The 55635-nt window shown below is 68.7% G+C and carries 52 protein-coding genes and 1 tRNA gene (2 of these 53 cut by a window edge); 21 read left to right on the plus strand and 32 right to left on the minus strand.

The features are described from left to right. Positions 1 to 592: the beginning of a PLP-dependent aminotransferase family protein gene (locus ACGFIF_RS35845; protein ID WP_393160635.1), read on the minus strand. 785 nt of this gene lie to the left of the window's left edge; only the first 592 of its 1377 coding nucleotides appear in the window; it begins with the start codon at positions 590 to 592; its stop codon lies off the left edge, out of view. Positions 593 to 660: 68 nt separating this feature from the next. On the opposite strand from ACGFIF_RS35845, the gene ACGFIF_RS35850 reads away from it, so the two are divergent. Next, entirely contained in the window at positions 661 to 1362 is a 702-nt protein-coding gene (locus ACGFIF_RS35850) for a pyridoxamine 5'-phosphate oxidase family protein (RefSeq protein ID WP_393160637.1), read from the plus strand. Here the strand turns inward: ACGFIF_RS35850 and ACGFIF_RS35855 are convergent. The 5 genes from ACGFIF_RS35855 to ACGFIF_RS35875 form a co-directional block, all read right to left on the minus strand. Continuing rightward, positions 1359 to 2150, minus strand: coding sequence for an ABC transporter permease (locus tag ACGFIF_RS35855; protein ID WP_393160639.1), 792 nt, complete (start codon positions 2148 to 2150; stop codon positions 1359 to 1361). The two genes, ACGFIF_RS35850 and ACGFIF_RS35855, sit on opposite strands and share 4 nt — an antisense overlap. Continuing rightward, on the minus strand, positions 2147 to 3106 hold the full coding sequence (locus ACGFIF_RS35860) for an ATP-binding cassette domain-containing protein (protein WP_393160641.1): 960 nt from the start codon (positions 3104 to 3106) through the stop codon (positions 2147 to 2149). Before ACGFIF_RS35860 ends, ACGFIF_RS35855 begins: the two co-directional genes overlap by 4 nt. A 143-nt stretch (positions 3107 to 3249) precedes the next feature. Continuing rightward, positions 3250 to 3774: an EXLDI protein gene (locus ACGFIF_RS35865; RefSeq protein WP_393160643.1), complete on the minus strand. Its 525-nt coding sequence runs from the start codon at positions 3772 to 3774 to the stop codon at positions 3250 to 3252. Between the two features lie 76 nt (positions 3775 to 3850). After that, complete coding sequence (locus ACGFIF_RS35870) at positions 3851 to 4459, minus strand: hypothetical protein (RefSeq protein ID WP_393160645.1); 609 nt, start codon at positions 4457 to 4459, stop codon at positions 3851 to 3853. Between the two features lie 46 nt (positions 4460 to 4505). Continuing rightward, positions 4506 to 5111 (minus strand): hypothetical protein, encoded by a 606-nt coding sequence (locus ACGFIF_RS35875; protein WP_393160647.1) that lies wholly within the window; start codon positions 5109 to 5111, stop codon positions 4506 to 4508. A gap of 81 nt (positions 5112 to 5192) precedes the next feature. On the opposite strand from ACGFIF_RS35875, the gene ACGFIF_RS35880 reads away from it, so the two are divergent. Then, on the plus strand, positions 5193 to 5639 hold the full coding sequence (locus ACGFIF_RS35880; protein WP_393160649.1) for an Lrp/AsnC family transcriptional regulator: 447 nt from the start codon (positions 5193 to 5195) through the stop codon (positions 5637 to 5639). Positions 5640 to 5911: 272 nt separating this feature from the next. Here ACGFIF_RS35880 and ACGFIF_RS35885 read toward each other — a convergent pair whose 3' ends face one another. Continuing rightward, the gene (locus tag ACGFIF_RS35885) at positions 5912 to 6172 is read right to left on the minus strand and encodes a cell division protein CrgA (protein WP_393160651.1); all 261 of its coding nucleotides are present in this window, start codon (positions 6170 to 6172) and stop codon (positions 5912 to 5914) included. Between the two features lie 111 nt (positions 6173 to 6283). Here ACGFIF_RS35885 and ACGFIF_RS35890 point away from each other — a divergent pair, with 111 nt between their 5' ends. Both ACGFIF_RS35890 and ACGFIF_RS35895 read left to right on the plus strand, forming a co-directional pair. Beyond that, entirely contained in the window at positions 6284 to 7054 is a 771-nt protein-coding gene (locus ACGFIF_RS35890) for a DUF881 domain-containing protein (RefSeq protein ID WP_393160653.1), read from the plus strand. 24 nt (positions 7055 to 7078) lie between these two features. Beyond that, positions 7079 to 7696, plus strand: coding sequence for an aminodeoxychorismate/anthranilate synthase component II (locus tag ACGFIF_RS35895; protein WP_393160655.1), 618 nt, complete (start codon positions 7079 to 7081; stop codon positions 7694 to 7696). 49 nt (positions 7697 to 7745) lie between these two features. On the opposite strand, the gene pknB is transcribed toward ACGFIF_RS35895, so the two are convergent. The 6 genes from pknB to ACGFIF_RS35925 form a co-directional block, all read right to left on the minus strand. Continuing rightward, complete coding sequence (pknB, locus tag ACGFIF_RS35900; protein WP_393160657.1) at positions 7746 to 9572, minus strand: Stk1 family PASTA domain-containing Ser/Thr kinase; 1827 nt, start codon at positions 9570 to 9572, stop codon at positions 7746 to 7748. A 112-nt stretch (positions 9573 to 9684) separates the two neighbouring features. After that, the gene (locus tag ACGFIF_RS35905) at positions 9685 to 11136 is read right to left on the minus strand and encodes a peptidoglycan D,D-transpeptidase FtsI family protein (RefSeq protein WP_393160659.1); all 1452 of its coding nucleotides are present in this window, start codon (positions 11134 to 11136) and stop codon (positions 9685 to 9687) included. Further along, a complete protein-coding gene (locus ACGFIF_RS35910) occupies positions 11133 to 12533 on the minus strand; it encodes an FtsW/RodA/SpoVE family cell cycle protein (RefSeq protein WP_393160661.1) in 1401 nt (466 codons plus the stop codon). The genes ACGFIF_RS35905 and ACGFIF_RS35910 overlap by 4 nt, the downstream gene beginning before the upstream one ends. Next, complete coding sequence (locus ACGFIF_RS35915; protein ID WP_393160663.1) at positions 12530 to 13909, minus strand: PP2C family protein-serine/threonine phosphatase; 1380 nt, start codon at positions 13907 to 13909, stop codon at positions 12530 to 12532. The genes ACGFIF_RS35910 and ACGFIF_RS35915 overlap by 4 nt, the downstream gene beginning before the upstream one ends. A gap of 10 nt (positions 13910 to 13919) precedes the next feature. After that, a complete protein-coding gene (locus ACGFIF_RS35920; RefSeq protein WP_393160665.1) occupies positions 13920 to 14402 on the minus strand; it encodes an FHA domain-containing protein in 483 nt (160 codons plus the stop codon). A gap of 10 nt (positions 14403 to 14412) precedes the next feature. Further along, on the minus strand, positions 14413 to 15234 hold the full coding sequence (locus ACGFIF_RS35925) for an FhaA domain-containing protein (RefSeq protein WP_393160667.1): 822 nt from the start codon (positions 15232 to 15234) through the stop codon (positions 14413 to 14415). A gap of 227 nt (positions 15235 to 15461) precedes the next feature. Between ACGFIF_RS35925 and ACGFIF_RS35930 the strand changes: the two genes are divergently transcribed. The 5 genes from ACGFIF_RS35930 to ACGFIF_RS35950 all read left to right on the plus strand — a co-directional run bounded on the left by ACGFIF_RS35930 (position 15462) and on the right by ACGFIF_RS35950 (position 20107). After that, positions 15462 to 15545: transfer RNA gene (locus tag ACGFIF_RS35930), tRNA-Leu, on the plus strand. A 163-nt stretch (positions 15546 to 15708) separates the two neighbouring features. After that, positions 15709 to 16539: a carbon-nitrogen hydrolase family protein gene (locus ACGFIF_RS35935; RefSeq protein WP_393160669.1), complete on the plus strand. Its 831-nt coding sequence runs from the start codon at positions 15709 to 15711 to the stop codon at positions 16537 to 16539. A 113-nt stretch (positions 16540 to 16652) separates the two neighbouring features. Beyond that, complete coding sequence (locus ACGFIF_RS35940) at positions 16653 to 17408, plus strand: ABC transporter ATP-binding protein (RefSeq protein WP_393160671.1); 756 nt, start codon at positions 16653 to 16655, stop codon at positions 17406 to 17408. Then, positions 17393 to 19207 carry a hypothetical protein gene (locus tag ACGFIF_RS35945; protein WP_393160673.1) on the plus strand — a complete coding sequence of 605 codons (1815 nt, stop codon included), beginning with the start codon at positions 17393 to 17395 and terminating at the stop codon, positions 19205 to 19207. The genes ACGFIF_RS35940 and ACGFIF_RS35945 overlap by 16 nt, the downstream gene beginning before the upstream one ends. A gap of 12 nt (positions 19208 to 19219) precedes the next feature. Continuing rightward, the gene (locus ACGFIF_RS35950; protein ID WP_393160675.1) at positions 19220 to 20107 is read left to right on the plus strand and encodes a phosphotransferase; all 888 of its coding nucleotides are present in this window, start codon (positions 19220 to 19222) and stop codon (positions 20105 to 20107) included. Positions 20108 to 20111: 4 nt separating this feature from the next. Here ACGFIF_RS35950 and ACGFIF_RS35955 read toward each other — a convergent pair whose 3' ends face one another. After that, positions 20112 to 21707, minus strand: coding sequence for a hypothetical protein (locus ACGFIF_RS35955; protein ID WP_393160677.1), 1596 nt, complete (start codon positions 21705 to 21707; stop codon positions 20112 to 20114). A gap of 16 nt (positions 21708 to 21723) precedes the next feature. Between ACGFIF_RS35955 and ACGFIF_RS35960 the strand changes: the two genes are divergently transcribed. Further along, the gene (locus ACGFIF_RS35960) at positions 21724 to 22050 is read left to right on the plus strand and encodes a hypothetical protein (protein WP_393160679.1); all 327 of its coding nucleotides are present in this window, start codon (positions 21724 to 21726) and stop codon (positions 22048 to 22050) included. Positions 22051 to 22052: 2 nt separating this feature from the next. On the opposite strand, the gene ACGFIF_RS35965 is transcribed toward ACGFIF_RS35960, so the two are convergent. The 8 genes from ACGFIF_RS35965 to ACGFIF_RS36000 all read right to left on the minus strand — a co-directional run bounded on the left by ACGFIF_RS35965 (position 22053) and on the right by ACGFIF_RS36000 (position 29700). Then, complete coding sequence (locus tag ACGFIF_RS35965; protein ID WP_393160681.1) at positions 22053 to 23177, minus strand: endonuclease; 1125 nt, start codon at positions 23175 to 23177, stop codon at positions 22053 to 22055. Between the two features lie 122 nt (positions 23178 to 23299). Then, on the minus strand, positions 23300 to 23941 hold the full coding sequence (locus ACGFIF_RS35970) for a hypothetical protein (RefSeq protein ID WP_393160683.1): 642 nt from the start codon (positions 23939 to 23941) through the stop codon (positions 23300 to 23302). Next, on the minus strand, positions 23938 to 24435 hold the full coding sequence (locus ACGFIF_RS35975; RefSeq protein WP_393160685.1) for an RNA polymerase sigma factor: 498 nt from the start codon (positions 24433 to 24435) through the stop codon (positions 23938 to 23940). Before ACGFIF_RS35975 ends, ACGFIF_RS35970 begins: the two co-directional genes overlap by 4 nt. A gap of 403 nt (positions 24436 to 24838) precedes the next feature. Further along, a complete protein-coding gene (locus ACGFIF_RS35980) occupies positions 24839 to 26035 on the minus strand; it encodes an RNA-guided endonuclease InsQ/TnpB family protein (RefSeq protein WP_393160687.1) in 1197 nt (398 codons plus the stop codon). Between the two features lie 194 nt (positions 26036 to 26229). Continuing rightward, a complete protein-coding gene (locus ACGFIF_RS35985) occupies positions 26230 to 27147 on the minus strand; it encodes an ornithine cyclodeaminase family protein (protein WP_393160689.1) in 918 nt (305 codons plus the stop codon). Further along, positions 27144 to 28274: a pyridoxal phosphate-dependent aminotransferase gene (locus tag ACGFIF_RS35990; protein ID WP_393160691.1), complete on the minus strand. Its 1131-nt coding sequence runs from the start codon at positions 28272 to 28274 to the stop codon at positions 27144 to 27146. The genes ACGFIF_RS35985 and ACGFIF_RS35990 overlap by 4 nt, the downstream gene beginning before the upstream one ends. Continuing rightward, positions 28258 to 28881, minus strand: a complete 624-nt coding sequence (locus tag ACGFIF_RS35995; RefSeq protein WP_393160693.1) for a transcriptional regulator — start codon at positions 28879 to 28881, stop codon at positions 28258 to 28260. Before ACGFIF_RS35995 ends, ACGFIF_RS35990 begins: the two co-directional genes overlap by 17 nt. Positions 28882 to 28914: 33 nt before the next feature. Continuing rightward, on the minus strand, positions 28915 to 29700 hold the full coding sequence (locus tag ACGFIF_RS36000; protein ID WP_393160695.1) for a PrsW family intramembrane metalloprotease: 786 nt from the start codon (positions 29698 to 29700) through the stop codon (positions 28915 to 28917). 234 nt (positions 29701 to 29934) lie between these two features. Between ACGFIF_RS36000 and ACGFIF_RS36005 the strand changes: the two genes are divergently transcribed. Continuing rightward, entirely contained in the window at positions 29935 to 33588 is a 3654-nt protein-coding gene (locus tag ACGFIF_RS36005; RefSeq protein WP_393160697.1) for a S8 family serine peptidase, read from the plus strand. Positions 33589 to 33622: 34 nt separating this feature from the next. On the opposite strand, the gene ACGFIF_RS36010 is transcribed toward ACGFIF_RS36005, so the two are convergent. Together ACGFIF_RS36010 and ACGFIF_RS36015 are read right to left on the minus strand one after the other, a co-directional pair. Further along, a complete protein-coding gene (locus ACGFIF_RS36010) occupies positions 33623 to 34600 on the minus strand; it encodes a helix-turn-helix domain-containing protein (RefSeq protein WP_393160699.1) in 978 nt (325 codons plus the stop codon). Positions 34601 to 35005: 405 nt separating this feature from the next. Continuing rightward, on the minus strand, positions 35006 to 36328 hold the full coding sequence (locus ACGFIF_RS36015; RefSeq protein ID WP_393160701.1) for an AAA family ATPase: 1323 nt from the start codon (positions 36326 to 36328) through the stop codon (positions 35006 to 35008). Between the two features lie 165 nt (positions 36329 to 36493). Here ACGFIF_RS36015 and ACGFIF_RS36020 point away from each other — a divergent pair, with 165 nt between their 5' ends. Further along, a complete protein-coding gene (locus ACGFIF_RS36020; RefSeq protein ID WP_393160703.1) occupies positions 36494 to 37555 on the plus strand; it encodes a hypothetical protein in 1062 nt (353 codons plus the stop codon). 106 nt (positions 37556 to 37661) lie between these two features. Then, entirely contained in the window at positions 37662 to 38489 is an 828-nt protein-coding gene (locus ACGFIF_RS36025) for a siderophore-interacting protein (RefSeq protein WP_393160705.1), read from the plus strand. A gap of 41 nt (positions 38490 to 38530) precedes the next feature. On the opposite strand, the gene ACGFIF_RS36030 is transcribed toward ACGFIF_RS36025, so the two are convergent. Further along, the gene (locus tag ACGFIF_RS36030) at positions 38531 to 39562 is read right to left on the minus strand and encodes a hypothetical protein (RefSeq protein WP_393160707.1); all 1032 of its coding nucleotides are present in this window, start codon (positions 39560 to 39562) and stop codon (positions 38531 to 38533) included. A 119-nt stretch (positions 39563 to 39681) separates the two neighbouring features. On the opposite strand from ACGFIF_RS36030, the gene ACGFIF_RS36035 reads away from it, so the two are divergent. Further along, positions 39682 to 40350: a class I SAM-dependent methyltransferase gene (locus tag ACGFIF_RS36035; protein ID WP_393160709.1), complete on the plus strand. Its 669-nt coding sequence runs from the start codon at positions 39682 to 39684 to the stop codon at positions 40348 to 40350. Here ACGFIF_RS36035 and ACGFIF_RS36040 read toward each other — a convergent pair. Then, on the minus strand, positions 40325 to 41047 hold the full coding sequence (locus ACGFIF_RS36040; protein WP_393160766.1) for a hypothetical protein: 723 nt from the start codon (positions 41045 to 41047) through the stop codon (positions 40325 to 40327). The two genes, ACGFIF_RS36035 and ACGFIF_RS36040, sit on opposite strands and share 26 nt — an antisense overlap. Positions 41048 to 41093: 46 nt before the next feature. On the opposite strand from ACGFIF_RS36040, the gene ACGFIF_RS36045 reads away from it, so the two are divergent. From ACGFIF_RS36045 to ACGFIF_RS36065, 5 genes are all read left to right on the plus strand, one after another. Further along, on the plus strand, positions 41094 to 41993 hold the full coding sequence (locus tag ACGFIF_RS36045; protein ID WP_393160762.1) for an aminoglycoside phosphotransferase family protein: 900 nt from the start codon (positions 41094 to 41096) through the stop codon (positions 41991 to 41993). 12 nt (positions 41994 to 42005) lie between these two features. Beyond that, a complete protein-coding gene (locus ACGFIF_RS36050; protein ID WP_393160711.1) occupies positions 42006 to 42464 on the plus strand; it encodes a group II truncated hemoglobin in 459 nt (152 codons plus the stop codon). A gap of 98 nt (positions 42465 to 42562) precedes the next feature. Beyond that, positions 42563 to 43618: a glycine betaine/L-proline ABC transporter ATP-binding protein gene (locus ACGFIF_RS36055; protein ID WP_393160713.1), complete on the plus strand. Its 1056-nt coding sequence runs from the start codon at positions 42563 to 42565 to the stop codon at positions 43616 to 43618. After that, positions 43618 to 45570 (plus strand): ABC transporter permease subunit, encoded by a 1953-nt coding sequence (locus ACGFIF_RS36060; protein ID WP_393160715.1) that lies wholly within the window; start codon positions 43618 to 43620, stop codon positions 45568 to 45570. Before ACGFIF_RS36055 ends, ACGFIF_RS36060 begins: the two co-directional genes overlap by 1 nt. Beyond that, complete coding sequence (locus ACGFIF_RS36065; RefSeq protein ID WP_393160717.1) at positions 45567 to 46523, plus strand: ABC transporter substrate-binding protein; 957 nt, start codon at positions 45567 to 45569, stop codon at positions 46521 to 46523. Before ACGFIF_RS36060 ends, ACGFIF_RS36065 begins: the two co-directional genes overlap by 4 nt. Before the next feature lie 7 nt (positions 46524 to 46530). Here ACGFIF_RS36065 and ACGFIF_RS36070 read toward each other — a convergent pair whose 3' ends face one another. Then, a complete protein-coding gene (locus ACGFIF_RS36070; RefSeq protein WP_393160719.1) occupies positions 46531 to 49383 on the minus strand; it encodes a BTAD domain-containing putative transcriptional regulator in 2853 nt (950 codons plus the stop codon). A 41-nt stretch (positions 49384 to 49424) separates the two neighbouring features. Here ACGFIF_RS36070 and ACGFIF_RS36075 point away from each other — a divergent pair, with 41 nt between their 5' ends. After that, entirely contained in the window at positions 49425 to 50309 is an 885-nt protein-coding gene (locus tag ACGFIF_RS36075) for an NAD(P)-dependent oxidoreductase (protein WP_393160721.1), read from the plus strand. A gap of 1 nt (position 50310) precedes the next feature. Here the strand turns inward: ACGFIF_RS36075 and ACGFIF_RS36080 are convergent, their stop codons facing one another. Continuing rightward, the gene (locus ACGFIF_RS36080; protein WP_393160723.1) at positions 50311 to 50577 is read right to left on the minus strand and encodes a hypothetical protein; all 267 of its coding nucleotides are present in this window, start codon (positions 50575 to 50577) and stop codon (positions 50311 to 50313) included. After that, positions 50574 to 51116, minus strand: a complete 543-nt coding sequence (locus tag ACGFIF_RS36085) for an RNA polymerase sigma factor (RefSeq protein ID WP_393160725.1) — start codon at positions 51114 to 51116, stop codon at positions 50574 to 50576. Before ACGFIF_RS36085 ends, ACGFIF_RS36080 begins: the two co-directional genes overlap by 4 nt. Positions 51117 to 51396: 280 nt before the next feature. On the opposite strand from ACGFIF_RS36085, the gene ACGFIF_RS36090 reads away from it, so the two are divergent. Beyond that, entirely contained in the window at positions 51397 to 51993 is a 597-nt protein-coding gene (locus ACGFIF_RS36090) for a ParA family protein (RefSeq protein ID WP_393160727.1), read from the plus strand. Between the two features lie 57 nt (positions 51994 to 52050). Here ACGFIF_RS36090 and ACGFIF_RS36095 read toward each other — a convergent pair whose 3' ends face one another. From ACGFIF_RS36095 to ACGFIF_RS36105, 3 genes are all read right to left on the minus strand, one after another. After that, complete coding sequence (locus ACGFIF_RS36095; RefSeq protein ID WP_393160729.1) at positions 52051 to 53190, minus strand: ROK family protein; 1140 nt, start codon at positions 53188 to 53190, stop codon at positions 52051 to 52053. Positions 53191 to 53271: 81 nt separating this feature from the next. Further along, entirely contained in the window at positions 53272 to 54156 is an 885-nt protein-coding gene (locus ACGFIF_RS36100; protein WP_393160731.1) for an oxygenase MpaB family protein, read from the minus strand. Positions 54157 to 54180: 24 nt separating this feature from the next. Then, positions 54181 to 55635, minus strand: the 3' portion of a protein-coding gene (locus ACGFIF_RS36105) for a PHP domain-containing protein (protein WP_393160733.1). The gene runs 198 nt beyond the window's last position; only the last 1455 of its 1653 coding nucleotides appear in the window; its start codon lies off the right edge, out of view; its stop codon occupies positions 54181 to 54183.

The following is a 55635-nucleotide window of genomic DNA, read 5'->3' on the forward strand; positions in this document are numbered from 1 at the left end:
CCGGATCCTCGATCGCGATCCGGTCGCCCGGCGCGCGGGTGACCGCGAGCAGCAGCCGGAGGCCGTGGACGGTGCCGTTGGTGATGAGCAGGTTCTCGGGTCCGCACGCGATCCCCCGGACCCGGCCCACGTGCTCGGCGAGTGCCTCCCGGAGCGCGGGCAGTCCGGCCGCGTCGTCGTACCCACGGGGTGGCGACTGGGCCGACACCTCACGCCAGGCCCGTCGCCAACCGGGGTCGGGCGTGGGGCCGATGTACGGGATGCCGGGCCGCAGGGTCAGGAGGTCGGCGGTCGGATCTGGCCTGGGTGCAGGACTACGCCGTACGGCGGGCTGCAGCGGTACGACGTCCGTCACGAAGGTCCCGGCGCCGGTGCGACCCTCGATCCACCCCTCGGCGTGGAGTTGGTCGTACGCCGCCTGCGCGACGGACCGCGAGACGGACAGATCCTTGGCCAGGTCCCGCGTGGACGGCAACCGGTGGCCTGCTTGGAGACGCCCGTCCCGGATCGCGGCCCGGAACTGCTCGGCCAACTGCAGGTGCAGCGGCAGCCCGGCGGCGCGATCGAGGATCAGCGGCAGCGAACTCTGCACGAATGGACTACCTGTTTCGCTCGGGATTGGACCGTGCCAGCATGCCACTGATCCCGGAACCTGGTCATATGACCACCACGCCGCTGCCGCCGACCGCCGCGCCGCTCTCGCCGACCGACCGGACGTCTGTGCGCCGTTCGAAGGAACGCGCCGCCACCGACCGCCAGGTCCTGCACGACGTACTCCTCGACGGCATGTTCTGCCACCTGGGTGTCGTGGTCGACGGCGCTCCCCTCGTGCTCCCCACGGCGTACGGCGTGGATCTCGACCGCGGGCCGGACGGCACCCTGTACCTCCATGGGTCGGTCGCCGCCCGCAGCGTGGTCGCGGCACCGGAGCAGACCATCTGCGTGACCATCACCCACACCGACGGACTGGTCCTGGCTCGCTCGGCTTTCCACCACTCGGTCAACTACCGCTCGGCGGTGATCTTCGGCGTACCGCGCCTGGTGACCGACCCGGACGAGAAGCTTCACGGGCTCAACCGGATCGTCGACCACCTGGTCCCCGGCCGCTCCACCGCCGTACGCCCGCCGAACCGGAAGGAACTGGCCAAGACCTCGGTCCTCGCGCTCTCCCTGACCGAAGCCTCGGTCAAGACCCGCTCGGGACCCGCCAACGACGAGGAGCAGGATCTCGACCTGCCCTACTGGACTGGTGTGATCCCGCTCCAGGTCGTGGCCGGCCAACCGCTCACCAACCCTGACTGCGATCTGCTCGTGCCCGCGCACGTCCGCACCCGCGCGAACCTGCTCGGAGCTCCGTCCTAGGCGACCGTGCCCTTGTTGTAGCTCTTCTGGGCCCAGAAGTAGCCGACCAGAGCGATGGCCAGGCACCAGGCGATGGCTAGCCAGCCGTTGCCGCGGTCCATCGGCATCCCCAGCAGCAGGTGGCGCAGGGTGTCGATGATGATGGTGAACGGCTGGTACTCGGCGAACCAGCGGATGCCGCTCGGCATCGCGTCCAGCGGGATGAAGGTGTTGCTCAGGAAGGGCAGCAGCAGACTGATCGGCAGGACGATGTTGCTCGCCCCTTCCGGGGTCTTGCTGGTCAGGCCCAGGGCGATCGCGAACCAGGTCAAGGCGACGGTCAGCGCGATCAGCAGCCCACTCGCCAGCAACCAGTCTCCGACCGACGCGTTCGGGCGGAAGCCGATCAGGACGGCGAAGCCGACCACCAGGGCCAGGCTGATGATCGTCAGGATCACATTGCCCAGCACGTGCCCGGTCAGTACGGCCGGCCGGAAGATCGCCATCGTCCGGAACCTGGCCACGATGCCCTCGGTCATGTCCATGGAGGCGCCGACCGCGGGGGACATCGTCCCGGACGCGATCGACATCAGCAGGATGCCGGGGGTGAGGAAGTCGATGTAGTCGAAGCCGTTGGCGCCGCCGAGACCGGCCGAGAAGGTGTCGCCGAAGACGAGGCCGAACAGCAGCATCATGACGACCGGCATCCCGAGGGCGCCGAGCGACAGGCCGGGGTAGCGCAGGGCGTGCCGCAGGTTGCGGCGCAGCATCGTGGCGGTGTCGGCCATCGGGTAGGACACGGTGCTCATTTGCTCGTCACTTTCTCGTCGGTGTTCTCGTGGGTGGTGGGCTGACCGGTGACGGCGAAGAACACGTCGTCCAGGTCGGGGGTGTGGACGGTCAGCTCGTCCACTTCGAGGGAGGCGTCGTCGATCCGGGCCAGCAGGGAGCGCAGCGTGTGGACGCTGCCGTCGCTCGGCACCTGGAGGACCAGGGCCTCCTCGTCCCGGGACGCCGACGGCAGCACCTGGGCGGCCAGCGCGAACTCTTCCGGCGCGGTGAACCGGAGCCGGATGTGCCCTCCTGGCACCAGCCGCTTCAACTGCTCCGGGGTGCCCTCGGCAACCAACCGGCCGTGATCCAGTACGGCGATCCGGTCGGCGAGCTGATCCGCCTCCTCCAGGTACTGCGTGGTGAGGAAGACCGTGACGCCGGTGGCGACCAGGGCACGGATCAGCTGCCACATGCTGTGCCGGCTGCGCGGGTCGAGACCGGTGGTGGGCTCGTCCAGGAAGATGATCCGCGGGCTGCCGACGAGCGTCATGGCCAGGTCGAGGCGGCGCTTCATGCCGCCGGAGTACGTCATCGCCATCTTCTGACCGGCCTCGACCAGGTCGAACTGCTCGAGCAGCTCGTCCGCCCGGCGGCGGCCCTCGGCGCGGCCGAGGTGGTACAGGTCGGCCATCATGATCAGGTTCTCCCGGCCGGTGAGCAGTCCGTCGACCGCGGAGAACTGACCGGTGACGCCGATCGCGGCGCGCACCTCCTCCGGGTTCTGATGCAGGTCGTGGCCGGCCACCCGGATGTCGCCGGCGTCGGCGGTGATCAGGGTGGACAGGATCTGCACCGCGGTGGTCTTGCCGGCGCCGTTCGGGCCGAGCAGCGCAAAGATGGTGCCTTCGGCAACGTTCAGGTCGATCCCGTCCAGGACGACCTTGTCGCCGTACGACTTGTGCAGACCGCGCACGTCAATTGCTGATGACATGAGTTCCTCGCTTGTTTTTGGGCAGGGTCGACCTGGCCCAGTGGCCTAAGGGGTGTGGGAGGAGAGATTCAGGGCGTGCTGATCCGGCCGAGCCGCGGGTGCGGTCGGTGGATCAGGGCTGTTCTGTTAGGAGCGGTGCGGAATCAGATGTCGAGGTCCTCCACCGCGGGCTGTTGGTCGGCCTCTTCGACCAGCGCGTAGAGGTCCTCCGGGATCAGGTCCCGCAGTTCCTCGATCGAGTCCACGACGTACAGGGTCGCCTCGCCCTGCGCCATGCTCCAGGACTGGTCGGTGCTCCAGTTGCCGATCCAGCTGCGCCAGCCGGTGAGGTACTCCTCGTCGCTGGCGCCCTGGACGAACTGGTTGCGGCGGTCCGCGTGCAGGACGAACTTTCCGGTGCGGCTGCGGTAGATCTTGAACGCCTCGTAGCCGTTCTTGCTGGATCGGCCGCCTTCGGCGAGCAGTACGCCGGAGAACCGCTGCTTGCGGCCGGTCCCCCGGCCCACCCGCACGGTGATCTCGTCGTACCCCTCGAGTCGGCCTTCCTCCAGCTCGACGTACTTGCGCAGCGCGATGGAGATCGCCGAGGACAGGTTCCCGGCGAGCTCCTGCGCCTTCTTGTACAGCGGCAGGTCGTCGTCCGACACGTAGATCGTCTTGTTGGGCATCGTCTTCTCTCCTCCTACGTAGAACTATACGTAGAAGGTACGTAGATGTCTACATATATCTCTACGTAGACGTGCCTCAGCGAGGTGAGTAGAGCCAGGGCTGCTTGAGGTCGAAGAACGTGGGCGGGCCGGCGGCCAGCGCCTGCATTTCGTCCATCTGCGCCTGCAGCTCCGGCGGCGGCGTCTTCTGCTCGCCTTCGCGGGCCTCGGCCTCGCTGGTGAAGTACATGGCCATCGTGTAGTCGCCCTCGTCGTACATCGCGGCCACACTGCCGATGACGTCGGGCCGGAAGTCCGCCCACAGCTCCGGGTCCTGGCCCATCAGCTCGCGAGCGCGCTCGGGGTTGCTGCCCGCGCCCTGCATGACCTGCACGAAGCCGGCCGCGTCGGGCTCACCCTGGACGTCGACGATGACGTCGTCGCTGTCGTGGAAGCTCGCGTCGCCGCTGAGCACCGACGAGAACTCGTGCCACCACTTGTCCTGAGCGGGCGATTCGCTGTTCCGGCGGGCGGCCTCGGCGGACTCGAACCGCGCCAGCGCGATGAACCGTCCGTCCTCGGTGACCCCGGCGGTGGTCCCCAGCCAGCCGGTCGCCTCGGGCGCCAGCTCCTCCACCCACCGGTCGAACGCGGCGTGTGCCTGCTCGGCGTCTGCCACCTGTCCCTGAATGACCTGAACGAACATGGTGAGACCCTCCCCGTCTCTCAAGCCGTTGGTCGGCACCTCGACGTTACGCCCGGCTCCCCGCCGCGTCGATGCTCGCGAGAGGTACGGCGGTACGGCGGGTGCGCGCCAGCATCAGCACGCTGGCGAGGACCCCGGTCGCGCCGAGCGTGATCAGCCGGGAGTCGGTTTTCCACAGCCCGAAGGCCAGCCAGCAGGACAGTTCGCCGAACACCAGCGCCCAGGTCAGCTGCGAGATCCCGGTCGGGTGAGCGGTCCGGTACGCCGTCCAGAGCGAGGGCGCGACCTGGACGATCGAGGCGGCGGCGAGCAGTGTGCCCAGGCCGACCCGTCCGCCGACCAGACCCGCGACAGCGAGCAGGCCGGCCCACCCGGCGATCCAGCCGACCGCACGCCGGTTCAGCGCGCCACGTCGTACCAGCATCACCGCGACAGTGCCGGCCAGCACGCTCGCGGCGGTCGAGGGCAGGCTCGCGGTCCAGTAGCCCGACAGCATGAAGTACACGAACCAGGCCGCGTTGTTGAGGCTGGTCAGCGTCGCCCACGACCAGGACACCCCGGCTGTGTCACCGGTCGCGCGCAGCTTGAGGATCTGCGGCAGGTACTGCGGGATGCCGAAGACGGCGGCGGCGATGGGCAGTAGGTCGAGCATGCCGCAAGAATACGTCTGATCCGGCGACGATATCGTGCGAATTTATGCTCGATCGCCGCAGACGGCGATAGGATCCTTTCCATGGATGCGATCGATCGCAAGATCCTTGCGGTGCTGCAGGCCGAGGGCCGGCTGACGGTGACGGAACTGGCCCAGCGGGTCGGGTTGAGTGCGGCGCCGTGTCATCGGCGGATGCGGGAGTTGGAGCGGTCCGGGGCGATCTGTGGATATCGGGCCGTGGTCGACCCGGCTGTGGTCGGGCGCGGGTTCGAGGTGCTGCTCGCGGTGACGATGGATCGGGAGGAGTCGGTTGCCGCGTTCGAGGCCGGCCTGGCCGAGATCGAAGACGTGGTGCACGCGGAGCGGCTGTTCGGTGAGCCGGACTACCTGATCCGGGTGGCGACCGCGGATATCGCCGCGTTCCAGAAGTTACGGGACGAGAGACTCGCCCGGCTGCCCGGGGTGCAGCGGATGACGTCCACCATCGTGATGATGCGGGTGGTGGACAATCGGCCGTTGCCGACGTGAACGCTGTGGAAACTGGCTGGCTCAAACCTCGCTTATCCACAGATTTCTGGGAATCTTCGCCGGAGATCGTGGAGAAGCCGGGGACAACCTGGGGACGAATCGCCGAAAAGCTGTGCACAGCTGGGGATACGGGTGTGGATAACTCCACGCCTGTGATTCTGCGCGCCCGCGCTGCGGCAGTTGACCACGGACCTGAGCCGGGTGCGCCCGATCACCGGCTGAGGCCTCGTACAGCTGCCCCGCTGAGGAGCTCAGCGGGGCTCAGCGCCGGACTAGATCCACTGGGTGGACACGACGAAGCCGACCGCGATCAGGCCCATACCGATCAGCAGGTTCCAGTTGCCCAGGTCGTTCATCACCGGGATGTCCTGGCCGGCCACGTAGAAGACGACCAGCCAAGCGAGACCGAGCAGCCAGCAGGTCAGCATCAGCGGCGCCACCCAGACGCGGCTGGTGGTGCGCGGCTTCTTCGGCGTCTTCTCCGCCTTGACCTTGTCGGTCTTCTTCTTGTTGCGACTGCTCGACTCGGGCACGACTGAACTCCTTGTAAGGACGCATAAGCTGAGCGCTGAGGCCTCGGCCCGGACCTGATTGGGGTCCGGTCCCGGGTTAGCGTAGTGCAGAGAGCAACATGGAGATCACGGGTGCGTAGGTTGAGGCGTATTTCGCTGTGGCGGGCAGGGGCACCGCTGGCGCTGTTGTGCGCCGGTCTGCTCTTCGCGACCAGCGCCACCAACGCCCGGGGCACCGACCTGCGCCCTAGCCGCAACACTACGCTCGCCGGGCTGGTCGAGGAACAGAGCCGCCGCAGCGCGAGCCTGGTCCGTCAGCACGCGGCGCTGACCCAGGACATCGAGAAGCTGCAGGCGCAGCAAGGCTCGATCGATCCGAAGCTGTCCGAGCAGCTCAAGGAACTGTCCGACCAGGTGGGCACGACGCCCGTCACCGGTCCGGGACTGACCGTCACGCTGAAGGACGCACCGCGTGAGGTGGTCAAGGACAACCCGGACGTCGACGCCGACTGGCTGGTGATCCACCAGCAGGACATCCAGGCCGTGGTGAACGCGCTCTGGGCCGGCGGCGCGGACGCGCTCTCGATCCAGAACCACCGGGTCATCTCCACCACCGGGATCAAGTGCGTCGGCAACTCGGTCGTCCTGCACGGTGTGCCGTACCTGCCGCCGTACAAGATCACCGCGATCGGGGACCGGCGGAAGCTGCAGAAGGCGCTGGACGACTCGCAGTACATCGAGAACCTGCAGGACTACGTGGTGAAGTTCCAGCTCGGCTACGAGGTGAAGAACGAGTCGTCGATCGCGATGCCGGCGTACGAAGGCACCCTCGACCTGCAGAGTGCGACCGTGCCCGGCTTCGAGCGGACTCCCTCGGTCAGCCCGACGGCCAGCGGCCGGTAGGCCTGAGCTGTCACAATGGACCGCATGCCGCGGATCCTTGTCGTCGACAACTACGACTCCTTCGTCTACAACCTGGTCCAGTACCTGCAGCAGTTGCAGGCCGAGACCACCGTGCTGCGCAACGACGAGGTCACCCCTGACCAGGTCACCGAGTACGACGGTGTCCTGCTCTCCCCCGGCCCCGGTACGCCGGAAGAGGCCGGAGCGTGTGTGGACATCATCAAGGAGAAGGGCGGCGAGGTCCCGATCTTCGGCGTCTGCCTTGGCCTGCAGGCGATCGGCGTCGCGTACGGCGGGGTGGTCGGCCGGGCCGACGAGCTTCTGCACGGCAAGACCAGCCAGGTGTTCCACGAAGGCGCCGGTGTGCTCGCCGGGCTGCCGTCGCCGTTCACCGCGACCCGGTACCACTCGCTGGCGATCGCCGAGGGCACCGTGCCTGACGTCCTGCAGGTGACGGCCCGGACCGAGGCCGGCGTGATCATGGCGGCCCGGCACCGCGACCTCCCGGTCGAGGGCGTCCAGTTCCACCCGGAGTCGGTGCTCACCGAGGGCGGCCACCGGATGCTGGCCAACTGGCTGGTGACGTGCGGCGACCCGGACGCGGTCGCCCGCTCGGCCGGCCTGGCTCCCGTCGTCAGCTGAACCGACAAGAAGCCCCCCGCGCTGTGCAAGCGCGGGGGGCTCTGTCGTGTCAGCCGCCGATCGTGATGCCCGGCGTGGTCGGGATGGTGGGCGGAGGCGACTCCGTGTCGCTCGGCGTCGGCGTCGGCGACGGCTCTTCCGCGTCGTTGACCGTCAGCGTGATCAGGGTGCCCTTCGGGGCCTTGCTGCCGGCCTTCACACTCTGCTTGAGCACGGTCTGGTCGGCCGCGTTCGGGTCGTTGGCGGTGGCGTAGCCGACCCGGAAGCCGAGACCCTTCAGCGTCGAGGTCGCGTCGTCCTGCAGTTGGGTGACGACGTTCGGCACCTCGACCTGCTCGACGCCGGACGACACGGTCAGGGTGAACTCGGTGCCGGACGGGTACTGTCCGCTCGGGTCCGGGCTGACCGCCAGGACGGTGCCCTTCTTCTCTCCGCTGTCCTGCTCCTGGGTAGCTTCTTTGACCTTGAAGTTCGCCGCGGTCCCCTCGAGAGCCTTCCGGGCCTGCGACTCGGACTTGCCGATCACGTCCGGCACCGGGAACGCGCTGCGGCCGGCCGAGAACACCACGGTGACGGTCGAGCCCTCTTCCGCCTCGGTCCCGGCTTGCGGAGTCTGCCGGAGCGCCAAGCCCCGGCCGACCGTGTCACTGGCCTCCGACGGTCCCTGCGCGAACACGAGCTTGTTCTCGGTGAGCAACGCGGTCGCTTCCGCGACCGTCTTGCCGCTCACATCAGGTACGGCGACCTTGGCCGGCGGATTCGCCGTACCGCCGTTGTCGTTGCCCATGTTCGTGAACAGGGCGTAGGCGCCGACCGCCACGGCCACGATGGCCAGGCCGAGCAGGAAGTAGGCGAGCCCGCGATTGCGCCGGGCCCTGGCCGCCTGGGCCTCGTCGAGATCGTCGCCGTCCGGTGGCAGCAGGTCGTCGGCAGCGGTCTGCCGGTAGGCCTGGGTGGCCGCGGTCGGAGACACCGCCGGGATCGCACGGGTCTCGCCGATCGCGGCCATCGGCGCGGTCACCTGCTGACCGGCCAGTACCCGGTGGATGTCCTGCCGCATCTCGGATGCGCTCTGGTAGCGCTCCTCGCGGTTCTTCGCCAGCGCCTTGAGGACGACCGCGTCGACCTCCGGCGGGATGTCGGGGTCGAACGACGACGGCGGCAGCGCCTGCTCCCGGACGTGCTGGTAGGCCACCGACACCGGCGACTCACCGACAAACGGCGGCCGGCCGGTCAGCAGTTCGTACAGCAGGCAGCCGGTCGAGTACAGGTCGGAGCGGGCGTCGACGGTCTCGCCGCGGGCCTGCTCCGGTGACAGGTACTGCGCCGTACCGATGACGGCCGCGGTCTGGGTCATCGTGGAGGAGGTGTCCGCGACCGCCCGGGCGATGCCGAAGTCCATCACCTTGACCTGGCCCTGCGGGGTCAGCATGACGTTCCCGGGCTTGATGTCGCGGTGCACGATGCCGGCCCGGTGGCTGTAGTCGAGTGCCTCGAGTACGCCGGAGGTGATCTCCAGCGCCCGCTCCGGCATGATCTTGCGGCCCTCGCGGATCAGGTCCCGGAGCGTCTTGCCGGTCACCAACTCCATCACGATGTACGGAATGGTGACGCCGGATCCGTTCGGGTCGGGCTCCTCGCCGGTGTCGTAGACCGACACGATGGTCGGGTGGTTCAGCGAGGCGGCCGACTGGGCCTCCCGCCGGAACCGGGCCTGGAAGGTGGCGTCACTGGCGAGGTCGACCCGCAGCCGCTTGATCGCAACGGCCCGGCCGAGCCGGTTGTCGACGCCCCTGCGGACATCGGCCATGCCGCCGCGGCCGAGCGGTTCGCCTTCTTCGTACCGGCCGCCGACAAGACGTGCCTGCGATGTCATGACTCTGCCTTCCAACCTGTCCGGAACACACTCAACTTGCCCACGGTAGCGGCCGCCACACGTGGATCCCCGTTGGAAAGACGCGCTGTCACGGCATCATTCCGTATCGTGGTCATTGGCCCAGCACCGCCTCCATCACCCGTTTGGCGATCGGTGCCGCCAGGGTTCCGCCGGCGATGTCGTTGCGCGGGATGTTCGCGTCCTCGATCATCACGGCCACCGCGACCTTCGGGTCGTCGGCCGGGGCGAACGCGGTGAACCAGGCGAACGGCGGGCGGTCCTTCGACGTCTGCGCCGTACCGGTCTTGCCGGCCACCTGGACGTTGCTGATCCGGCCCGGCCGGCCGGTGCCGTTGTTCACCACGTCGACCATCATCGCGGTCAGCTGGGCCGCGACCTCCGGGGTGACCGCCTGGTGCAGCTCCTCCGGCTTGGTCTCGGAGACCGTCTTCAGGTCCGCGGTCTTCACGTTCTGGACCAGGTAGGGCTTCATCACGGCGCCCTGGTTCGCGATCCCGGCGGCGACCATCGCCATCTGCAGCGGGGTGGCCCGGACGTCGAACTGGCCGATCGCGGACTGCGCGGTCTGCGGCTCGTTCGGGTCGCCGGGGAACTGGCTGGCGACCGCGCCCAGCTCGGGCAGCTGCCGCTCGCCGAAGCCGAACTTCGCCGCCTGCTCGGCCAGCGCCTCGGCCTTCAGGTCCAGGCCGATGGTGCCGAACGCGGTGTTGCAGGAGTAGCGCAGCGCGATCGTCAGCGTCGCGTTGTCGCTGCCGCCGCAGTTCTGGCCGTTCTCGTTCACCAGCGGGACGGTGGTCTGCGGCAGCGGCAGCTCGGCCGGCGAGTGCACCTTGGTCTCCGGCGTGTACTTGCCACTCGACAGGGCCGCGGCCGCGGTGACCAGCTTGAACGTCGAGCCCGGCGGGTAGAGCTCCTTGACCGCCCGGTTCGACATCGGCTTGCTCGGGTCCTCGTTCAGCTGCTTCCACGCCGCGCTGACCTTGTCCAGGTCGTGCGAGGCGAGCCGGTTCGGGTCGTACGACGGCCGCGTCGCCATCGCGAGCACCCGGCCGGTCTTCGGCTCGATCGCCACCACCGCGCCGGTCTTGCCGGCCAGTCCGGCGTACGCCGCCTGCTGCGCGGCGGCGTTCAGCGTCAGCGTCACGCTGGCACCCTGCTGGCGGCGGTTGGTGATCACGTCGATCACCCGGCGGAACGCCATCGACGGGTCGGACCCGTTCAGCTCGGCGTTCTGGGTCAGCTCGATGCCGGCCCGCCCGTACAGGTAGGAGTAGTACCCGGTCACCGGTGCGTAGACCGGACCGGACGCGTACGTGCGCTGGAACTGGAACCGGTCGTTCGACGGCTTGCTCTGCGCGACCGGCGTACTGCCGATCAGGATCGGGCCGCGGTCGACCGAGAACTGCGAGTCGCGCACCCGCCGGTTGTCGTTGCGCGCGTTCAGGTCGCCGGCCCGGAAGGCCTGCAGGTACGTCGAGTTCGCCATCAGCGCGAGCATCAGGATGATCGCCGCCATGGCCAGTCGCCGGATCGCCGAGTTCACTGCTTCTGCACCGCCATCGCGATCGTTTCGTCGGACACTGGAGCGGCCGGGGTCTGCGGCCGGCGCGCCTGGTCACTGATCCGCAGCAGCAGCGCGATGATCGCCCAGTTCGCGACCAGCGACGTACCGCCCAGCGCCATGAACGGCGTGGCCAGACCGGTCAGCGGGATCAGCCCGGTGACACCGCCGACGATGACGAACACCTGCAGCGCGAACGACATGGCCAGACCGGTCGCGACCAGCTTGCCGAAGATGTCCCGGCAGCCGAGCGCGGTGCGCAGACCGCGCTCCACGATGAGTGTGTAGATCAGGATGATCGCCATCAGCCCGGTCAGGCCGAGCTCCTCGCCGAACGAGGAGATGATGAAGTCGCTCTGGCCGTAGAAGCCGAGCAGTTCGGGGCGGCCCTGGCCCAGGCCGCGGCCGAGCACACCGCCCCAGGCCTGTCCCATCAGCGCGGTGGCGACCTGGCCGCCGACCTCGTTGAACGGGTGCAGCCAGTCGTCCACGCGCTTCTGGACGTGGCCGAAGGTCTGGGACGCGAAGAACGCGCCGCCGGCGAACAGCAGACCACCGATGATCAGCCAGCCGGCCCGCTCGGTGGACACGTACAGCAGGATCAGGAACAGGCCGAAGAACAGCAGCGACGAGCCGAGGTCCTTCTCGAAGACGAGGACACCCAGGCTGACCGCCCAGGCGATCAGGATCGGGCCGAGGTCGCGGGCCCGGGGCAGGTCGAGGCCGAGGAAGCGGTGCCCGGCCAGGGTCAGCACGTCCCGCTTCACCACCAGGTAGCCGGCGAAGAAGATCACCAGGAAGAGCTTCGCGAACTCACCCGGCTGGAACGACATCCCGAGGAATCGAACCCAGATCTGCGCGCCGTTGATGTTGACGCCGAGACCCGGGATCAGTGGCAGCACCAGCAGGATCAGACCGGCCAGGCCCGCGGTGTAGGTCAGCGCCTGCAGCCGCCGGTGGTCGCGGATCAGCAGGATGACGGCCAGGAACAGGACGACGCCGACCGCGGTCCAGGTGATCTGCTGCGGTGCGGCGGCCGCCCGTGGCTCCCGTCCGGCTGCCTCCGCGGCAGCGGCCAGGCCGAGGTCGACCCGGTGGATCATCGCCACGCCGAGCCCGTTCAGTACGACGGCGCACGGCAGCAGCACCGGGTCGGCGTACGGCGCCCGGTACCGCAGGGCGAAGTGGGCGATCAGCGCGAGCAGGCCGATCCCGGCGGCGTAGTACCCGGTGCTGGCCGGGACCTTGTCCTGGACAGTGATGCCGATGTTCACGTACGCGCCGACCGAGACGATGATCGCGATGATGAGCAGCAGCAGTTCCACCCCGCGCCGGCTGCGCGGGATGATCTGGATGACGGACGTCGACGCGATACTCATCGGACGCCGTCACAGTCGTCGGGGTTGACCGTGCCGGTGGTCGGCGAGGTCGTCGGCGTGGTGGACGGTGTCGTGGTCGGCGGCTTGACCGTGGCCGGCGGTGCCGGCACCGTCGTACTCGGCTTCGGCGTGGGAGTCGGGGTCGGCTTGGCCTTGGCGGCGCACTCGGCGGCGGTCCGCTCCAACTCGCTCACGATCGTCCGCGCGCCGGCCAGGTCGTCGGCTTGGATGTTGCTCTCCACCTGCTCGCGGCTGTACGTCGGCAGCTTGTCCACCTGCAGGGTCTGCTTCTCGTACACCTTCGACAGCGTCAGGCCGGGGATGGTCCCGTCCACACCCTTGAAGATCGCGACATAGTCGCCGTCGGTGCCCACGTAGTACTGCTTCTGCGTCCAGCTGTACGCGAACCAGGCGCCGCCACCGATCAGCCCGAGGATGACGAGCAGGACGGCGATCCGCCGCAGCCACGGGAAGCGCTTCGGCGGCCGCGGTGCGTACCGCAGCTCCTCCGGATCGAGCACCGCGCCGTGACCACCACCACCGCCACCGCTGCCATGCCCAGGTACGACGACCGTCGGCTCGCCGCGACCTGTCCCGCCCTGAGCCAGCTCAGCGGCCGCGCCGACGAGCTGCGGGTTGGCCTCGCTCGACGGCTGCGTCTCGACCACGTCCGCGACGACACACGTGACGTTGTCGTTCGACCCGGCTTCCAGGGCGTGCGTGATCAGCTCCACCACCACGGAGTCCGGCGTACCGTCGGCCATCGAGGCCGCGATCACCTCGTCGCTCACGTAGTCGGGCAGGCCGTCACTGCACAGCATCAGCCGGTCACCGGCGCGGACGTCGAGGATCTCCAGGTCCGGATCGGAGTCCGGCCGGCCGTCGAGTACGCGGAGGATCAGGTTGCGGTGCGGGTGGGTGAAGGCCTCTTCCTTGGAGATCCGGCCCTCGTCCACCAGCGACTGCACAAAGGTGTGGTCGTGGCTCAGTTGGTAGAGCAGCCCGTCGCGCATCCGGTACGCCCGGGAGTCGCCCAGGTGGGCCAGGCCGAGCTGCTGCCCGTCGAACATCAGCGCGGTGACGGTGGAACCCATCCCCTCTCGCTCCGGGTCCTCCTCGACCAGCTCGGACAGGCGCTCGTTCGCCCGGTGCACCGCACCGGCCAGCGCCTCGATCATGTCCTCACCGCTGATCCCCGACGCGTCCAGCTTCCGGATCACCTGGACCGCGGCCGCACTGGCCACCTCACCGGCCGCCGCGCCGCCCATTCCGTCGGCGAGCAGCAGGAGGTGCGGACCGGCGTACGCCGAGTCCTCATTGTTGCGGCGCACCCGTCCGACATCGGACAGTGCGGCGTAGTCGAGCGAGAGGGTCATTGAGGCAGGCCTACTTCGCGATGTTCAGCGTCGTCCGGCCGATCCGGATCGATCCGCCGATCTCGGCCGGCACCGGGCGGGTCACCCGCTGGCCGTCCAGGTACGTGCCGTTGGTGGAGCCGAGGTCCTCGACCCACCACTGGCCCTCGGAGAGGAACAGCCGGGAGTGCCGGGTGGAAGAGTAGTCGTCATCCAGCCGGATCTGGCAGTCCGAGCCGCGGCCGATGATCACCGGCTCGTCCACCAGGGTCGCACCGACCCCGGCCTGGGGCCCGTCCGCGATCGTCACCGACCCGGGCAGGCCCTTGCGCTTCTTCACCGGCTTGGCCGGTTTCGGGGTCCGGCTGTTCTGCGGTACGACGGCGGCCGCCGCACGGCTGTCGACCTTCGCGCCGAACAGGTCGGACCTGATCACGGACAGCACCGCGAGGACGAACATCCACAACAGGGCCAGGAACCCCAGTTTGATCAGGGTCAGGGTCAGTTCCGACATGGAAGGTCAGTCACCACCCGCTGCTCGGCGGCTGGGCGATCGGCTCGTCCGCCAGACGCAGCGTCATCGTCGTGTTCCCGATGCGAACGGTCGAGCCGTCGACCAGCTCGGCCTCGGTGCTCCGCCGTCCGTTCACCAGGGTCCCGTTGGTGGAGCCCAGGTCGACCAGCACCACCCGGACACCGCCGGGGCCCTCCGGCATCAGCCGGATCTCCGCGTGCCGCCGGGACACCCCCGGGTCGTTGATCTGGATGTCCGCGTCGGTCCCGCGGCCGAGGACGACACCCGGCGGGTTGACCGGCCGGCGACGGCCGTTCACCTCGAGCATCACCTGCGGGTGGCCGCGGCGCGGCGGCTGTTGCTGGGGCGGTGGCGGCGCGCTCTGCATCACCGTGGGGCCGTCGTTCGGCGGCACGTAGGGCTCCTGCTGGTAGGGCTGGGGCTGCGGACGGGGCCGTTGGGTCCCGACCGTGGCACTGACCACACGGAACTTACCCGTCGGCAGGTCGTCCTGCTGGGTCAGCGCGATCTCGATCGGGCCGGAGAACGTGTACCGCTGGATGTCGGCATGGTCGCGCAGTTCGTTCGCCAGTTCGTGGTTGAGAGTCTGGCCGTAGGCGTTCAGCCGTTCGAAGTCGCCCGGGCCGAGCTCGATGGTGAAGTGATTCGGCACCAGCCGGCGGTCCCTGGACAGGATCCGCGCGGTGTTGTCGATCTCACGCTTGAGCGCCGCCGCCAGCTCGATCGGCTCGACGTCGCCCTTGAACGCACGCGCGAAGACACCGCTCACAATGCCCTCCAGACGTCGCTCGAAGCGCTGCAGCGGTCGCACGCCTCCTCCTCCACGGTCCGGTCGCCGGTTGGTGCCAACGATCCTGCTTGCCGTCCGGCGCCCTCGACAGGCACGCCGTACGTCGCGTCCACCGTCGCGGTGGACACACCGGGTACGACGATCGATCGTATCGGGAGGTTCGACCCAACCCGCAATGTGAACGTTCCGTTCGACCCGTGCTACTGTTCCTTCTCGGTTGCAGATGACACTGTCAGATGCGATCAAGCGCGCGGGTGGCGGAATAGGCAGACGCGCACGGTTCAGGTCCGTGTGCCCGAAAGGGCGTGGGGGTTCAACTCCCCCCTCGCGCACAACAAGTCCCGGTCAACGACCGGGACTTTTTGCATTCCCGAGGGGTGCCTCCGGTGTGGCGACCATCACCCGATCGGCGGGTGGTAGGCCGGGCTCCGGGTGGGACCGAGGATGTTCGTGGCGTTGGGGCGATCTGTCGGCGCGGGCTGAGACGGTAGGGCGATGACGGGGATACGGATTGCCATTGCTCAGCCACGGATCAGTACGGACGCGCGGGAGAACGGGAAGACGGTCCGGTCGCTGATGCGGAAGGCAGCCGCCGGGCGGGCGCGGCTGGTGCAGTTCCCCGAAGGGTTGCTGAGCGGGTACGCGAAGGAGCAGATCGCCGACTGGTCGGACGTCGACTGGGACGCGGTCCGCGGTGAGCTCGAGCAGATCATGGCGCTGGCCGCAGAGCTTCGGCTTTGGGTGGTGCTCGGGTCGGCGCATCCGCTGACACCGCCGCACCGGCCGCACAACAGCCTGTACGTCATCTCCGACGCCGGGGAGCTCGTCGATCGCTACGACAAGCGGTTCTTGTCCAACACGGAGATCAACCACTTCTACTCGCCCGGTTTCGACCCGGTGGTGTTCGACGTGGACGGCTACCGGTTCGGCTGCATGATCTGTATCGAGATCAACTTCCCGCATCTGTTCAGTCAGTATGAGCGGCTCGGTGTCGAGTGCCTGCTGCTGTCGGCGTACCCGGTCGACGCGGTCTTCGAGGTGAAGGCCCGCGCGTACGCCGCGATCAACTGCTACTGGGTCGCGATGTCACTCCCCGCCCAGACCGTCGACCTGATGCCGTCCGGCCTGATCGCCCCCGACGGCACGTACGCGTCCCAGTTGGCCGGCAAGTCCGAGCTCACCATCACCACCATCGACCGCGACGACCCGGCCCAGAAGGGACCTCTCGCCCACGCCCGGCCCTGGCGCGCGACCGCCGTCAAGGGCGACATCTACCGCACCCGAGCCGTCACCGATCCCCGCTCCCGCGACCGGACGACCATCTGACGTCCCCGCTCTCGCAGTGCCGCGCTCGGTCGCTGGGTCCGGCGCTCGGATGATCTGGCGGATCGGTCGCGGGACTGACGACCTGGTCGCCCGCTGGATGCCAGAGTTGGCGTATGGAGCAGGCGTTCGAGTTGGTGGGGTTGACGAAGGTCTTCGGGGACGAGAAGGCGGTCGACGACCTGAGTCTGGCCGTGCCGAAGGGGTCGTTCTTCGGGATGCTCGGGCCGAACGGGGCCGGGAAGACGACCTCGTTGTCGATGGCGGTCGGGCTGCTGCGGCCGGACGCCGGTACGGCGAAGATCTTCGGGGTGGACGTGTGGGCGGATCCCACCCGGGCCAAGGCGTTGGTCGGCGTACTGCCGGACGGGCTCGGGATGCCGGAGCGGTTGACCGGGCGTGAGGTGCTCACCTATCTCGGGCTGCTGCGCGGATTGCCGGCGGACGAGGTCGATCGTCGTACGACGGAACTCCTCGAGGTGCTCGAACTCGATCACGAGGACGAGAAGCAGGTGATCGGGTACTCGACCGGGATGCGGAAGAAGCTCGGCCTGGCGGTCGCGCTGCTGCACGCGCCGCGGCTGCTGGTGCTGGACGAACCGTTCGAGGCGGTCGACCCGGTGTCGGCGGCGACGATCCGGACCATCCTGAACAGGTTCATCGCCGGCGGCGGCTCGGTGGTGATGTCGAGTCACGTGATGGCGCTGGTCGAGCAGCTGTGCGATCGGGTGGCGGTCATCGCGGAGGGGAAGGTCGTTGCCTCGGGCACTGTTTCTGAGGTGCAGGCGGGTGGCAGCCTGGAGGACGCGTTCGTGTCATTGGTCGGCGCCTCGACCCGTGGCGCGGAAGGACTGTCATGGCTGTCGGCCTGACGTACGCCACCTCGCAGACGATGGTCCGGATGCGGCTGGCCGCGTTCCGGCACGCGCTGAAGGACCAGAACCGGCTGAGCTGGATCGGTACCGGCGCGTTCGTCGGCGTGGTGCTGGCCGGCGGGACGATCTGGGTGGCCGGCAAGGGCGACCTGGACGTGCTCGTCGTCGCTCTGGCGGTGTGGATGCTCGGCTGGATCGTCGGGCCGCTGTTCGCCGGTGGTGGTGACGAGACGCTCAAGCCGGAGTACTTCAGCATGCTCCCGATCTCGCCGCGCACACTCTCCGCCGGACTCCTCACCGCCGCGCTGGCTGGTGTCGCGCCGGTCATCACCCTGCTGGCGCTGCTGAGCCTGGCAGTCGTCGGTGCTCAGCTCTCCGTCGCCGCAGCCCTGATCGCCTTGCCTGCTGTGGTTCTGCAGCTTCTGTGCTTTGCGCTGGCGTCCAGGCTGGCTGTTGCGGTGTACGGCGTACTCCTGCAGGTGCGGTCCGGCGCCGTACTCGCTGCGGTCGTCAACGCGTTCATCCTCGCGTTCGCCGCGCAGGGGTGGGCTCTGATCGTCGCCTTCGTGTCCACGGATGTGCAGGGCACCATGGCTCGCGGCGCGCGTGTTGCGCCGTCTGGCTGGGGTCTGGTCGCGGTAGAGGCTGCTGGGCGTGGTGAGTGGCTGCGGGTGCTGTTGGCCTTTGCGGGTCTTGCGTTGCTGGCTCTGGTGATGTTCGTCGGCTGGTCCGCTCTCTTGGTACGACGTACGACGGCCAGCCGCGCCGGACGCAAGCCACGGCGGTTGCTGACGGCGACTGGTCCGCGTGACGCGGCTGCAGCCAAGGAACTCCGGTCGTGGACGCGTGACCTGCTCTACGGGCACCGGGCGGTGTTCGCGATCAGCTATGGGCTGTTCTTCTGTCTGATGCCGTTGGCCATCGGGTGGAAGGGCATGCTGCCGTGGGCCGGTCCGGCTGCGCTCGTGATGGCCGGATCGATGTCGTCCAACCTGTACGGCTCGGACGGTACGGCGCTGTGGACCACGCTCATGACTCCTGGTTCGGCCGGACCGGATGTCAGAGCTCGGCAGCGCGCGTTCCTGCTGGTGTTCGGGCCGTCCACCTTGCTGATCACTCTCCTCCTCACCTGGTGGTCGGGCTCCGCGAGCGCGTGGCCGCTCGTGCTGAGCGTGCTGCCGGCGCTCCTGGGCGGTGCGGCCGGGCTGGTCGTCGCCTGCTCGGTGTTCGCGGCCGTGCCGACGACAGACGCGCACAAGCGGTCCGGCAATCCGCTCAACTCAGGTGAGAACGAGAGCGAGACCATGGGCATCGTCTGGGTGATGCTCATCCTGGTGTCGCTCACCGCCGGCCCAGCACTCGGTGCAGCCCTCGCCTGGTCCTGGTGGGGCGTCCCGATCGGCGTGGCATCCGGCGTGCTGGCGTGGTGGTACCTCGGCCGCCTGGCAGCCGTCCGCCTCGAGCAACGCGGCCCCGAGCTCCTCACCCTGTTGAGGCACGGCCGCTCCACCACCGAGCAGGCCAAGAAGGCCGCCGCCCTCGACCACCTCCCCCGCTGGCGCCGTACCCTCGCCAACTACTGCCTGGGCTTCGGCGCCATCCCCCTCTTCCCCCAAGCCGTAGTCCCCGCCATCTTCCTCCTCACCAACAACACCAACACCAAGTCCTGGTTCCTAGCCCTCCACCTCGAACCCCAATGGCACTGGCCCGTCATAGCCGCCATGGCCGCCCTAGGCCTCTCCATGTACACCTACGGCGCCCACACCTACTACACCGCCAAGAAGAAGGCTCGGTGAGAGACTGCGCGCATGGCGGTTGATCGCGACGCGGCGTTCGAGGTTGCTCGGGCGGTCGCCGCGAAGCTCCACGTCGACGACGCAGGGATCGAACTGCTGGGACCGATCGCCGACAACGCAGTCTTCCGTCTGCCCGGTCGCACAGTGGCTCGGATCGCAACGGCCGCGGCGAGCGACCGAGCCCTCCGTGAAGTCCGCACCGGACGGTGGCTAGCGGCCCAGGGCGTCCCGGCCGTGAGGCCGTTGGACTCGATCGAGCAACCGGCGACAGTCGACGGCCATGTGGTCACCTTGTGGCACGAGGTTCCAGGCGCCTCCATGGCCAGTACGGCGGAACTCGCAGAACTCCTGCGTCAGTTGCACACGCTGCCGGTCCCGACCGACTTCGACATCCCGGCACTTGACCCGTTCGTGCGTGTTGATGAGCACCTCGCCGCTGCCGAACCAGCTCTGAACGCGAGCGATCGAAGCTTCCTCACCGAGCGCCTTGGAGAGCTTCAGGCTGAGTACGCGCGGGTGAGCGCGCGGCTGCCAGTGTGCGTCATCCACGGCGACGCGAACCGCAAGAACGCGATCCGCGGTGCCGACGGACGCGCCGTACTGCTGGACCTCGAGCGCTTCAGCATCGGCCCCCGCGAGTGGGACCTCGTCGTACCCGCGGTCTACCAAAGACTCGGCTGGTACTCCGACCCCGAGTACGACGCCTTCACCACCGCCTACGGCTGGGACATCCGCACCTGGCCCGGCTTCAGCACCTTCGCAGCCCTCCGCGAGTTCCGCATGACCGCCTGGCTCCTCGGCCGACTGGTCCGCGAACCCCGCCTGACCGAAGAAGCCACCCGCCGCATCGCCTCCCTCCGCACCCCCGATTCCCCCAGATCCTGGAGCCCGGGTACCTGACCATTCAGGAGGCGACAGCCAGGAGCGGCCGTGCCCGCTCCCGGAACTGCGCGATCGACCGCTGCCGCCCGAAGTCGTTCAGCCGCCGGTCGAAGACCCGCACGTACGTGCGGACCCGCGCGGACTTAATCCTTCCGGCGGCGACCAGCGCTTCGGTGGCGGTGTCACAAGCTCGCGGAACGTCGCCCGCGTCGAGGTAGGAGGTGGCGAGTGAGATACGGCAGAAGGTGCGGCTTCGGGGATGCAGGTCCGACGACTGGCCGAGTGCGAAATTCGCATGCTGCTCGGCGTCACGCGGCGCACGAAGCGCGGTGAAGCAGTGGGCCAACTCGTCCTGAAGTTCCGCCTGGTCGAAGTACTCGATCCAGTCCGGCTCGTCGTCGCCGGAGGACTGTCCGAAGGCAGCCTCGGCTTGCTTCATGGTCCGCAGGCAGGCCCGCTTGTCGCCGATGCTCGCGAGTCCGCGCGCCTCCATTGCGGCGTACATCGCCCTGACACGCGGCGTGGCTTGTCCACGTGCGCCGAGCGCGGCGGCTCTCGCCAGATCAACGGCCTCCTGGTACTCACCGAGGTAGTTGGCTTGATGACTCATGAGAGCCAGGACCTTTCCACCTAGCGGACGCTCGCCCGACGCGTGAGCCAGGTTCAGTGCCTGGACGAAGTACCGGCGGGCCAAGCCGTGCAGACCGACGTCGTAGGCCATCGCTCCGGTCTTGTAGGTGAACTGGGCCGCAACGGCAAACAGGTCTCGACCGATCGCGTCGGTGTAGTTCGCATCAAGGAGCGGCGTCACCGCGTCGCTGAGGTACTGGACCGCCGCCATACGAGCGTGTCCACCGCCGAACTGATGGTCGAGAGCTTCGAACATGTGCAGCGTCGCCCGGACAGCTGCGACATCATCCGTACCGACGCGCCGCAGTCCGCTCGTTCGGTACGGCGGATCAGCCGGCGGTGACACCAGCCATCGTGCCATCGGAGTGGTCAGCGCACCGGCGCTGACGGCCATGCGAAGGAACTCCGAGCGTTTCAAGTCTTCTGTCCAAAGCGTGCGGGAAGTCCGGGTTGTCGCGTCGCGTGATTCGGCGAATGAGAGAGCGAGCGTCAGCGGCTGTCCGCCGGTGAAGCCCAGGTCGCTCAGTGCCAGAGCCCGACCGAGACGTCGACCGAGTGCCTCGGCGATCAGTGCAGGCTTGTCGCCACGCGGCACCATCCCGATCAGCCAGCGACCGACGTCGACATGGTCGCAACGGACGTCGTCGAGCCCTCTCGCCGCCGCCAACTCACGGATGTCGCGGGCAAGCGCGCTTCGCGAACAGGCCGCTTCGTCCATCAGCGCGGCGAACAACTCATTGGGCGAACTCATACAGCCTCTTCGCGAAACCGGTCCGGTCCACTCACAGTAGCCGGAGGACGGCGGAGCGAACAGGTCCATCCCGGGGCGATTTGCGCCGATGTGCACAGGTTCTGCACAGGTCGTTGCCGAGTGCACTGTTTTTGCGCCTGCTGGCCGCACGAGCTGATGGCTGAAATAGGGACTGTTCTCCTCGATCGGCGGGGCCGGCGTTGTGAAACCCCTGAGACCGGCGCCGGCCCCGTCCACCACGAAAGGACATGGCATGGCCGGCCAGAGGCCCCTCGCGGTCGGATATCTGCGGCACTACCGGTCCATGACCTGCCATCAGCTGACCCGGGCAGAGAACCAACTGGCGGCATTCGCGGAACGGGAGGGAGTCCACCTGTGCAAGGTCTTCGTGGAGCAGTTCCGCACTGACCCAGCTGCCTTTGACGCTCTGATCAGGTCCGTCAGGCGGCGCAGGATCGCTGTGGTCATCGTGCCATCCGAGGCGCACCTCAGTGCCGTCGGCGGCGGCCGAACCAAGCTCGAGCGCCTGCACCACGAGACGAGCGCTCGAGCCCTGGCCGCCGACGGATCAATCGCGTGAGCTCACGGCCAGATTGAGGTGATCCATTCGGGGTGGTCTATGAAGGGGTTTCGGTTGTGTTGGTAGGTGGTGTGGATGACTTCGTTGCGGCGTTTTTCGAAGGTGTCGGGTGGGTCGGCGGCGGACCAGGCTTTGAGGACGGTGAGTTTGCCGATGTAGGGGGCGCTGCCGTTGTTGACGGAGTTGTTGGGTTCCAGGTTGGCGAAGCCGTCGTCGCCTTCGTAGCGGACGGCCATGTAGAGGATCATCCGGGCGACGTCGCCGCGGACCGCGGCGCGGGGGGCGAAGGAGTCGCTGTCGGCGGTGCAGCCGGAGCATTCGGAGACGGCTGAGCCGCCGTTGTCGAAGTCGAGGTTGCCGCGGGCCGCGTTCACCGAGACGTCCTCCGGGCGGAGGTGGTGGATGTCGGTGCCGGGGCCGGTCGCCGTACCGAAGTCGCCGTGGGACTTGGCCCAGACGTGTTCGCGGTTCCAGTCGTTCGGGTCGCCGCCGTTGGTGGTCTTGCTCTGGGACCGGCCGGAGTACAGCAGGATGACGTTGTTCGTGTTCGCCGGGTCCTGGTCGGTGTCCTTGAGCGCGTTCCAGACCTGGTCGTAGCTGAGCTTGGTCTGGTCCGAGATGATCGTGTGCAGCGCCGCCTTCAGCGCCGCGCCGGTCTTGCCCTCGGTCCCGGCGTAGTAGTCACCCGGGTCCGGCCCCGGATCCGACGACCCACCGCCGCTGAACGCGGTCGTGTTCGTCAGCCCGGCGTGCGAGAAGTACGCGCCCAGCGTGCCGGTCACGGTGATCTTCTGCCCGACCAGCCCGGGGTTGCTCCGCAGCCCGTACGACGCCCTGAACGCCGACGTGATCTGGACGTACAGCATCGACGACGTACTGGTCTGCGATGCCGAGTCCGCCAGCGCGAGCGCGTAGTCGTTCGGGAAGTTGCTCCGCACAACGGTGTTGGTGGCGGTCGGCTGACCGACCACGTACCCCATGACCGTCGCGGTGGACCCGTCCTGCCGGCCGATCGCCGTACTCACGGAGATGGGGGTGGCCGCCGATGTCGGCGTGATGCCGAAGCCGAGCAGCGCGAGTACGACGCTGACGATCAGGACGGGCCGGAATGCGCGGGAACGAAGCACGGCATCTCCCAGGGGCGGTTGGGGACCACTGCGTCGCCAGTCAGTCTGCCCGCCCGAGGCCGGATTCGAACGTCAGATCAACCAAAAGTTGTCCGACGATCCGGCAAACCCCTGGTGACGCCTCACGTCAGCTCGATCCGGCCCAGCGGCACCTTCGAGACTGCTCCGCCTGCGAGATCTTCGTAGACCAGGTAGGAGCCGGCCGCGAGTCGTGTGCCGCCGCAGCTCCGGATGTCGATACCAGCGGAGGAGGTGTGCATCTGCTTCGGCGGTATCTTCACCGTCCCGACCGCGCTTGCCAGCACCGCGTGACCGACGATCTTGTTCGCCTGTACGACGACCAGGTCGCGAGGCGGAGGACCGATGATCAGCGTGCTGTTGAGCACGTTGGTCTGCACGATCTGAACAGTGCCGCTCCAACCATCGGGACTCTGGGCGATGGTCTTCTGCATCAGCTGCCTGAGTGTCGTGCCGGTGCCGGACGCCGGGACGTCCGCCCCGCACCTGACCGGCGGGACAGGAGACGTGGTGACCACGACCGGGCCAGGCTCCGCCACCTCGGTGGTCTCGGCTCCGGGCAGCACCGCATAGGCGCTGACTGCGACCACGGCCGCCGTGGCGAGGCCGGTCACCCCGGTGAGCACAGTCCGCCGGCGACGTCGCCTGCGGATCCGGGGCAGCAGGCTGAGCTCGTCCAGCTCGACATTGTCGGTCCCCTGGGTGGCCACGGTCTGGAGAAGGTGCTTGAGGTCGTTGGCGGTCATTTCATCGTCTCCTCGGGTACCGCGAGCAGGCTGGCGAGTTTGGTCCGGGCGTCGGCCAGGTGACGTTTCACCGTGCCTTCGGCGCAGTCGAGCTGCGCTGCGATCTCGAGGACGGAGAGGTCCTCGTAGTACCGGAGAACCACGCAGGCGCGCTGCCGCGGCGAGAGTGTGGCCAACGCCTGCCGGACCTCGTCCGCCAGCGCAGGGTCGTCGTCGTGATGTACGACGGGATCCACCAGCAGATGGCGATTGGCCTTCCACAGCCTGGCCCGGCGACGGCCGTCGACGTACTGGTTGAGCATCGCGCGCCGTACGTAGCCCTCGAGCTGCTCGACGTCGCTGCCGACCCGCAGCCGGCCGAAGACCCGCAAGAGCGCGTCCTGGACCAGGTCGGCCGCTGCGGCCGACTCACCGGTCAGCAGGTAGGCGTAAGCCCGCAACGAGGCGCCGCGAGCCGCCAGTAGTTCCTTGAACGCACGTTCCCAGTCAGCCATCGGCACCGTCCTGTTGGTTCATCCGTCAGCCAACAAGACGAACAACCACGGTGTGGCGTTGGGGGAGAGTTGAGTCGGTGGGGCGGGGAGCGTGTGAGTGACGCTCGCCGCCCCACCTAGGTGTATGGGCCCCCATCAGGCCGCGACGAGCTGCCGCGGGCTGCTCTGCCCATCCACCAGTGAGGCGCTACTGGCGGGCAGCACCTCACCGACAAGGGGAGGGATCATCCCTCCGAGCGGTGGCGTGGTGCGGACGCCGTTTACGGACCGTACTCAGTCCGGCACGCATTGTCCACAGGTCAGAGCGGCGTCTCGAGGGTTGGCCGCTTCTTGTTCAGTTCAGTTCAGTGACCCGTCAGTAGGTTGACGTCCTCCCCGCCGCGAAACCCGGGGATTCCAACTACTACGCGGAGGTAGCGTGTTGAGGTTCACGCTTCGGCGAGACCCGTGCGGGCGTCTCTCGGCGTGCGCTGACGGCCCGTCCGGCCGCGATGTTGACTGCCGCGTTCACGTCCGCGTTCGCCTGGTGTCCGCAGGCTGCGCATCGGAAGACCGCTTGGTTCTTGCGGTTCTCCGGTGCGCAGTGCCCGCAGACGCTGCAGGTCTGCGACGTGTACGCAGGATTGATTCTCTCGACCCGTCCCGCGGCTTTATGCTCCAGGCGCTGAACGAGCAGTCCCCAGCCGTTGGCGAGGATGCCGCGGTTGAGACCGGCCTTCGCCCTGGCTCGGTTCGGCAGGTACCCGCCCGGCCGCCCCGGATCGGGCTTGGCCTTCGTCCGTCTGGTCATCTGCGCCACCCGCAGGTCCTCCACCCGGACCACGTCGAACCGCCGGGCGAGGTCGGTACTGGTCTTCTCCACCCAGTCCTTGCGCCGGTCACCGGCCCGGGCGACCAGCTTCGCGATTGCAGCCTTCACCCGCCGACGCCGCTGGGAGCCTCGCCGGCACCGGGCCAGACGCCGTTGCAGGCACTTCAGGCGTGCCTGCTCGCGGTCCGACAGCCCGGGGCAGGCCAGGAGTTCGCCGGTGGACAGGGCCGCCGAGACGGTGACGCCGCGGTCCACGCCGACGACCTCACCCGTACCCGGTGCCGGGATCGGCGGCGGGATCGCGGCGAACGCGAGGTGCCAGCGCCCCGCCCGATCGCGGGTGATGCGATAGGATTTCGCGGCGGGTATGGCACGGGACAGCCGGAACCGGACCCAGCCGACCTTGGGCACCAGCACCCGCGCCCATTTCCGGTTCAGCTTCACGATCCGGGACGCCTGACCACCGACGATGCTGAATCCCTCATGTACCCCGGCCTTTCGCCAGGTCGGTCGCCGGTGGGTGCCTGAGTAGAAGTTCTTGACTGCCTGGTCGAAGTCGCGCAGCGCCTGCTGCTGGACGGTCTGCGACCCAGCCCGCAGCCATTCGAATTCGGCCCGTGCCTCCGTTAGTTGCCGGCATTGCTCCGCAAACCGCGGTGTCGGGCCTTTGTCGCGGGTCCACATCGACCGCTGCTCGAGCGCCAGGTTCCACACGTACCGGGCATGCCTGCACTGCTCCAGCAACGCAGCCTGCTCCGCGGGAGTCGGGTACATCCGGAACCGGGACATACCGTCCACTCAATCAGCCAGAACCGACAGTATTTCCGCCATCAGTCCGACTCGCGGCAAACGTCAAGTCCACGACCTGCTAGCACCAGCTCACCCCATCTGCGCTGGCCGCATCCATTGCCTAGGGCGCCGATCAGCAGACTCGAGCAGGGATAGCAGCATCTCCCGGTGGTTGGCGAGACCAACGAGTTTTGTCAATTGCCGGTACCAGGTCCGAAGACCAGTTGAACCAGTACGGCGGCCGCCACCGCCGCGTCGGCCGCGCCGATCCCGGTCAGATCGGCCACCGACCGACCACCCCGCTCCACCCCGTCCCGCAGTACGGCGCCCACCGCAAGGTCCACGTCAGACGCCACCACACCGGCCCGTACGGCGTTGCCGAAGTCACCGTGGTCGAGGCACTGCTCGTGGTCGTCGGTCGCGATCACAGCCCCGGCGAACACCTCGACCGGCAACTCACCCTTGCCCGGCATGTCGGTCCCGATCCCGGTGACGTGGATCGCGGATCGGAACGCCTCGGCAGGCAACGCCGAGCGGGCAGCGGTCGTCGCGATCACACAAGCCGCACCGTCCAGCGCATCGGGCCGCGCATCCAGGCCGTCCGCCGCAAACGCGGCACACAGCTCGTCCACAGCCTCCGGTCGACGGCCCCACACCTTCACCCGACGCAGCGGCCGCACCTGTCGCAGCCACTGCACCTGCATCAGCGCCTGCTCACCAGTCCCGAGTACGGCGACCTCGTCCACGTCGGCCGGTGTCATCGCGTCGGTGATCAACGCTCCCGCGGCCGCCGTACGCCACGCCGTCAGCTTGCCCTCGTCGGCGAGCACGGCGGCGGGCGCACCGTTGGTCGCGTCCACGACGAGCATCAGTCCGTTGTTGACCGACGCGAACGTGCTGGCGATCTTCACCACGAAGTACGGCGATCCGTCGACGTACCCGGCCTTCACGTGGCAGTCGCCGGCGTGGGCCGGGAAGTCGAGCACCATCGGCGCCGGGACCGACGTACGACCTTCGGCGTGGGCGATCAGCGCGTCGCGGACCGCGGAGAAGACGAGCGACGGGGTGGCGACCCGGCTGATCTCGGCGAGCCCGATCACCGGCAGCGTCATCGGCGCTTCTCCAGCCAGTCGGCCCACGCGGCCAGTGCCTCCGACGGGTTGCGACGGCCGACGCCGACGCGGAAGCGGTCGGTTGGGGTCTCGGTCAGCGCGGAACTGTAGATGCTCGACGGCAGCAGCAGGACGCCGGCCTCTTCGACGAGCTCACTGCACATTGTCTCGACGCCGTCGGCGCCGAGGTAGCGCGGGAAGCAGACGCAGCCTCCGTCGGGCGACGTGAACTCGAACAGATCCGGGTAGCGCGCGAAGAAGTCGGTGAAGACCGGCAGGTTCTCCGCGACGATCCGGCGGTTCCGGTCGAGCAGGTGATCCCGGGCGCGCAGCGCGATCAGCGCCAGCACCTCACTCGGTGCGGAGTTGCAGATGGTTGTGTAGTGCTTGGCGCGTTCCAGCTTGTCGAGGACGGTGCGGTCCCGGCAGGCGATCCAGCCGATCCGCAGTCCGGGCAGGCCGTACGCCTTCGACATCACGTTGAGGGAGAGCGCCGTACCGGAGAGGTCTGTTGCTTGTGGCAACGGTGAGCGGTTGAGCTCGAGACCGCGGTACACCTCGTCGCTGAACAACGTGATGCCGCGGTCCTCGCAGAGTTGCACCAACGCTTGCCAAGCTTCGGGAGTGGGCACCGCGCCGGTCGGGTTGTTGGGGAAGTTGACCGACACCATCCGGGTGTTCGGTCGCAGTGCGCGTTCCACCGCCTCGACGTCGAGCGCCCAACCGGAGTCGGCCTGCAACGCGACCCCGGTGACCTCACACACGGCCAACGGGATCGTCTCGGCGGCCTGGTAGTTCGGCGTGAGTACGACGAGGTGGTCGGTGGGCTCGAGCAGGGTCCGCATGGCGAGGTAGATCGCCTCCTCGGCACCGGCGAAGCACAGTACGTCGTCCGCGTCGGCGTACTCGTAGGTCGCCGCGATCTCCTCCCGCAGTGCCGGCAGCCCACGGGTCTCGGTGTAGCCGAGCGCGAGCGACTCCCAGCGCTCCCGGCCGTCGTCGTCCGCCAGGGCCAGCAGCTCGGACAGCGCCAACGTCTGCGCATCAGACGCGGTCAGGTGGTAGCGGGCGCGGAACTCCCACTTCGCGAAGTACGTCTCCAACCGGAAGTCAGGCAGGGTCGGCATGCGGCTCCCTTCGGGCTTCACCGAGATGCTGATAGAGCGCGGACCGGGACATCCGCAGCGCCCGCGCGACCGCCGGAACGGATCGCCGCTGGCTCAGCACGCCCGCCGCGTCCAGCTTGCCGAGCAGCTCCACCCGGTCCTCCCGGCTCAGCCGCTCGACCGCGACACCGCGCTCCCGGACGTACTCGGCGACGATCTCGTTGAGGGTCTCGAACCAGTCGTGCTCGAACAGCACGCGCGGCTGCCCGGCCACCGGCGCGGCGAAGACGGCGAGCAGACGGCTCGCTTCCTCGAACGCGGTCCGGTCCACGTTGATGCAGAACACGTACGCCGGCTTGCCGTCGTCGTCCCGGATCACGGCGCTGACACTGGACAGCCGGCGACCGTCCGGCAGCACCTTCGGGTAGGGCCCGTACACATCCGGACCGCTCGTGGACAGTTCGTCCAGCTCGCCGAGCAGTGAGGGCTCACCCGGCTCGCGGCCGGACAGCGGGTTCCAGATCCCGACGACCTCGTCGGTGGCCGAGTCGTGCAGGACGACCTCGGCGTGCGGTGACAGCAACCGGGCCAGCGCGTCACCGATCGGTGCCAACTGCTCAGGCGTCATGTGTGGACGATATGTCCACCGTGGACAGTCTGTCTAGGCGGGAACAGGGTTGTGTACGCGCTGGGCCCGCTTCAGGCCGTAGAGGAGCAGGCCGATCGAAATCGCACCGACGATGGCATAGGTCACCGCGCCGCCGATCCCGTCCCAGGTGGTGTGCAGGGCAACGGCCAGGGTGAACATGCCCACGAAGCCGGCGAAGTGCCAGCCGGTCGGCTTGGTCACGAACCGCCACAGCCCCCAGCAGGCGAGCCCGGTCCAGGCTGCGTGGCCGGCCGGCGACAGCAGACCGCGGATGAACAGCGTCTCCTCGGCCGCGCCGATGTTCCCGTCGGACTGCACCAGCGCGACGAACGCGTAGCCCATCGTCTCCAGGACAGCGAACCCGGTGCCGACCGCGACCCCGATCACGATCCCGGTGGGGATCGACGTCCGGTACCGGTGCCCGAAGAACAGCACCAGGATGGCCGGCACCACCAGCTTGGCCGCCTCCTCGATCAGCCCGACCCCGACCATCGGCAGCGTGCCGAGCCGGCGCATCGCGTCGTACTCGAGCAGACCGGCGACCACCACGCCGATGACGCCGCCGAACAGCAGGCAGCCGCCGAGGGTCGGCCCGTCGATCAACCACCGCCCGGACCGGCCGGCCGCGAACGTCACGAACGTCAGCGGTACGACGAGCGCCCCGAGCAGGATCATGGTCGGGAAGAGGTTGGGGTTCTTGGTGTCGGTGAGGACGGCCAGGACCAGCAGGTACAGCGCCGCGCCCACCAGAAACGTGCCCACCCATGCCCATCGACGGACCAGTTGCTGTGCGGTCATGGGGCCCTCCCGGCCTGGACTGAGGAGCGTAGGGAGCGAAGCGAGTGGAGCGACGAGGGAAGGCCGGGAGCCAAGGGCACCATGACCCGCCGCGCCGGAGGCGCGGCAATAAGTATGGCGCGATTGCGCCATGTCGCAGCTACGGCAGTTGTGGACAGGGCGGATCGGGCGCCGGGATTGCAGACTCGGTCGGAAGAAGAGGTGCGCCTGCCCCCAGCCTCTCGAAGGAGAACAATGTCCCCCCATCGGATCACCGCCGCCACCCTTGCGGCGCTGCTGACCCTCGGCGCGGTCTCGGCGACCCCGGCCGCCGCCGCACCCCCACCGACACCCGCCGGGACCGCCGGCGGCACCACTACCGCGGTCACCCTGATCACCGGCGACGTCGTCGAGGTGACCGACGCCGGTGCCGGGAAGAAGGCGGCGACGGTCCGCCCGGCCGCCGGCCGCGAGCGCGTCACCTTCCACACCATCGAGGTCGACGGCGGACTCCGGGTCCTGCCGAGCGACGCCGTACCGTACATCTCCAGCGGCGTCCTGGACGCCGACCTGTTCGACGTCGAGGAGCTCGTCGCCGACGGGTACGGCGACTCCGCGGCGAAGCAGCTCCCGCTGATCGTCAAGTACGACCAGGGGCTCCGGAGCTCCCAGGAGCTGGCCGGTACGACGGCCAAGCGGGAGCTCGGCTCGATCGGCGGCCGGGCCGTCGACGCGGCCAAGGACCAGCTGCCCGAGCTGTGGAAGTCGCTGAAGCCGGCAGTCGGCGCCCGCGCGCTGAACAGCGGTGTCAGCAAGATCTGGCTCGACGGCAAGGTCCGCGCGGTGCTGGACAAGAGCGTGCCGCAGATCGGTGCGCCGGCCGCGTGGCAGGCCGGCTACGAGGGCTCCGGCGTCGAGGTCGCCGTACTGGACACCGGCGTGGACGCCGAGCACCCGGACCTGGCCGGCAAGGTGAAGCAGACCGAGGACTTCTCCGGCAGCCCGACCGGCCCGGCGGACCACTTCGGTCACGGTACGCACGTCGCCGCCACGATCGCCGGCACCGGAGCGGGTGCGGGCGGTACCCGGAAGGGTGTCGCGCCGAAGGCCGACCTGCTCGTCGGCAAGGTGCTCGGCGACGACGGCTACGGCTACGAGTCCTGGATCATCGCCGGGATGGAGTGGGCCGCGGCCGAGGGCGCGAAGGTGGTCAACATGAGCCTCGGCGGCGGTCCGACCGACGGCACCGACGCGATGAGCCTGGCCGTCAACGACATCACCGCCCGGACCGGCACGCTGTTCGTCGTCTCGGCCGGCAACGAGGGCCGGGACGAGTCCGTCGGTACGCCGGGCGCCGCGGCGTCGGCGCTGACCGTGGCGGCCGTCGACCGTAACGACGCGCTGGCGGACTTCTCCAGCCGCGGTCCGCGACTCGGCGACGCCGGCCTCAAGCCGGAGATCTCCGCACCCGGTGTGGACATCGTCGCCGCGCGGGCCAAGGGCACCGCCATGGGCGGGCCGGTGGACGACCTCTACACGGCGGCCTCGGGTACGTCGATGGCCGCGCCGCACGTGGCCGGGGCGGCTGCCCTGCTCGCGCAGCAGCATCCGGACTGGACGGCAGTGCAGCTGAAGAACGCACTGGTCAGCACCGCGAAGACCCAGCCGAACCAGTCCGTCTACGCCCAGGGCGCCGGCCGGGTCGACCTGGCCCGGGCGACCTCGCAGAACGTGTTCGCGACCGCCGTCGCGGACTTCGGCCTGCAGACGTCGACCGACGCCAGCAGCCGGACCATCACCTACCGGAACGAGTCGGACGCCCCGGTCACGCTGACCCTGTCCGTTGCCGTCAACAACCTTGACACCGCCAAGCCGGAGACCGACGCCTTCGGTGTCCCGGCCAGTGTGACTGTCCCGGCCAACGGCTCTGTCGACGTACCGGTGAACCTGGCCGCGGCGAAGCTCGATCGTGGTCTGCACAGCGGCTGGATCGTTGCCACCGGCACCAATGGAGTCGTCACCCACACCGCGGTCGGCGCACTCCGGCAGGGGCCGAAGCACAAGATCACCCTGCGCGGCATCGGCCTGGACGGTCAGCCGACCGCGGTCCCGGTGGTCGCGCTGTTCGGTGACAACTCGCGCTCGGACGTGCTCGCCTGGATCCCCGGCGACGAGAGCATCACGGCCGAGGTCGAGGAGGGCACCTACCTGCTGCACGGGCTGGTCGACAACTACGACCCGCAGAACGAGCAGGCCAGCCTGTTCACCGACCCGAACATCGTGGTCAGCAAGGACACCGAGGTCGTCATCGACGCCCGCAAGGCGGCGCCGATCACGATCGAGACGCCGAAGCCGTCGGAGCAGCAGGCGGTGCTGAGCTACTACGTGCACCGGGTGTACGGCAACGGCCGCTCGATCAGCCACGGTGTGATGCACTTCAGCACGGTCAAGCAGGTCAACGTCACCCCGACCAAGCCGGTCAAGGACGGCACCTTCGAGTTCTCGTCCCGCTGGCAGTTGGTCGCGCCGCTGGTCCAGGCCACGGTCCAGGGCGTCGCGGGTCCGCTCGACATCAACCTGCTGCACCGGTCGCCGTCGTACGACGGCAAGACGAAGCGGTTGCCGATGGTCTACGCCGACTCCACGCTCAAGGGCGTGAAGGGAGCGCTGGCCGTGATCAACTCCAGTGAGGACGGCTGGGGCAACGGGAGTGAGCAGGAGCAGATCGCCGCCGCCGCGAACGCGGGTGCCGCGGCCGTGATCCTGGTCCGGCCGGCGGACTGGTCGGCCTGGACGGTGTGGCGCCCGATCGGCGACCGTGAGCCGATCCCGGCGATGGTCACCGGGTACAACGACGGTCAGAAGCTGATCGAGCGGGCCAAGCGCGGCGGCGCCACGATCGACCTGACGCTGACCACGTCGAGCCCGTACCTGTACGACGTCAACCAGGTCTCGACCGGGTACATCCCGGCCAAGATCAACTACAAGGTGACCCCGGCGAACAGCGCCCGGATCACCACGAAGTACGCCGACAACGGCGGGTTCAACTGGGCCAAGGAGCAGCGGTTCGGCTGGCGGCCGTGGCAGGAGTACGCCTGGAACGACTCACAGCGGTTCGTCGAGACGCCCAAGGTACGCGAGGAGTGGGTGACGTCGGGCGACTCGCTCTGGCAGCACCGGGTGCACCACCTCTACACCTGGGACGAGATGAACCCGATGCAGGGCGGGATGACCTCGGTGCCGCGCAGCTACAAGACCGGTCAGTCGAACGAGACCTGGTTCGGTCCGGTCGTCCGCCCGGCGGCCGCACCAGGGGTGCAGTCGACCCGGACCGGTGACCGGTTGTCGCTGCGGATCCCGTCGTTCGTCGACGCCGCCGGCCACTACACGGTCGGCGAGACCACGTCGGCGTCCGCGGTGCTGTCGCGCAACGGTCAGGTCGTCGCCGAGCTGCCGGACGCGTGGGAGGACGTGATGACGTCCAGCGACGACGCGGCGTACAAGCTGGACCTGTCGACCGAGCGGAACGACGAAGAGTGGACCTGGGGTACGCGGACGCAGACCTCGTGGGAGTTCCGCTCGAAGAACGCGCCGGTGGACAGGCCGGCTCCGCTGTCGCTGCTGCAGGTCGGCTACACCGTCCCGGTCGACCTGACCGGTCGGGTCGCGGCCCGCACCCACGCGGTGGGCTTCGACGTCACCGGAGGAACCCGCTCGACCACGCTGCAGGCCTGGGCGTCGTACGACGAGGGCAAGAGCTGGAAGAAGCTCGCCGTAGTAGGTGCCCTCGGCCACTACCTGGCCGTGGTCCCGTCCGCGCGCGACACCGTGTCGCTGAAGGTCCGCGCGACTGACAACACCGGTGCCGCGGTGACGCAGACCGTGATCCGCGCGTACGGCGTGAAGTAGCAGACCGAGCTGGGGCGGCGGGGGCCGCCCCAGCTCAGATCCAATTGCGTTTGGCGGCCTGGAAGGCGAGTCCGGTCCTGGTGTCGACACCGGCCAGGGCCATCATGCGGTCGAGCCGGCGCTGGACGGTACGGCGGCTGATCCCCAGCTGGGAGGCGATCGACTTGTCCGGTACGCCGGCCACCAGCAGGGACAGCAGGAAGCGTTCGGAGTCGTCGAGGCCCTCGGGGTCGTTCTTGTCATCCGAGTGGAGCTTCACCGGGGTCGCCTGCTCCCAGTGACTCTCGAACAGGGCAAGCAGCGCGTCCAGCAACTGACCGCGGCCGATCACCGCGGCCGTCGGCTCACCGATGCCCAGCTCGTCGTCACGGACCAGTGGGCAGACCGCGGTCGACCGGTCCACGATTGCCAACCGGACCGGGAGCGTCGGGAGGGACCGGGCCTCCTCTCCCCAGCTGACCCCCTCGGCGATTGTGTCGAGCTCGCCCGGTTGCTCCAGCAGGGCCCGTTCGTAGATCGCGCGATACCGGACGCCACGGCTGAGAGCGCCGTACTCCTCGGTGTTGTCGGCGCCTTGCATCGCCAGTGGGTTGGCGCGGCAGAACCACAGGATCTCCTCGCGTGCCGACTCTTGCAGATCGCGCAGGCGTTCACGAAGCGCGTTGGCCCCGACGATCACCTCGACCAGGTGGTGGGCGTCCCGACGGCTCGCACTGGCGCGGAACTCCTCGCTCAACGCCGCCACCGTCTTCCGGGCCGCCTCCAATGACTCCTGCCGGCGCAGCAGCGTCGTACCGAGGGCGACGTCCGGTGGTAGCGGACGGAACACCGGACCGTCGGCGTGGTGGACCGCGACCAGCCCCTTCGCCTGCAGTCGCTGCAGCACCTCGTCGGCCTCCTGCTGCGGCAGCTCGGCCACCTCGGCCAGCTCCGCCGACCGGGCTACGGACAGCCCGACCAGCAACCTGTACGCCTGCTCCTCGCGCGCATCGAGTAACACGCCGTCCTGCATCGTGGCCCCTCCCTGCTGCTCGTGACCCCACACCTAACCAGCCATTCCAACGTGGAAGCGAGCCCCTCGGCGAATGGCACAGCTGTGCCGGTCCAGCGGGTGGCACCGGAGTGTCATCACAGAGATGGTGAGGGAGCGTCACTTCCGGTCAGAAGTTCGCGGAACTCGCCGCCCCCTGAGCGGGGCGGTGGGGTGGGGACAGAGACAGAACTGCGCAACCGCCCATGAAAGAGAACCTCAAACGAGTCTGACCGACTATGCCGGTGTCGCCGGCTTGATCGCCGCGGCCCTGCTTGCCCTCTGGATGATTCGCGGCGCGCGGACCCAACCGCCGACGGGCCGCCACCGCGGCAACCCCGCCCTCCGCCTGCCGAAGCCCGCCAACCCGGAGCGGGCCGCCCGACGCTAGCTGTTGAGGTGGAAGGTCATGCCTTTGTATTCGCGGGTGGTCGTCGGCCGGGTGGACTCGGTCACGGCAGCCTGAGCCTGCGCCGGGGCTGTCGGCGGCGCGATGCCGAGGTGCGCGGCGGACTGACCGACCCGGGTCTGGACCCAGTCCCGCAGTCCCGGATCGGCGACCGTGATCCGGTCCCCGCCGTCCCGAAGCATGCCTCGGGCAACCAGGTTCTGCCGGTCCGCGTCCAGCTCCTGCCAGCGGCCCAGAGCGGCGATGCCGGTATCGCCCGGCAGCGCCAGTCCGTGCGGGCCGTGGGCGGCGACCTTCGCCAGCAGGTCCTTCTCTGTGTCGGAGCAGTTGTTCCACGCGGCCTGGTACAGCACCCTCGACTTGTCGTTCACCTGAGCCGTCGCGACCTTCGCCACGTCGACGGTCACCCCGCCGCTCTGCTGGGCCATCGGCAGCGCCGTCTCGGCCAGATCGCGGAGCCGGGTCGGATCGCCATTGGCTGACCGGACGAGCCGGTCCACCGCTTCGGGCTCGTACGCGATCCCGGCCTGACGCAGCGGTTCGGTGAGTGCGGGCATGAGTTCGTCGTCCGTCATCGCGTTGACCTCGCGAACGTCGAATCGCCCGGTCACCCCGGTGGCGATCTTGGACAGCCCGCCAGAGGCTGCCATCAGCCGGGTCGCCGCCAGTTCGCCGCCGGCCGCGATCAGGAACACCGGCCGGCGCATCTGCTCCAGGTGTGCGGACAGTTCGGTCAGCGCGGCCAGGTCGCGCTCCGAGGCGACGTCGAGGTTGTCGACCATCAGCAGCACGGGCTCGGGCGGCTTACGGTTCGCCGCGAGTTCGCCGAGCTGATCGGCGAGTTCGTTCAGCGTCGTACCGGCGCTGTCCTGGGCGTTCGCGTCCCACTGGGTCTTCGCCACGCCCTGGACGAACGGGACCGGCATGACCCTGATCTCCGCGCCGTTCTGCCGGTTGCGGGTGCGCTGGCCCAGGTCCTTCACCAGCTTCTTCAGCCGCCGGGCGCCGAGCATCCCGTACCGCTTGCGGATCGTGCCGAGGTCCTCGGTGACCTTGCGGACGAACCGGTTCTCCAGCGGCTCCCGCGGCGAGGCGTCGACCCGGATCCCGACCCAGCCCTGCCGCCGGGCCAGTGCCTCGGCCCGGTCGAGCTCGAGGGTCTTGCCCATCCCGGGCGGCCCGGTGAACAGCACCGAGTTGCCCTCGGGGGTGCGCAGGTCGAGTGAGATCGGCCGGCCGAACCGGTCGGTGCGCGTGACGGTGTGGGCCGGGTTCCGCGGCGTACCGAAGACCTGGCTCACCCCGACAGCGTGCGGACCGTAGCGGTCGCCGAGCCGGGCTGTGTATGTCCTGCAGGTGAACACTGCCCGCTCGCTGGTTGAACCGGTCTATCGTCCGCGCCCGAAAGCGCAGTGATCGGCCGAGTTGCTTGGCGCCGCACTAGACCCCTGCCAGGCTCTGTTGTCATGCGGATCAAGCGAGTGATGGCAGCGCTGCTCGCAGCGCCACTGGTGGGGCTCTTGCTTGGCGGAGTTCCGGCGGCTCAGGCGGACCCGGACCCGAACCTGACCATCACCGCCGTGACCCTGGAGAAGACCGCGATCGCGGTCTCCGGGCTGAACACCGCGCCGATCAAGGCGACGGTCAAGGGCGGCTACGACTCGACCGAGCCGGGCGACGAGAACCTGGCGCTGAACGTGGTCCTCGAGCGCACCGGTGGGACCGGGCCGCTCAAGACCATCTTCTCGACCGATCTGAAGCGCTTGTCGGGCACCCTGCAGAACGGTGTCTGGTCCGGGACGCTGAACGCGACCTCGACCGCGAACGGCACTTTCAAGGTGACCGGTGTGGTGACGGGACCCTACGGTGCGCCCATCGGCGGTACGCCGTACGACGCGACACCGTTCGACGGTCCGCCCCTCGCGGTCACCGGGACCCACCTGCCGAAGGTCACCGCGTCGGTGTCGCCGAAGGTGGTGCCGTTCGGTTCGCCGTACTCGATCCGCTGGGCGATCATCGACACCGCGACCGGCAAGCCGCACGGCTCGCGGATCCGGGCGCTGCTCGGTGTCGACGTCCCGTGCGCCGAGGACTCCGGCGGCGGTGAGTCGGTGCGGACCGACACGAACGGCACGGTGACCAAGTCGTACAAGGCGGTGGACGCGGATGCGCTCAACTGCCTGCGGTTGACGGGAGCGCCGTACGACATCGGCGGGCAGTGGCTGTTCGTGGCCCGACCGGGCATCGTGTCGGCGACACCGTCGAAGACCAGCGCTCCGGTCGGCACGATCGTCCCGGTCAACGGTTCGGTCGCGGGAGCGCCGTACAACTGCAAGGTCTGGTTGCAGCGGCTCTACGGTGCGACGCAGTGGCGGTCGGTCGGCTCGGGTGCGGTCCGGCAGAGCGGGCGATTCACGGTGAACGCGCAGCCGGCGTACAAGGGCCTCATTCCGTACCGGGTGTACCTGCCGGCTTGCTACAACTATCAGCCCGGCGTCAGCAAGGTGTTCTACATCCGCGGTCTCTGAGACAGCACTGGGGCGGCCTGGAACAGGTGAGCTAGCCTGAGTTAGGTAGACCTAACTTGCTTGGCCTGACCGGGCCGCCCGATGTCTCCGAGAGGACCGTGGTCTCGTGACCAGCCCCGCACCCCGCCGCAACCGCACCTGTAAGCGCGCGGTCGTCCGTCGTACCGAGCGAATCACCCCGCACATGATCCAGGTCGTGTTCAGCTCCGACGACTTCGTGGACAACGGCACCACCGACCACTACGTGAAGCTGCTGTTCGGCAAGCCCGGCGTCGAGTACCCGGTGCCGCTGGACATGGGCGTGGTCCGGGAGACGTACCCGTCCGAGCAGTGGCCGACGATGCGGACCTACACAGTGCGGAACTGGGACGAGGACAGCCACGAGCTCACCATCGACTTCGTCCACCACGGCGACGAAGGTGTAGCCGGGCCGTGGGCCGCGGCGGCGCAGCCCGGTGACGTGCTGTGGTTCAACGGGCCGGGTGGCGCATACGCGCCGGACGAGGCGGCCGACTGGCACCTGCTGGTGGGCGACGAGAGTGCCCTGCCGGCCATCAGTGCCGCCGTCGAGCAGTTGCCGCCGGGTGCGCGGGCGACCGTCCTGGTCGAGGTAGAGGACGGGACCGAGGAGCAGAAGTTCGGCGGCTCAGGCGACGTCGATGTGACCTGGTTCCACCGCGCAGGCAGCACCGCCGCACGCGGCGACGGCCTGGTCGCCGCAGTCGAGGCGCTCGACTTCCCAGCCGGCGACGTACAGGCCTTCGTCCACGGCGAGGCCGGCTTCGTCTTCCGCATCCGCAAAAACCTCTTCCAGGACCGCACCCTCCCCCGCGACCGCGTCTCCCTCTCCGGCTACTGGCGCCTAGGCAAGAACGAAGACGGCTGGCAAGCCGAAAAGGCTGAAACCGCCAAGAAAGAACGCGAAGCGTCCTGAGGTACGACGAGGTGCCGCCGGATGACGGCACCTCGTGAGGATCAGAGACCGCGGATGTAGAAGACCTTGCTGATGCCGATCTGGTAGCGGCCGCACGCCGGGAAGTACGCCCGATAAGGGATCAGCCCCTTGTACGCCGGCTGAGCGGACAGCGTGAACCGCCCGCTCTGCCGGACCACTCCGGTGCTGACACCACGCCACTGGGACGCGCCGTACAGGCGCTGCAGCAACACCTTGCAGGCCGACGGTGCGCCGAGAACGTTGCCGGTGACCGGCACGATCGTCCCGACCGGAGCGCTGGTCCTCGACGGCACGGCCGAGACGATCCCGGGCCGGGCGACGAGGAGACGCAGAGCGGCGATGTCCCAGATGCGGCCGTGGATCCGCAGGCAGACGAGGGCGTCCCCGGCCGACGCCGGATACACCTTGGTCACGGTCCCACTCGAGCTGGTGAGCGGGGTGTCCCCACCTTGGTTGTCGTCGCACTGGTTGGCGATGCCGAGCAGGACCCGGATCCGGGTCGCGTAGGGCGCTCCGGTGGCCGAGTCGGTGACCGCCCAGGTGATCGTGAAGCCGGATCCGAACGGCACGGTCGACGGAGTCACCTTGGCGGTGATCTTCGGCAGATGAGAGCCGTTCACCGTCAGGGCCGGCCCGGCGACCGGCGTCGGATCGGGCGGCATGGGGCCGGACTCGTAGACGGCCAGCGGCCCAGGCGTCACGCCGAACACGGTGAACGTCCCGTTGGCCGTGGACGGAACGTACACCGGCCCGGCCCATACGCCGTCCTGCGTCGTACCGGACACCCGCGGCAGATCAGTCGACACCAGTAGGGTCCGCGGGCCGGTGCCGGACGTCCGCTGGAGCCAGACATTCAGCGGCATGTTTTCCAGGCTCGGCTCGTCGGAGTCGTAGCCGCCGGTGACCCGGACTTGCACGGCCACTGTGTTGAGACCGGACACTGCGACCGAGGTTCGGTCCAGCGTCACACCAGTCACTTGGAGTTTGGGATCCGGGGCCGCCTGCACCGCAGGTGCGCCGACGAGTTGGACCCCCACCACAGACGCCGCCATCAGCGCCACCAAAACCCGTCTAGTCCACATCTCCGCAGCGTGACACCCCGCCCATCCACTGGATAGGGCTCACGGTCCGTTGCTTCCAACCAGCGCAGCGCGACGCGCGTCGTACCACCATGGCCGACCCTGCATCATTCGATCGCTTCGCCGCCGACTACGACCGGTTCGTCAGCCTGCAACCCGGGCAGAACACCGCGTGGGTGCTCGGCCTCGGGCTGAGTGGTGAGCGTGCGTTGGATGTGGGGTGTGGGGCGGGGCATGCGGCGGAGCGGTTGGCTGGGCGGTACGACGAGGTGCTTGGTGTCGATCTGAGTGAGCCGATGATCTCGCTGGCGCGGGAGAAGCGGGCGCGGCCGAATGTCGAGTATCGGGTGGCTGATGTGTTCGCGGTGGAGGACAGCGGCTTCGATCTGGTGTACAGCCACACGATGATGCATCACCTGCCGGACTACCGCGCGGGGCTCGAGCACTTGAAGTCGCTGGTGCGGCCGGGTGGGACGGTGGCGGTGGTGGACAACGTGTGCGATTGGACTCCGACACCGCCTCGGTCGGTCTACCTGCTGGGTGCGTGGCTGGGGTTTCCGCGGCAGATCGGCCGGCTCGGAATCAGGGATGCGTGGTTCGAGTTCCGGTTCTGGCACAGCAAGCCGTGGCTCGACCATCTGGCGAGTGATCGGTACCTGTCCCGTGCGGAGTTCCGGGAGTTGTACGACGACGTGTTCCCTGGCGCGCAGTACACGGACCTCGGGTTCGCGTTGGCTATGCGATGGACCTGCGCCGGTTGAGCAGCTCGATCAGCGTCGAGGCCTGGTTGGTCGGAAGAACCCAGTCGTCACCCGACGCCTGCACGATCACGGCCGGACCCTCGGTCACCACCGGCGGATGCGGGATCGCGATCGGGAATTTGAGCCGCTCGACGCCACTCAGTGCGACCTCGAAGACCCCGGTGATACTGCTCATCGGATAGGTCTTGGCCAGGTCGCCCGAGGCCTGTGAGCGCATCACCGGCCGGCTCTGGATCGTGACGCTGTCCGCGCCGAGCAGGACCGCGGTCAACTGCAGCCCACGCAACCGGAAGAACAGCTCGTACGGCGTATCCGCGAGCTCCGGTACGACGGGCACCAGCAGCACGCGATCGGCGTACCGGGCCAGCCAGCCACCGGCCACGATCCCCAGTAACAACCCGGGCAACGCCAGCCACACCGGCCACCAAACCCCGACCGCCAACGGGCACAGGGTCACGTACAACCCGCTGAGAGCACCGAACAGCACCCCGATCCCCGCCCACGCCTGCGGCTGATACCGATGGCGTCGCCGCAAAGCCCACCCGAACACCAACATCCCGAGCGGCACCACGCACGTCACCCAAGCCACCGGCGACCCGGCCGTACTGATCCACGCGACGATCACCAGCAGCACCAGCGGGATCCCCAGATAGATGCCCACCACAACTCGCTGCACCCGCCGATGTCTGCTCTCCATCTCGCTCACCAGAAAACCCAAGCACATCCCGGCCGAACCACCTACTGTGCCGAGGGTGATCGAGATTCCCGCGAAGCTGACGAGGAACCACGGCGAGAAGTCGGCCGAGTGGCTGGCGGGCCTGCCGGCGGCTGTGGCGGAGTACGTCGATCGGTGGCAGCTGACGGTCGACGGTGAGCCGCTGAGCGGCGAGGCCTCGCTGATCGTGCCGGTCGTACGACGTGATGGCACCGAGGCGATGCTCAAGCTCCAGACGGTCAACGACGAGAGCGAGGGCGAGGCGCTCGCGCTGCGGACCTGGGGTCATGACGACGTCGTCGAGGTGCTCGAGGACGACCCGGAGACGTCGACCCTACTGCTCGAGCGACTCGAGCCGCGGACCCTCGACGACCTGCCCGACCACGTCGAGGCGACCCGGATCCTGGCCGAGCTCCTGACCCGGCTGAGCGCTGTGCCGGCGCCACCCGGGATCCGCAGACTGAAGGACATCGCCGGCCAGATGGTCGACGACGCGCCCATGCTGATCCCGCTGCTCGGCGACTCGGCGGAACGCCGGCTGGTACGGCGCCTTGTCGCGCAGGTGGAGGAGGTGTTGCCGGAGCCCGGCGACCGGTTGCTGCACTGGGACCTGCACTACTACAACGTGATGGCCGCGAAGCGGCAGCCGTGGCTGGTGATCGACCCGAAGCCGCTGGCCGGCGACCCGGGCTTCGAGCTCATGCCGGCGTTGTGGAATCGCTGGGACGAACTGGTCGCGACCGGCGACCTGACCGGTGCGATCCGGGACCGCTTCGACCTGATGCTCGACATCACCGGTATCGACCGCGGCCGCGCACTCGGCTGGACGGCCGGTCGCATCCTGCAGAACGTGCTCTGGGACACCGAGGGCGGCGAGACCGCGATCGAGCCCGTCCTGCTGGCCGTCGCCGATGCCCTGCTGGTGTGATTACATCATTACATGACGACTCCGACGCTGTACGAGTGGGCCGGTGGGCACGAGGCGCTGCTGCGCCTGACCGAGGTGTTCTACGACAAGGTGCTCGCGGATCCGCTGCTCGCGCCGGTGTTCGCGCACATGAGCGACAAGCATCGGGAGCATGTGGCGATCTGGCTGGGTGAGGTCTTCCGCGGCCACAGCCGGTACACCGACGAGCTCGGCGGCTACCCCTCGATGCTCAGGCACCACCTGAACCTCGGCCTGACCGAAGAGCAGCGATCACGGTGGGCCGCGCTGATCGCGGCGAGCGCGGATCCGGCCGGCCTGCCGGACGACCCGGAGTTCCGGTCGGCCTTCGTCGCGTACGTCGAGTGGGGCACCCGGATCGCCCTCGCCAACTCGCAGCCTGGCGCCACCCCTCCGCCGCAGGCGCCCGTTCCGCACTGGGGTTGGGGCGAGGCGCCGCCGTACCAGCCATAGTTGACGCAACAGACACCCGCGGGCGCGCTGGGGGACTGTGGGTTGGATACAGTCGCGGTTCACGATGAATCCGCTTGCGGGGATGCGAGGGTGAACCTGTGACCGCTCAGCTCGAGTATCCCGAGGTACAGGACAGCGACGCACTGTTGTCGATCCATGGCCTGTGGAAAGTCTTCGGCCCGAAGGCCCAGCGAGTACCCCGCCGCCCCGACCTGGCCGGCCTGGATCGCGCCGCCCTCTACGCCCGGACCGGCTGTACGGCGGCCGTCCGCGACCTCAGCTTCGACGTCGCACCCGGTGAGGTGTTCGTCGTGATGGGTCTGTCCGGGTCCGGCAAGTCGACGCTGGTCCGCTGCCTCACGCGTTTGATCGAACCTACCGCCGGCAGCCTGATCTTCGAGGGCGAGGATCTGCGCGCCGCCGACGAGAAGCGGCTGCGGGCGCTGCGCCGGAGCAAGTTCTCGATGGTGTTCCAGCACTTCGGCCTGCTGCCGCACCGCAAGGTGATCGACAACGTCTCGTACGGCCTGGAGATCCGCGGCGAGAGCAAGCCCGATCGCCGGCGTCGCGCCCAGGAGGTCATCGACCTGGTCGGCCTGGCCGGCAGCGAGCACTTCTATCCCGAGCAACTGTCCGGCGGTATGCAGCAGCGCGTCGGCCTGGCCCGCGCGCTGGCGAACGACCCGGACGTGCTGCTGTTCGACGAGCCGTTCTCCGCGCTCGACCCGCTGATCCGCCGCGAGATGCAGACCGAGGTCGTCCGGCTGCATCGCGAGGTCGGCAAGACGATGGTGTTCGTCACCCACGACCTGTCCGAGGCGCTCAAGCTGGGCGACCGGATCCTGCTGATGCGCGACGGCGCCGCGGTCCAGCTCGGCACCGGGGACGAGCTGGTCGGCGCACCGGCCGACGACTACGTCCGCGAGTTCGTCCGTGACGTCCAGCGGGCCGACGTACTGACGCTTCGCTGGATCGTCCGCGAACCGCGACCGGACGAGCCGCTGGACGGACCCGAGCTCGGCCCGGACGTCCTGGTCCGGGAAGCGACTCGGCTGGTGCTGGAGGCGGACCGGCCGGTCAAGGTCGTCTCGAACGGCACGCTGCTCGGTGTGATTGGTGACGAGGAGATCCTCGCCGTCGTCGCGGACAACTGATGGCTGCTATCACCAGCGATGTGGAGGTCGAGGTACGCCGACCTCGGCGCAGCGTGGTCGTCGGCGTACTGCTCGTCGTCTGGGTCGCGGCGTACTTCGTGCTTCGCGGGATCGATACCCTCGCACTCGGTGGCCAAGAGACGACCGCGTTCCACCGCTGGCTGACCGATCACCGCGACGACGTGGGCCAGGGCAATGTGGTCTTCGACGCGATCCGGGTGGTCGTCGATCAGTTCGTCGTACTGCTCCAGAACGTCCTTTCGCAGGCGTCGTACGGGCGGCCCGTCCCGGTCATCGGCTGGCTGGGGGTGGTCGCGGTGGCGGCGTACCTGGCGTGGGCGTTCGGCAACTGGAAGGTCGCGCTGCTGACCGCCGGCGGGCTCGGGTTCGTCGGGCTGCAGGGGCTGTGGCAGGAGAGCATGGACACGCTCGCGCTGACGATCGCGGCCGTGCTGCTGTCGTTGCTGATCGCGATCCCGCTGGGCATCTGGGCCGGGCTGTCGAACCGGGCCTTCCGGGTGGCGACGCTCGTCCTCGATCTGATGCAGACGCTGCCGACGTTCGTCTACCTCGCGCCGCTGACGTTGTTCTTCGCGATCGGCCCGGCCGCGGCCACGATCGCCACCCTGATCTACGCGGCACCTCCGGCCGTCCGCCTGACCGCGCACGCGATCCGCTCGGTCCCGCCGGAGAGCGTCGAGGCGTCCCGATCGCTCGGGTCCACCCGGGGCCAGACGCTGACCAAGGTGCTGCTGCCGATGTCCCGCAGTACGGTCGTCGTCGGTATCAACCAGACCATCATGGCCGCGCTGTCGATGGTGACGGTGGCCGCGCTGATCGACGCGCCCGGCCTGGGTCAGACGGTGCTCAAAGCCCTGCAGACGCTGGACGTCGGGGTCGCGTTCAACGCCGGTCTGGCGATCGTCGTGATCGCGATCGTGCTCGATCGCGTCACGACCGCGGCCGGTGACCGGCCTTGGCGTACGGCGAGCATCCGGCGGAAGGTCCTGCTCGGAGTGGGAGCCGTCGGTGTCCTGATCGCCATCTGGTTCTCCCGGACGTACGTGTGGGCGGCCGAGTTCCCGACCTCGGTGAACATCGGCTCGCGGATCGCGGTGATCGCCTCGGACGTGACCGCGTGGGTCCAGGACGTCTTCGGCGGTTTCACGTACGGCGTGCGCGACGCCGTCACGACTGGGCTGCTGAACCCGTTGGAGGCGTTGCTCACCGGCTCACCGTGGTGGCTCGTCGCCGCGGTCGTCGTCGCGCTGGCCGCCGTACTCGGGAGCTGGCGTGGAGCCGTCCCCGCCGCGGTGTGCTCGCTGTTGCTGGTCGCGACCGGGGTCTGGCACGACAGCATGGTCACGCTGGCGTCGACGCTGCTCGCGACGGTCGTGGTGGTCGCAGTCGGCCTCGCCCTCGGCGTGTGGGCCGGACGCAACCATCGGGTCGACACCTGGATCCGGCCGGTGCTCGACGCGGGGCAGACGATGCCGCCGTTCGTGTATCTGGTCCCGTTCCTGGCGTTGTTCGGCACCAGCCGGTTCACCGCGATCGCGGCCGCGGTCGTGTTCGCCGTACCGGTGACCACGAAAATCGTTGCTGACGGCATCAGGGCGGTGCCGGTGGCGACCGTCGAGGCGGCGAACTCGGTCGGCTCGAGCAGCTGGCAGGTGATCAGCAAGGTGCAGTTGCCGGTCGCCCGCCGGGCTATCACCCTGGCGGTGAACCAGGGCCTGATCTACGTGCTCTCGATGGTGGTCGTCGGCGGACTGGTCGGCGCGGGTGCACTCGGGTACGACGTGGCCGCGGGCTTCGCGCAGAGCGAGCTGTACGGCAAGGGATTGGCCGCCGGGCTGGCTATCGTCCTCCTGGGCGTCTTGCTGGACCGGGTCACGCAGGCAGCGGCCCGCCGTACCCAGAATTTCCAAAGTAGAGGAGACAAGCGGTGAAGAAGCTCCGGTACGCCGGTGTGCTGACAGCGGTGGCGCTTGCGCTGGCCGGGTGCGGTGGCGAGAAGGTCGGCGCAGAGCAGCCGGCCGCCACCGGCGGCAAGGAGTGCGGCACCTTCAACCTGGCCGTCAGCCCGTGGGTCGGGTACGAGGCGAACGCGGCCGTAGTCGCGTACGTGGCGACCAAGAACCTCGGCTGCAAGGTGGTGAAGAAGAACCTCAAGGAGGAGATCTCCTGGCAGGGGTTCGGCACCGGCGAGGTGGACGCCGTGCTGGAGAACTGGGGCCACGAGGACCTGAAGAAGAAGTACATCACCGACCAGAAGGTCGCGGTCGAGGCCGGCTCCACCGGGGTCAAGGGGATCATCGGCTGGTACGTGCCGCCGTGGATGGCGCAGCAGTACCCGGACATCACCGACTGGAAGAACCTGAACAAGTACTCCGCTCTGTTCAAGACGTCGGAGTCCGGCGGCAAGGGCCAGCTGCTCGACGGCGACCCGTCGTACGTGACGAACGACGAGGCGCTGGTGAAGAACCTGGCGCTGAACTACAAGGTGGTGCAGAGCGGCAGTGAGACCGCGCTGATCCAGGCGTTCCGGGACGCGGAGAAGAACAAGAAGCCGCTGCTCGCCTACTTCTACGAGCCGCAGTGGTTCTTCAACGAGATGAAGCTGGTCAAGGTCGACCTGCCGGCGTACAAGGCCGGCTGCGACGCCGATCCGGCCAAGATCGCCTGCGACTACCCGCCGTACGACCTGGACAAGGTCGTCTCGAAGAAGTTCGCCGACTCGGGCAGTCCGGCGTACGGCCTGGTCAAGAACTTCCAGTGGACCAACGAGGACCAGAACGCCGTCGCTCGCTCGATCGCGGTCGACAAGCTGACCCCGGACGCGGCCGCGGAGAAGTGGGTCAAGGACAACCAGTCGAAGGTCGACGGCTGGCTCGGGAAGTAGGCAGGCGCTAGGCCTCAAGCCTGGCGCGGATGCGGTCGACGTCGAAGCGCTCCGCCGGCGGAAGTGGTGCACCCACTTTCGCCCGGAGCGCTTCTGCTTCGGCGAGTAGCCGGCGGGCGCGGTCCGGATCCTCGGCCGCGCCGGCCAGACCCTCCAGGGCCAGCGCGATCGCCCGCTCGTCGCCGACCCGCTGCGCTGCCTCGTACCCCTGCTGGTGCAGAGCTTGTGCTTTCGTGAAGTCGCCGCGTTGTTCGGCGACGAAGCCGAGCTGGGCGAGGATGAAGGCGATCCCCGGGGTGCCGCCGACCTGGCTGAGCCAGTCGAGCCACTTGGTCAGGTGGGCCTCGGCGTCGTCGAGGCGACCCTGGCGGCGGGCGGACAGTCCGAGACCGACCTCGGCGTACTCCTCGGCCGACTTGTTGGACTGCTCGATCGCCAACCGTCGGGCCCGCTCGTGCAGGACGTCGGCGCGGGCGTAGTCGCCGGTGAGGAACGCGATCCGGCCCAACCCGGAGGTGCGGAACGAGACCTCGGTCCACAGCCCGAGCTCCTCCGCCTGGTGCATGGCGTCCGACAGGTATCGCTCGGCCGTCGGGTAGTCGCCGCTGACCTCGGCGACCACGATCAGCGAGTACGTCGCCTGCAGCCGGCCCCAGTCGTCGCCGAGTTCGTCGAACAGCTCCAGACTGCGATGACCGTCCCGCAGCATCGCGTCGAGATCAGCGTGCACGATGTTGAGCTGTGCCCGAGTACTCAGCGCCGCGGCCAGTCCCCAGCGGTCGCCGTCCGCGGTGAATGTCTCGATCGCTCGGTCGATGCGGCCCATCAGCACGTCCCGGTCGCCGTACGCCCATTGCGTGGAGGTCAGGAACCACAGTGCGCGCGCCGGTACGTCGTACCGCGCCAGCGCCTCCTCGGTCGCCTCGGTGAGGTTGGTGCCCTTGGCATCGGTGGCAGTCATGCCGACCTGCCAGACCGTCGCGGCCGCGCGGTCTGCAGGGTCTTGACCAGGTACGGCGAGTGCCGCCGCGATGGACCGCCGTGCCTCACCCAGGCGACCTCGGAGGTACCAGTACCAGGCCAGCGCGTTGACCAGCTTCAATGAGAGCTGTGGCGCGGCGTCGAGGGCCGTGCGGAAGTTCGCGGCCTCCTGGTCGAGGCGGTGGAGCCAGGTGCGCTGCTCCGGCCCACGCAACTGCTCCTCGGCTCGCTGGGCCAGCTCGAGGTAGTACTCCGCATGGTGCTGCCGGGTCTCGGCCTCCTCGCCGGCCTCTACGAGTCGCTCGAGGCTGTACGCCGCTACCGACTCCAGCAGCCGGTAGCGATCGGCGCCGGCGGCAACTAGGGATTTGTCGACAAGTGCCAGGAGCACGGCGTCCGGCAACCGGCTGACCTCGGTAGCAGCCTCCAGCGAGAACGTGCCGGCGTGCACGGCCAGCCGGCGAAGCATGGTCCGCTCCTCCGCGTCCAGCAGGTCCCAGCTCCAGTCGATGGTCGCCCGGAGCGTCCGCTGTCGCTCCGGCACGCCGCGCCCACCGGACAGCAGCCTGAACCGGTCATCCAGCCGGTCCGCCAACCTCTGCACGCCGAGCGCCCGTACTCGGGTCGCCGCAAGCTCCAGCGCAAGCGGTATGCCGTCCAACCGCCGGCAGATCCCTTGAACTGCCTCAGAGTTGTCCACGCCGGCGCGTGCGGTGAACAGCTCGGTGGCCGCCTGCAGTTCGAGAGGCTTCACGTCGAGCAGCCGCTCACCAGGCAGGCCTAGCGGCTCCCGGCTGGTCGCGAGTACGCGCACCCCGGGTGCGGCCGCGAGCAAGCGTCGTACCAGGTGTGCGATGTCCAGGTGCTCGCAGTTGTCGAGGATGAGCAGGAGGCGTCTGTTGCTCAATGACTCGACCAGCCGCGGCAGGAGGTTGGCCGACTCGTCCCGGAGGTCCAGTGCGGCCGCCAACGCCTCCAGTACGTCGTCCTGCCTGAGCGGAGCGAGTTCCACCAGGCGTACGTCGCCGGAGTGGTTGCGACCGAGTTCCAAGGCCAGACGGGTCTTGCCGACGCCTCCTGGTCCTACGAGGGTGAGCAGGCGGTTGTCGGACAGCAGCCGTTGCGCTTCGCGAACTGTCTCGGTGCGGCCGATCAGAGCGTTGAGCGGAGCGGGAAGTCTGGAGGGCTGCAGGGATGGATCGTGCCGGAGGATCGCCGCGTGCAACTCGACCAGCTCCGGTCCGGGATCGACGCCGAGCTCGTCGGCCAGGATGCCGCGAAGCTCGTCGTACGATCGCAGGGCCTCGTCGTGGCGGCCTGTTCGGTACAGAGCGCGCATGTGCAGCGCGCGAAGTCGTTCGCGCGACGGGTGACGTCGAACGAGCTCGGTCAGCTCGGGGAGCGCGTCGTCGGTCTGCTCCAGCCAGGCCTCCGTCGCGGTGAGGCGGGCCTCCTCCAGGCGGTCGCGGGTCGCGCGGGCGAACTCGTGGTCGGGTACGTCGGCGTACGCCGGACCACGCCACAGGTCGAGCGCCTCGCGCAGTCGGCCCGCGCTGACCAGTTGCTCGAAGATGTTGCTGTCGACAACATCCGCGGTGAGGGTGTAGCCGGCCGGACCATGGGCGACGAGGGCGCGACTGCCCCGTTCGGCTCGGTCGAGCGCAGTACGGAGCTGGGAGATCCGGGCCTGCAGTGTGCCGGTGGCGTTGCGCGGTGGGCGGTCGCCCCAGAGGTCCTCGAGCAGCCGGTCGGCCGAGACCGGGTGACCGCGATTGACCAGCAGATCGAGGAGCAGCGTGCGGACCTTGGTGTCGGGCACGGAGACCGGCGCACCGGCGTCCGTCCGGACCACCAGTGGACCCAGCACGCCGAAGTACATAGCCGTAGTAAACCCGTAGCGGGGTTTCGCACGATCGGCGCATGAGTTCTCGAGAAGCAGTCACAGTGATCGGCCTCGGCGCGATGGGATCCACCATGGCCGAGGTCTTCCTTGCCGCCGGCCACCCGACCACCGTCTGGAACCGGACTCCGGGCAAGGCGGGAAAGCTCGTTGCCGCCGGTGCTGTCGAGGCAGCGACGGCCGCCGAAGCGGTGGCCGCGAGCAACCTGGTGGTGATCAGCCAGGTCGACTATGCCGCGATGGACGAGTCGCTTGCCGGTGTGGACCTCGCCGGGCGGGCGCTGGTCAACCTCAGCTCCGACAGCCCGGACCGCCTGCGTAGTGCGAGTCAGTCGGTCGCCGAGCGCGGCGGGACGCTGGTGACCGGCGGCATCATGGTCCCGCCGCCGGGCATCGGCCAGCCGGGCGCGTACGTCTTCTACAGCGGTGCGGCTGAGGTGATGGAGGCACATCGGGAGACGCTGGAGGTGCTGGGCCGGGCCGACTACATGGGTACGGACGCCGGGCTGGCGATGCTCTACTACCAGGCCATGCTGAACATGTTCTGGACCACGCTGGCCAGCTACTTCTACTCGGTCGCCCTGGTCGGCACGGCGGGCATCAGCGCGGAGGACCTGCGCCCGTACGCCGCCGCGCTGCTCTCCGACCTCACCGACGAAGGACCGATGGGGTTCCTCAAGCTCCTCACCGTGGAGATCGAGCGAGGCGTCTATCCCGGCGCGGAGAACAACCTGCACATGCAGGCAGTCGGCAGCGAACACGTGGTCGATGCCTTCGAACAGGTCGGTCTGGACACCGGCATGCCGCGAGCGCTCGCCGCACTCTTCGCCCGTGCGGACGAGGCCGGACACGGCCGCTCCGGCCTCACCGCATTGATCGAGGTGATCCGCAAACCAGCAACCTGAGCTATTCCCGAGCGGCGACGGCCACGCTGCACCGGTCGTCGTCGCAGGCCCGCCGCAGCCGGCCGTTCGAGATGGTCTCGAGGAGGCCGATCGTCCAGCACATCGGGCATCCACGGAGTGCGAGTACGCCCAGCGGCAGGAGCAGCAGGCTGTACAGCCCGACCACCGGAACGAGTGCGAACGCGCCGATCAGGCCGCCGAATCCGATGACGCCGCGAACCAGATGACGGCTCAGCGACGCGCTCGCGAAGGTGGTGCTTCGCGTCATGGTTGTCCTCCGATGGGGTTCAAGCTCTCGCGGATCGCGGTCCGGGCCCGGTGCAGACGTGACTTCATTGCGGCTGTGCTGAGACCCAGCGCGTCGGCGACCATGCGGCCGCTGTAGCCCTGGACGTCGCGCAGGATCAGCACCCGCCGCTGGTCGATGGGGAGGGCGGCGATCGCCGCCGCCACTTCCGCCGCTTCCAGTTGCTGCAGCACCTCGTCCTCGGCCGACAGCGTGGTGGTGTCCCGAGCGAGTGATTGGTCCCGCAGCATCGTGCGGGCTCGCCGCAGGCACTCGTTGCGGACGATCCGGAACATCCACGACGCCAGGGCCCCGGTGGCCCGGAGCATCCCGATCTTGCGATACAGGATGATCAAGGCCTCCTGCGCCGCGTCCTCGGCGTCCTCGGGCGAGGCGCACAGGGACCGGGCGAAGCGCCGGACCGTCGGGTGTGAGCCCGCGACCAACGCCGTGAGCGCGTCGACGTCTCCGTCCTGCGCGGCGACGATCAGCTGGTCGTCAGGCCAGGCCGGGTCAGCCACGGGACCGCCCACGCCGGCGCAGTACGACGATGCTGCAGGTGCCGAGCAGGAGCACTCCGGCAGCGATGGCGAGGGCAACGAAATCGGTCATGACAACCTCCGGTTCGTGGACCGGCGGGGTGCGGGTCCAGGGGTAAGAGGTGTGCAGCAGGCGGAAGGATTCAGGTGTGATGAAGGGGGCTTGAGCTTGTTCACATGGGCCGGGGGCAACTATCACGATGTGGAAAGGCAACGCCGACGACACGCCGGAAATCGGACAAAACCGGGTAAGTTCACTCTCATGATCATCGTGACAGCTGCACTGAAGGGCGGGGTCGGAAAGACAACCACGTCGGTGTACTTGGCCGCGCTGGCATCTTCCAACCGTCGCACATCCACCCTGGTCGACGCCGATCCGCAAGGTAGCGCCGCCGACTGGGTCGCGGATTCCGAGGACGACCACCTGGCCAGGGTCGAGATCGAGGAGGCGCCGACCGAGCGTCTGCTGAACAAGGCGTTGGACAAGATTCCGCCGGAGGGCATCGGCATCGTGGACATGCCGCCGTCGCACGAACGCCTGCTGAACAAGGCGCTCGAGCGGGCCCGGATCGTCGTCCTGCCGACCCGTATCGGCGGTGTGGAGACACCACGGGTCAAGGCGGTGCTGGACCTGGTGCCCGACCACATCCCGGTCGGCCTGGTGATCTGCTCGGCCCGGACGTACACCCGCAGCTACCAGGACGCGATGCAGCAGTACGCCGCGGAAGGCATCCCCGTCTGGGGCACCATCCCGGAGCGCGTGTCCATCACCGCCGGGCCGACCGGACCGCTCGCGGCCGACGGCCTGGAGTCGTACAAGAAGGTCTGGCGCAAGATCCTGGCCGCCGCCCGCACCTGACCGCCCGCGTCGGGTTGGGTCCGTGCACTCGCTCGCGGGCCCAACCCGTCCGCGTGGTCAGCGTTGTAGCGGTGGTTCGCCCCGGACGTAGGAGCGGATCACCGTCGCGGCCGCGCCGCGGGCCCAGTCGTCGAAGGTGTGCGAGCGGAGCATCAGCCGGCAGTTCGCGGCGGCACCGAAGGCGTGGTCGCCGAACGCCTGCCGCATCCGCTCCTCGTACAGGTCGTACTCCGCCACGCCCTCGCCCGCGATCACCACCAGCTCCGGCCCGACCAGGTTCACCATTGCGGCCAGCGCCGCCCCGATCACCTCACCGGCCCGGTCGAACGCCTCCCGCGCGTGCTCGTCGCCCTCGTGCGCCAGCTTGATCGCCCCGGCCAGGTCCAGCCGCGGCCGCCGGGTCGTCTTCCGGGTCCGGGTCAGGATCGCGTCCGACGAAGCGACCGTCTCCACACAGCCCCGCCGCCCGCAGGTGCAGACCAGGTCCCCGGGCGCCAGCGGCAGATGGCCGAGCTCACCGGAGACGCCGTACGCCCCGGACACGACCTCACCGTTGATGTAGAGCCCGCAGCCGATTCCGGAGCCGATCGTGACGACCGCGAACGAGTCCGCGTCAACACCGACCCCGAACCAGTGCTCGGCCACAGTCAGCGCGCGGACGTCGTTCGTCACCACGACCGGCACCTTGAGGCGCTTGGTCATCAGGTCGGCGACCGCCACGTCCCGCCAGCCCATCAGTGGCGAGTGCCGGACCACGCCATGCCGGGCGTCGACGTCACCGGACACCGCCACACCGATCCCGATCAGCGGGCCGGCGGTGACCTCTGCCGACTTGATCAGTTCCTTGGCCAGGTCCGCGAGTCGCTCGATCACCGCGTCCGGTGTGGTGTCGTCCAGCTGCTGGTGCCGGACGGTCAGGATCCCGGCGGTGAAGTCTGTGGTGACGCCGATGAGGGCGGTCGGAGTGACCTTGAGCCCGATCACCGAGACGCTGTTCCGGACCACGGTCAGCGGGCTGACCGGCCGGCCGATGCCCAGCTGGTTCTCCGCCTCGGACGGCATGGCCGGCTGATCGGTGACGAAACCCGCCTCGATCAGCGGCGCGACCGCCTTGGTGACGGCTGCCTGGGACAGCCCGGTCCGGCGGGCGATCTCCACTCGCGGGATCGGTCCCTGGGTCAGGATCCGGGTCAACACTTCAACTCCCGCCGGCGTTGCCAACGGGAGTGATCGATGCGGACGCAGCGGCACGAGAACAACCTACCGGCGAGTCAGGCGCTAAGCCTCGATATCCCCAAGGATTGGCGATGTCAGTGCCCAGCGAATCGTCCTGGTCAGGCCGTCTCCGGCCGCGCGGACGACCGTCGCCTCGGCCAGCGGCAGGTACGGCAGCCGCAGCGGCCACCGGGTCCACCATGGCAGGAGCCCGACAGCGGCAGCGGTGAGTACGGCGTACGCCGGTCGCGCGGCCCACGGCACCGGCGGGTGCACGAGCATGAAGCGCGCGGCCTGGCGAGCCTCGGTCGTTCCACGCAGTTCCGGTCGGTACTCGTCGAGCAGTTGGCGCAGCTCGGCCACTGTGGTCGGTGGATCGACCACACCGAGCTTGCGGGCCACCAGTGCCGCGTCTTCGACGTACAGGTCCTGCTCCGACGCGTTGAGCGGCTTCACGCCATACTGCTGGTGTGCGGCCAGGAAACTGTCCACCTCGGCGACGTGGACCCACTTGAGTAGGTGCGGGTCGGAGGCCCTGTACTTCACACCGTCCGGACTGGTCCCGCGCACCCGCTCGTGGACCCCCTTGACTCGTGCGATGGCCTCCTCGGCGTCCGGGATCGCGCCGTACGTCGTGATGGCCAGGAAGTAGCTGGTACGACGCAGCCGGCCCCAGGGGTCACCGCGGTAGCCGGAGTGGGCCGACACCGCTGCCATCGCCAGTGGGTGCAGTGACTGCAGGAGTAGTGCCCGGAGTCCACCGGCGAACATCGAGGCGTCACCGTGGACCCGCCGGATCGGGCGGTCCGGGTCGAACCAGCGCGGCCCGGGGGTGTTGTGCACCCGGTTGCGTTCAGCGCGCGGGTCCGGCCCCGCCACCTTCGTCATGATCATCCGCGCCAGCCCGTCCCTCAATGGGTCCAGCGGTCCTGCGATGGTGGCGGCCATGCCCCCAGTGTGCCTCCTGGCCGGTTAGACCACGTCGACGAAGATCGGGTTCGTATAGAGCCAGGTGTCGAGCCACGGGTCGCCGTCGTTGGTCGGGTGCTGGATCGGACCGGCCGGGTCGATGTGGCTGCCCAGGTACCCAGGCCCGTTCCGCCGGCCGTCACTGCCCCGCACCCGCACGTACTGCGACCGCTCCGCCTTCCCCAGCGGGATGCGAACTTCGTAGGTCCCGGTCCGCCGTCGTACGTCGACCTGCTCGATCACTCGGGTGTCGGGCGCCTTCCAGCTGTCCTTCACGCTGGTTGGCCCGGTGACAGCGCCACGGATCACGTCCACGTGGGCGAGGCGAGGGAGCAGGCCGTGGAAGTTCGGCCGGGTCGCACTGGTCACGGTGACCCGCAGCTCCAACCGCTGTCCCCTGTGCACGCGCAGCCGCCCGCCGAGCGTCACGCCCCGCTGTGATGAGCCGACAGGAGCGAGTCGTACGTCGATTCCGTCCACCAACTGACCGTGGTCGACCCAGACACGTCCCGCCCGCAGAGCGGCCATTACCTCGAGGTAGCCGTACCGAGTGACGCCGACATGAGTCCGGCTGAACTGACCCGGCCAGAAGTCACTACCGGGCTGCGGCACACCGGAGTCCGTCGGCGACGGCTTCCAGCCGAGGCTGTCGAAGTTCTCCCCGGGCGGGAACTCCCCGTCCTTCCAGGTGTCCCAGATGGTCCGGTGGTTGTCGCTGTTCGAGGTGATCGAGAAGAGCTTGCCTTCGGCCAGCATGGAGTCCCACAGCCCGCCGACTGTCGCGGTGGCCCAGTCGAAGCCGCCGTACGTGCGGTAGGCGTCCGCGGGGTAGCCCGGGAAGCTGTTGGCACTCGGTGCGTTCACGTACTCGCCGCGCTGGGCGTTGGTGGACCCGCGATACGCAACCCACGCCGGGTCGGCGTCGCCCTGTGAGCCGGGCGCGCCCTCCATGCCGATGCAGACACCGGTGTCGCGCCAGCCGCGCAGCTCGTACGGCGCGTCGATTCCCAGCCGCAGCGGGTGGTTGGCGAGCACGAGTACGTCGTCGACGTACCCGCTCTGCTTCTGGGCCGCGAGCCATTGCAGCGCCTTGATGGCATGCTGCTCGTTCGCCGGACTGCTGTCCGCGCGCCCGGTGAGCTTGCCGTCGTACTCACGCTCGAACTGCTGCAGCAGGGCCACGTTGTTCGCACCTGGCGCGACCAGGACAGTGCCGTGCTCGGCCGCGGGGATGTACCACTCCAGGCCTTGGAAGATGAGCATCCGCGGGTTCTCGGCCCGGGCCTTCAGCACCTCGACGTTCTCGGCCGCGGCGCCCTTGTCGGCATGCCCGAAGTTGCTGTGCTCGGTGAACGCCATCCAGTCCAGCCCGAACTGCGCTCCGCGCTGCGCCAACTGACTGAAGTCGTACTTCGCGTCATGGCTGTACCGGCTGTGCACATGGTGATCCCCGACCAG

This window comes from Kribbella sp. NPDC049174 (assembly GCF_043197365.1).
Taxonomy (GTDB): domain Bacteria; phylum Actinomycetota; class Actinomycetes; order Propionibacteriales; family Kribbellaceae; genus Kribbella.

What these genes read in the sequence shown, in the direction of transcription:
- ACGFIF_RS35865 (WP_393160643.1), bottom strand. Translation starts at nt 3,774, where the DNA reads ATGCCCAACAAGACGATCTACGTGTCGGACGACGACCTGCCGCTGTAC.
- ACGFIF_RS36020 (WP_393160703.1), top strand. Translation starts at nt 36,494, where the DNA reads ATGCGGATCAAGCGAGTGATGGCAGCGCTGCTCGCAGCGCCACTGGTG.
- ACGFIF_RS35860 (WP_393160641.1), bottom strand. Translation starts at nt 3,106, where the DNA reads ATGTCATCAGCAATTGACGTGCGCGGTCTGCACAAGTCGTACGGCGAC.
- ACGFIF_RS35870 (WP_393160645.1), bottom strand. Translation starts at nt 4,459, where the DNA reads ATGTTCGTTCAGGTCATTCAGGGACAGGTGGCAGACGCCGAGCAGGCA.
- ACGFIF_RS35980 (WP_393160687.1), bottom strand. Translation starts at nt 26,035, where the DNA reads ATGTCCCGGTTCCGGATGTACCCGACTCCCGCGGAGCAGGCTGCGTTG.
- ACGFIF_RS35970 (WP_393160683.1), bottom strand. Translation starts at nt 23,941, where the DNA reads ATGACCGCCAACGACCTCAAGCACCTTCTCCAGACCGTGGCCACCCAG.
- ACGFIF_RS35995 (WP_393160693.1), bottom strand. Translation starts at nt 28,881, where the DNA reads ATGACGCCTGAGCAGTTGGCACCGATCGGTGACGCGCTGGCCCGGTTG.
- ACGFIF_RS36040 (WP_393160766.1), bottom strand. Translation starts at nt 41,047, where the DNA reads ATGGAGAGCAGACATCGGCGGGTGCAGCGAGTTGTGGTGGGCATCTAT.
- ACGFIF_RS36010 (WP_393160699.1), bottom strand. Translation starts at nt 34,600, where the DNA reads ATGCAGGACGGCGTGTTACTCGATGCGCGCGAGGAGCAGGCGTACAGG.
- ACGFIF_RS35910 (WP_393160661.1), bottom strand. Translation starts at nt 12,533, where the DNA reads ATGAGTATCGCGTCGACGTCCGTCATCCAGATCATCCCGCGCAGCCGG.
- ACGFIF_RS35895 (WP_393160655.1), top strand. Translation starts at nt 7,079, where the DNA reads ATGCCGCGGATCCTTGTCGTCGACAACTACGACTCCTTCGTCTACAAC.
- ACGFIF_RS36000 (WP_393160695.1), bottom strand. Translation starts at nt 29,700, where the DNA reads ATGACCGCACAGCAACTGGTCCGTCGATGGGCATGGGTGGGCACGTTT.
- ACGFIF_RS36100 (WP_393160731.1), bottom strand. Translation starts at nt 54,156, where the DNA reads ATGGCCGCCACCATCGCAGGACCGCTGGACCCATTGAGGGACGGGCTG.
- ACGFIF_RS35985 (WP_393160689.1), bottom strand. Translation starts at nt 27,147, where the DNA reads ATGACGCTGCCGGTGATCGGGCTCGCCGAGATCAGCCGGGTCGCCACC.
- ACGFIF_RS35940 (WP_393160671.1), top strand. Translation starts at nt 16,653, where the DNA reads ATGGAGCAGGCGTTCGAGTTGGTGGGGTTGACGAAGGTCTTCGGGGAC.
- ACGFIF_RS36070 (WP_393160719.1), bottom strand. Translation starts at nt 49,383, where the DNA reads ATGTACTTCGGCGTGCTGGGTCCACTGGTGGTCCGGACGGACGCCGGT.
- ACGFIF_RS36030 (WP_393160707.1), bottom strand. Translation starts at nt 39,562, where the DNA reads ATGGCGGCGTCTGTGGTGGGGGTCCAACTCGTCGGCGCACCTGCGGTG.
- ACGFIF_RS35850 (WP_393160637.1), top strand. Translation starts at nt 661, where the DNA reads ATGACCACCACGCCGCTGCCGCCGACCGCCGCGCCGCTCTCGCCGACC.
- ACGFIF_RS35915 (WP_393160663.1), bottom strand. Translation starts at nt 13,909, where the DNA reads ATGACCCTCTCGCTCGACTACGCCGCACTGTCCGATGTCGGACGGGTG.
- ACGFIF_RS36075 (WP_393160721.1), top strand. Translation starts at nt 49,425, where the DNA reads ATGAGTTCTCGAGAAGCAGTCACAGTGATCGGCCTCGGCGCGATGGGA.
- pknB (WP_393160657.1), bottom strand. Translation starts at nt 9,572, where the DNA reads ATGACATCGCAGGCACGTCTTGTCGGCGGCCGGTACGAAGAAGGCGAA.
- ACGFIF_RS35975 (WP_393160685.1), bottom strand. Translation starts at nt 24,435, where the DNA reads ATGGCTGACTGGGAACGTGCGTTCAAGGAACTACTGGCGGCTCGCGGC.
- ACGFIF_RS36005 (WP_393160697.1), top strand. Translation starts at nt 29,935, where the DNA reads ATGTCCCCCCATCGGATCACCGCCGCCACCCTTGCGGCGCTGCTGACC.
- ACGFIF_RS35855 (WP_393160639.1), bottom strand. Translation starts at nt 2,150, where the DNA reads ATGAGCACCGTGTCCTACCCGATGGCCGACACCGCCACGATGCTGCGC.
- ACGFIF_RS35935 (WP_393160669.1), top strand. Translation starts at nt 15,709, where the DNA reads ATGACGGGGATACGGATTGCCATTGCTCAGCCACGGATCAGTACGGAC.
- ACGFIF_RS35920 (WP_393160665.1), bottom strand. Translation starts at nt 14,402, where the DNA reads ATGTCGGAACTGACCCTGACCCTGATCAAACTGGGGTTCCTGGCCCTG.
- ACGFIF_RS36050 (WP_393160711.1), top strand. Translation starts at nt 42,006, where the DNA reads ATGACGACTCCGACGCTGTACGAGTGGGCCGGTGGGCACGAGGCGCTG.
- ACGFIF_RS36035 (WP_393160709.1), top strand. Translation starts at nt 39,682, where the DNA reads ATGGCCGACCCTGCATCATTCGATCGCTTCGCCGCCGACTACGACCGG.
- ACGFIF_RS35950 (WP_393160675.1), top strand. Translation starts at nt 19,220, where the DNA reads ATGGCGGTTGATCGCGACGCGGCGTTCGAGGTTGCTCGGGCGGTCGCC.
- ACGFIF_RS35960 (WP_393160679.1), top strand. Translation starts at nt 21,724, where the DNA reads ATGGCCGGCCAGAGGCCCCTCGCGGTCGGATATCTGCGGCACTACCGG.
- ACGFIF_RS36060 (WP_393160715.1), top strand. Translation starts at nt 43,618, where the DNA reads ATGGCTGCTATCACCAGCGATGTGGAGGTCGAGGTACGCCGACCTCGG.
- ACGFIF_RS36090 (WP_393160727.1), top strand. Translation starts at nt 51,397, where the DNA reads ATGATCATCGTGACAGCTGCACTGAAGGGCGGGGTCGGAAAGACAACC.
- ACGFIF_RS35945 (WP_393160673.1), top strand. Translation starts at nt 17,393, where the DNA reads ATGGCTGTCGGCCTGACGTACGCCACCTCGCAGACGATGGTCCGGATG.
- ACGFIF_RS35875 (WP_393160647.1), bottom strand. Translation starts at nt 5,111, where the DNA reads ATGCTCGACCTACTGCCCATCGCCGCCGCCGTCTTCGGCATCCCGCAG.
- ACGFIF_RS35990 (WP_393160691.1), bottom strand. Translation starts at nt 28,274, where the DNA reads ATGCCGACCCTGCCTGACTTCCGGTTGGAGACGTACTTCGCGAAGTGG.
- ACGFIF_RS36080 (WP_393160723.1), bottom strand. Translation starts at nt 50,577, where the DNA reads ATGACGCGAAGCACCACCTTCGCGAGCGCGTCGCTGAGCCGTCATCTG.
- ACGFIF_RS35880 (WP_393160649.1), top strand. Translation starts at nt 5,193, where the DNA reads ATGGATGCGATCGATCGCAAGATCCTTGCGGTGCTGCAGGCCGAGGGC.